Annotated in this window: 58 protein-coding genes, 1 tRNA gene and 2 pseudogenes (1 of these 61 running past the window's edge); 38 read left to right on the forward strand and 23 right to left on the reverse strand. The window is 67.1% G+C overall.

Annotation, left to right across the window (positions count from 1 at the left end; translation table 11 throughout):
• Positions 1-89: 89 nt before the first annotated feature.
• Positions 90-704, reverse strand: coding sequence for a riboflavin synthase (locus C461_RS13900; RefSeq protein ID WP_008002305.1), 615 nt, complete (start codon positions 702-704; stop codon positions 90-92).
• Between the two features lie 142 nt (positions 705-846).
• On the opposite strand from C461_RS13900, the gene C461_RS13905 reads away from it, so the two are divergent.
• A complete protein-coding gene (locus C461_RS13905; RefSeq protein ID WP_008002307.1) occupies positions 847-1,146 on the forward strand; it encodes a DUF7533 family protein in 300 nt (99 codons plus the stop codon).
• A gap of 75 nt (positions 1,147-1,221) precedes the next feature.
• Here the strand turns inward: C461_RS13905 and C461_RS13910 are convergent, their stop codons facing one another.
• From C461_RS13910 to C461_RS13920, 5 genes are all read right to left on the reverse strand, one after another.
• Complete coding sequence (locus tag C461_RS13910; RefSeq protein ID WP_049906723.1) at positions 1,222-2,583, reverse strand: M24 family metallopeptidase; 1,362 nt, start codon at positions 2,581-2,583, stop codon at positions 1,222-1,224.
• A gap of 68 nt (positions 2,584-2,651) precedes the next feature.
• Positions 2,652-4,496 carry a UvrD-helicase domain-containing protein gene (locus tag C461_RS13915; protein ID WP_008002311.1) on the reverse strand — a complete coding sequence of 615 codons (1,845 nt, stop codon included), beginning with the start codon at positions 4,494-4,496 and terminating at the stop codon, positions 2,652-2,654.
• Positions 4,497-4,593: 97 nt separating this feature from the next.
• Positions 4,594-4,752: a DUF7563 family protein gene (locus C461_RS15910; RefSeq protein WP_008002314.1), complete on the reverse strand. Its 159-nt coding sequence runs from the start codon at positions 4,750-4,752 to the stop codon at positions 4,594-4,596.
• A gap of 108 nt (positions 4,753-4,860) precedes the next feature.
• Positions 4,861-5,043 carry an HVO_0416 family zinc finger protein gene (locus C461_RS16125; RefSeq protein ID WP_008002316.1) on the reverse strand — a complete coding sequence of 61 codons (183 nt, stop codon included), beginning with the start codon at positions 5,041-5,043 and terminating at the stop codon, positions 4,861-4,863.
• 109 nt (positions 5,044-5,152) lie between these two features.
• Positions 5,153-5,842 (reverse strand): plastocyanin/azurin family copper-binding protein, encoded by a 690-nt coding sequence (locus tag C461_RS13920; RefSeq protein WP_049906700.1) that lies wholly within the window; start codon positions 5,840-5,842, stop codon positions 5,153-5,155.
• 128 nt (positions 5,843-5,970) lie between these two features.
• On the opposite strand from C461_RS13920, the gene C461_RS13925 reads away from it, so the two are divergent.
• The 3 genes from C461_RS13925 to C461_RS13935 are packed head-to-tail and all read left to right on the forward strand — an operon-like array spanning position 5,971 to position 6,895.
• Positions 5,971-6,321, forward strand: a complete 351-nt coding sequence (locus C461_RS13925; RefSeq protein ID WP_008002320.1) for a winged helix-turn-helix domain-containing protein — start codon at positions 5,971-5,973, stop codon at positions 6,319-6,321.
• A gap of 2 nt (positions 6,322-6,323) precedes the next feature.
• A complete protein-coding gene (locus C461_RS13930; RefSeq protein ID WP_007345830.1) occupies positions 6,324-6,623 on the forward strand; it encodes a DUF7521 family protein in 300 nt (99 codons plus the stop codon).
• Positions 6,620-6,895, forward strand: coding sequence for a DUF7521 family protein (locus C461_RS13935; protein WP_008002322.1), 276 nt, complete (start codon positions 6,620-6,622; stop codon positions 6,893-6,895). Before C461_RS13930 ends, C461_RS13935 begins: the two co-directional genes overlap by 4 nt.
• A gap of 20 nt (positions 6,896-6,915) precedes the next feature.
• Here C461_RS13935 and C461_RS13940 read toward each other — a convergent pair whose 3' ends face one another.
• The gene (locus tag C461_RS13940; RefSeq protein WP_008002324.1) at positions 6,916-7,458 is read right to left on the reverse strand and encodes a CDP-2,3-bis-(O-geranylgeranyl)-sn-glycerol synthase; all 543 of its coding nucleotides are present in this window, start codon (positions 7,456-7,458) and stop codon (positions 6,916-6,918) included.
• Positions 7,459-7,544: 86 nt separating this feature from the next.
• Here C461_RS13940 and C461_RS13945 point away from each other — a divergent pair, with 86 nt between their 5' ends.
• Positions 7,545-8,384 (forward strand): proline dehydrogenase family protein, encoded by an 840-nt coding sequence (locus tag C461_RS13945; protein ID WP_008002326.1) that lies wholly within the window; start codon positions 7,545-7,547, stop codon positions 8,382-8,384.
• A gap of 93 nt (positions 8,385-8,477) precedes the next feature.
• A complete protein-coding gene (locus tag C461_RS13950; protein WP_008002327.1) occupies positions 8,478-9,197 on the forward strand; it encodes a DUF502 domain-containing protein in 720 nt (239 codons plus the stop codon).
• A gap of 44 nt (positions 9,198-9,241) precedes the next feature.
• Here the strand turns inward: C461_RS13950 and C461_RS13955 are convergent, their stop codons facing one another.
• The 3 genes from C461_RS13955 to C461_RS13965 form a co-directional block, all read right to left on the reverse strand.
• Positions 9,242-10,171: a branched-chain amino acid transaminase gene (locus C461_RS13955; protein WP_008002329.1), complete on the reverse strand. Its 930-nt coding sequence runs from the start codon at positions 10,169-10,171 to the stop codon at positions 9,242-9,244.
• Positions 10,172-10,290: 119 nt separating this feature from the next.
• Positions 10,291-10,998, reverse strand: a complete 708-nt coding sequence (gene ribB / locus C461_RS13960) for a 3,4-dihydroxy-2-butanone-4-phosphate synthase (RefSeq protein WP_008002331.1) — start codon at positions 10,996-10,998, stop codon at positions 10,291-10,293.
• On the reverse strand, positions 10,998-11,759 hold the full coding sequence (locus tag C461_RS13965) for a DUF120 domain-containing protein (RefSeq protein ID WP_008002333.1): 762 nt from the start codon (positions 11,757-11,759) through the stop codon (positions 10,998-11,000). The genes ribB and C461_RS13965 overlap by 1 nt, the downstream gene beginning before the upstream one ends.
• A gap of 268 nt (positions 11,760-12,027) precedes the next feature.
• On the opposite strand from C461_RS13965, the gene C461_RS13970 reads away from it, so the two are divergent.
• Together C461_RS13970 and C461_RS15610 are read left to right on the forward strand one after the other, a co-directional pair.
• Positions 12,028-12,099, forward strand: a tRNA-Ala gene (locus C461_RS13970).
• A gap of 676 nt (positions 12,100-12,775) precedes the next feature.
• Positions 12,776-13,615, forward strand: coding sequence for a hypothetical protein (locus C461_RS15610; protein WP_152418407.1), 840 nt, complete (start codon positions 12,776-12,778; stop codon positions 13,613-13,615).
• A 262-nt stretch (positions 13,616-13,877) separates the two neighbouring features.
• On the opposite strand, the gene C461_RS16130 is transcribed toward C461_RS15610, so the two are convergent.
• Entirely contained in the window at positions 13,878-14,027 is a 150-nt protein-coding gene (locus tag C461_RS16130; RefSeq protein ID WP_239639125.1) for a hypothetical protein, read from the reverse strand.
• Between the two features lie 199 nt (positions 14,028-14,226).
• Here C461_RS16130 and C461_RS16340 point away from each other — a divergent pair, with 199 nt between their 5' ends.
• A complete protein-coding gene (locus C461_RS16340; protein WP_449271980.1) occupies positions 14,227-14,388 on the forward strand; it encodes a DUF7386 family protein in 162 nt (53 codons plus the stop codon).
• 21 nt (positions 14,389-14,409) lie between these two features.
• Here C461_RS16340 and C461_RS15220 read toward each other — a convergent pair whose 3' ends face one another.
• Positions 14,410-14,883 carry a type IV pilin gene (locus C461_RS15220; RefSeq protein ID WP_008002336.1) on the reverse strand — a complete coding sequence of 158 codons (474 nt, stop codon included), beginning with the start codon at positions 14,881-14,883 and terminating at the stop codon, positions 14,410-14,412.
• A 166-nt stretch (positions 14,884-15,049) separates the two neighbouring features.
• On the opposite strand from C461_RS15220, the gene C461_RS13980 reads away from it, so the two are divergent.
• The 6 genes from C461_RS13980 (at position 15,050) to C461_RS14000 (ending at position 21,921) form a co-directional block, all read left to right on the forward strand.
• Positions 15,050-15,826 (forward strand): hypothetical protein, encoded by a 777-nt coding sequence (locus tag C461_RS13980; RefSeq protein ID WP_008002338.1) that lies wholly within the window; start codon positions 15,050-15,052, stop codon positions 15,824-15,826.
• A 174-nt stretch (positions 15,827-16,000) separates the two neighbouring features.
• Entirely contained in the window at positions 16,001-16,129 is a 129-nt protein-coding gene (locus C461_RS16220; protein ID WP_008002341.1) for a hypothetical protein, read from the forward strand.
• 62 nt (positions 16,130-16,191) lie between these two features.
• The gene (locus C461_RS13985; protein WP_008002342.1) at positions 16,192-16,770 is read left to right on the forward strand and encodes a MaoC family dehydratase; all 579 of its coding nucleotides are present in this window, start codon (positions 16,192-16,194) and stop codon (positions 16,768-16,770) included.
• A complete protein-coding gene (locus C461_RS13990; protein WP_008002344.1) occupies positions 16,767-18,254 on the forward strand; it encodes an acetyl-CoA hydrolase/transferase C-terminal domain-containing protein in 1,488 nt (495 codons plus the stop codon). Before C461_RS13985 ends, C461_RS13990 begins: the two co-directional genes overlap by 4 nt.
• 201 nt (positions 18,255-18,455) lie before the next feature.
• The gene (locus C461_RS13995) at positions 18,456-19,550 is read left to right on the forward strand and encodes a TAXI family TRAP transporter solute-binding subunit (protein WP_008002346.1); all 1,095 of its coding nucleotides are present in this window, start codon (positions 18,456-18,458) and stop codon (positions 19,548-19,550) included.
• 43 nt (positions 19,551-19,593) lie between these two features.
• Positions 19,594-21,921: a TRAP transporter permease gene (locus C461_RS14000; RefSeq protein WP_008002348.1), complete on the forward strand. Its 2,328-nt coding sequence runs from the start codon at positions 19,594-19,596 to the stop codon at positions 21,919-21,921.
• Positions 21,922-22,036: 115 nt separating this feature from the next.
• On the opposite strand, the gene C461_RS14005 is transcribed toward C461_RS14000, so the two are convergent.
• The gene (locus C461_RS14005) at positions 22,037-23,239 is read right to left on the reverse strand and encodes an acyl-CoA dehydrogenase family protein (protein WP_008002350.1); all 1,203 of its coding nucleotides are present in this window, start codon (positions 23,237-23,239) and stop codon (positions 22,037-22,039) included.
• Positions 23,240-23,383: 144 nt separating this feature from the next.
• Between C461_RS14005 and C461_RS14010 the strand changes: the two genes are divergently transcribed.
• From C461_RS14010 to C461_RS14020, 3 genes are all read left to right on the forward strand, one after another.
• Positions 23,384-24,580 carry an MFS transporter gene (locus tag C461_RS14010; protein ID WP_008002352.1) on the forward strand — a complete coding sequence of 399 codons (1,197 nt, stop codon included), beginning with the start codon at positions 23,384-23,386 and terminating at the stop codon, positions 24,578-24,580.
• 126 nt (positions 24,581-24,706) lie between these two features.
• Positions 24,707-25,975 (forward strand): MFS transporter, encoded by a 1,269-nt coding sequence (locus tag C461_RS14015; RefSeq protein ID WP_008002354.1) that lies wholly within the window; start codon positions 24,707-24,709, stop codon positions 25,973-25,975.
• A 48-nt stretch (positions 25,976-26,023) separates the two neighbouring features.
• Complete coding sequence (locus C461_RS14020; RefSeq protein ID WP_008002356.1) at positions 26,024-26,482, forward strand: universal stress protein; 459 nt, start codon at positions 26,024-26,026, stop codon at positions 26,480-26,482.
• A gap of 25 nt (positions 26,483-26,507) precedes the next feature.
• Here the strand turns inward: C461_RS14020 and C461_RS14025 are convergent, their stop codons facing one another.
• The 3 genes from C461_RS14025 to C461_RS14035 all read right to left on the reverse strand — a co-directional run bounded on the left by C461_RS14025 (position 26,508) and on the right by C461_RS14035 (position 29,780).
• Positions 26,508-27,947, reverse strand: coding sequence for an MmgE/PrpD family protein (locus tag C461_RS14025; RefSeq protein ID WP_008002357.1), 1,440 nt, complete (start codon positions 27,945-27,947; stop codon positions 26,508-26,510).
• A 122-nt stretch (positions 27,948-28,069) separates the two neighbouring features.
• Positions 28,070-29,371, reverse strand: a complete 1,302-nt coding sequence (locus C461_RS14030) for a ribonuclease catalytic domain-containing protein (RefSeq protein WP_008002358.1) — start codon at positions 29,369-29,371, stop codon at positions 28,070-28,072.
• A 103-nt stretch (positions 29,372-29,474) separates the two neighbouring features.
• Positions 29,475-29,780 carry a DUF7562 family protein gene (locus C461_RS14035; protein WP_049906703.1) on the reverse strand — a complete coding sequence of 102 codons (306 nt, stop codon included), beginning with the start codon at positions 29,778-29,780 and terminating at the stop codon, positions 29,475-29,477.
• Positions 29,781-29,951: 171 nt separating this feature from the next.
• Here C461_RS14035 and C461_RS14040 point away from each other — a divergent pair, with 171 nt between their 5' ends.
• Positions 29,952-30,431, forward strand: a complete 480-nt coding sequence (locus tag C461_RS14040; protein WP_008002360.1) for a cation:proton antiporter regulatory subunit — start codon at positions 29,952-29,954, stop codon at positions 30,429-30,431.
• A 61-nt stretch (positions 30,432-30,492) separates the two neighbouring features.
• Entirely contained in the window at positions 30,493-31,728 is a 1,236-nt protein-coding gene (locus C461_RS14045) for a cation:proton antiporter (protein ID WP_008002361.1), read from the forward strand.
• A 271-nt stretch (positions 31,729-31,999) separates the two neighbouring features.
• On the opposite strand, the gene C461_RS14050 is transcribed toward C461_RS14045, so the two are convergent.
• The 3 genes from C461_RS14050 to C461_RS14060 all read right to left on the reverse strand — a co-directional run bounded on the left by C461_RS14050 (position 32,000) and on the right by C461_RS14060 (position 34,186).
• Positions 32,000-32,446 (reverse strand): DUF302 domain-containing protein, encoded by a 447-nt coding sequence (locus C461_RS14050; RefSeq protein ID WP_008002362.1) that lies wholly within the window; start codon positions 32,444-32,446, stop codon positions 32,000-32,002.
• A gap of 52 nt (positions 32,447-32,498) precedes the next feature.
• Positions 32,499-32,789: a DUF5789 family protein gene (locus C461_RS14055; RefSeq protein WP_008002363.1), complete on the reverse strand. Its 291-nt coding sequence runs from the start codon at positions 32,787-32,789 to the stop codon at positions 32,499-32,501.
• A 245-nt stretch (positions 32,790-33,034) separates the two neighbouring features.
• On the reverse strand, positions 33,035-34,186 hold the full coding sequence (locus C461_RS14060) for an aminopeptidase P family protein (RefSeq protein WP_008002364.1): 1,152 nt from the start codon (positions 34,184-34,186) through the stop codon (positions 33,035-33,037).
• Between the two features lie 96 nt (positions 34,187-34,282).
• Here C461_RS14060 and C461_RS15915 point away from each other — a divergent pair, with 96 nt between their 5' ends.
• Together C461_RS15915 and C461_RS14065 are read left to right on the forward strand one after the other, a co-directional pair.
• On the forward strand, positions 34,283-34,423 hold the full coding sequence (locus tag C461_RS15915) for a hypothetical protein (protein ID WP_008002365.1): 141 nt from the start codon (positions 34,283-34,285) through the stop codon (positions 34,421-34,423).
• Positions 34,424-34,507: 84 nt separating this feature from the next.
• Positions 34,508-34,738: a DUF7543 family protein gene (locus tag C461_RS14065; protein WP_008002366.1), complete on the forward strand. Its 231-nt coding sequence runs from the start codon at positions 34,508-34,510 to the stop codon at positions 34,736-34,738.
• Between the two features lie 4 nt (positions 34,739-34,742).
• Here C461_RS14065 and C461_RS14070 read toward each other — a convergent pair whose 3' ends face one another.
• Complete coding sequence (locus C461_RS14070) at positions 34,743-36,185, reverse strand: tRNA(Ile)(2)-agmatinylcytidine synthase (RefSeq protein ID WP_008002367.1); 1,443 nt, start codon at positions 36,183-36,185, stop codon at positions 34,743-34,745.
• Between the two features lie 228 nt (positions 36,186-36,413).
• Here C461_RS14070 and C461_RS14075 point away from each other — a divergent pair, with 228 nt between their 5' ends.
• Positions 36,414-37,385, forward strand: a complete 972-nt coding sequence (locus C461_RS14075; RefSeq protein WP_008002369.1) for a transcriptional regulator — start codon at positions 36,414-36,416, stop codon at positions 37,383-37,385.
• Between the two features lie 71 nt (positions 37,386-37,456).
• Here the strand turns inward: C461_RS14075 and C461_RS14080 are convergent, their stop codons facing one another.
• A complete protein-coding gene (locus C461_RS14080) occupies positions 37,457-38,998 on the reverse strand; it encodes a nucleotide-binding protein (protein WP_008002371.1) in 1,542 nt (513 codons plus the stop codon).
• 156 nt (positions 38,999-39,154) lie between these two features.
• Here C461_RS14080 and ahaH point away from each other — a divergent pair, with 156 nt between their 5' ends.
• From ahaH to C461_RS14120, 9 genes and pseudogenes are all read left to right on the forward strand, one after another.
• Positions 39,155-39,511: an ATP synthase archaeal subunit H gene (gene ahaH / locus C461_RS14085; protein ID WP_049906706.1), complete on the forward strand. Its 357-nt coding sequence runs from the start codon at positions 39,155-39,157 to the stop codon at positions 39,509-39,511.
• Between the two features lie 4 nt (positions 39,512-39,515).
• Positions 39,516-41,711, forward strand: coding sequence for a V-type ATP synthase subunit I (locus C461_RS14090; protein WP_008002373.1), 2,196 nt, complete (start codon positions 39,516-39,518; stop codon positions 41,709-41,711).
• A 218-nt stretch (positions 41,712-41,929) separates the two neighbouring features.
• The gene (locus tag C461_RS14095; protein WP_008002374.1) at positions 41,930-42,181 is read left to right on the forward strand and encodes a hypothetical protein; all 252 of its coding nucleotides are present in this window, start codon (positions 41,930-41,932) and stop codon (positions 42,179-42,181) included.
• Positions 42,182-42,202: 21 nt separating this feature from the next.
• Positions 42,203-42,781, forward strand: a complete 579-nt coding sequence (locus C461_RS14100) for a V-type ATP synthase subunit E (RefSeq protein WP_008002375.1) — start codon at positions 42,203-42,205, stop codon at positions 42,779-42,781.
• Entirely contained in the window at positions 42,778-43,824 is a 1,047-nt protein-coding gene (locus tag C461_RS14105; protein WP_008002376.1) for a V-type ATP synthase subunit C, read from the forward strand. Before C461_RS14100 ends, C461_RS14105 begins: the two co-directional genes overlap by 4 nt.
• Positions 43,821-44,150 (forward strand): V-type ATP synthase subunit F, encoded by a 330-nt coding sequence (locus tag C461_RS14110; RefSeq protein WP_008002377.1) that lies wholly within the window; start codon positions 43,821-43,823, stop codon positions 44,148-44,150. Before C461_RS14105 ends, C461_RS14110 begins: the two co-directional genes overlap by 4 nt.
• A gap of 1 nt (position 44,151) precedes the next feature.
• Positions 44,152-45,426, forward strand: a pseudogene (locus tag C461_RS14115) (V-type ATP synthase subunit A); the annotation flags it as partial.
• 15 nt (positions 45,427-45,441) lie between these two features.
• Positions 45,442-46,125 (forward strand): annotated as a pseudogene (locus C461_RS16240) (ATP synthase beta subunit C-terminal domain-containing protein); the annotation flags it as partial.
• Position 46,126: 1 nt separating this feature from the next.
• Positions 46,127-47,551, forward strand: coding sequence for a V-type ATP synthase subunit B (locus tag C461_RS14120; protein WP_008002381.1), 1,425 nt, complete (start codon positions 46,127-46,129; stop codon positions 47,549-47,551).
• Positions 47,552-47,635: 84 nt separating this feature from the next.
• Here C461_RS14120 and C461_RS14125 read toward each other — a convergent pair whose 3' ends face one another.
• Positions 47,636-48,820, reverse strand: coding sequence for a helix-turn-helix transcriptional regulator (locus C461_RS14125; protein ID WP_008002383.1), 1,185 nt, complete (start codon positions 48,818-48,820; stop codon positions 47,636-47,638).
• Between the two features lie 180 nt (positions 48,821-49,000).
• On the opposite strand from C461_RS14125, the gene C461_RS14130 reads away from it, so the two are divergent.
• The 4 genes from C461_RS14130 to C461_RS14145 all read left to right on the forward strand — a co-directional run bounded on the left by C461_RS14130 (position 49,001) and on the right by C461_RS14145 (position 53,281).
• Positions 49,001-51,076, forward strand: a complete 2,076-nt coding sequence (locus tag C461_RS14130; protein WP_008002384.1) for a DUF7096 domain-containing protein — start codon at positions 49,001-49,003, stop codon at positions 51,074-51,076.
• A complete protein-coding gene (locus C461_RS14135) occupies positions 51,073-51,795 on the forward strand; it encodes a DUF7345 domain-containing protein (RefSeq protein WP_008002385.1) in 723 nt (240 codons plus the stop codon). Before C461_RS14130 ends, C461_RS14135 begins: the two co-directional genes overlap by 4 nt.
• 377 nt (positions 51,796-52,172) lie before the next feature.
• Positions 52,173-52,871, forward strand: coding sequence for a V-type ATP synthase subunit D (locus C461_RS14140; RefSeq protein WP_008002386.1), 699 nt, complete (start codon positions 52,173-52,175; stop codon positions 52,869-52,871).
• 20 nt (positions 52,872-52,891) lie between these two features.
• Positions 52,892-53,281: a DUF6276 family protein gene (locus C461_RS14145; RefSeq protein WP_008002387.1), complete on the forward strand. Its 390-nt coding sequence runs from the start codon at positions 52,892-52,894 to the stop codon at positions 53,279-53,281.
• A 37-nt stretch (positions 53,282-53,318) separates the two neighbouring features.
• On the opposite strand, the gene C461_RS14150 is transcribed toward C461_RS14145, so the two are convergent.
• Complete coding sequence (locus tag C461_RS14150; RefSeq protein WP_008002388.1) at positions 53,319-53,681, reverse strand: PLD nuclease N-terminal domain-containing protein; 363 nt, start codon at positions 53,679-53,681, stop codon at positions 53,319-53,321.
• Positions 53,682-53,772: 91 nt separating this feature from the next.
• Here C461_RS14150 and C461_RS14155 point away from each other — a divergent pair, with 91 nt between their 5' ends.
• Both C461_RS14155 and ilvA read left to right on the forward strand, forming a co-directional pair.
• Positions 53,773-55,158, forward strand: a complete 1,386-nt coding sequence (locus C461_RS14155) for a cryptochrome/photolyase family protein (protein ID WP_008002389.1) — start codon at positions 53,773-53,775, stop codon at positions 55,156-55,158.
• Between the two features lie 86 nt (positions 55,159-55,244).
• On the forward strand, positions 55,245-55,277 hold the 5' portion of the coding sequence (gene ilvA / locus C461_RS14160) for a threonine ammonia-lyase (protein WP_049906711.1). It continues 1,248 nt past the right edge of the window; only the first 33 of its 1,281 coding nucleotides appear in the window; the start codon lies at positions 55,245-55,247; its stop codon lies off the right edge, out of view.

Raw genomic sequence — 55,277 nt, forward strand, 5'->3', positions numbered from 1 at the left:
GATGTGTATAAGAGACAGGTTCGCGAGACGGTGAAGGGCGCGAAAGACGCCTGAAACGCCCGCTGTCGACCCGAAACACGATCGGTCCTTCAGTATCCCTCGGCCATGTTCTCGACGTACTTCGCGATCACGTCGACCTCTAGGTGAACCGGGTCGCCGACCGACTTCTCCGAGAGCGTCGTCAGCTCGTAGGTCGTCGGGATGATCGCCACGTCGAACTCCTCGCCCCGCTTCTCGGCGACGGTCAGCGAGATGCCGTCGAGCGTCACCGACCCCTTATCGACGAGGTAGCGTCCGTGCCCTTCCGGGATCGCGAAGGTGAACCGCCAGTCCTCGCCGACCTGCTCGATCGCGGTCACCTCGGCGACGGTGTCGACGTGCCCCTGCACGACGTGGCCGTCGAACCGGCCGTCGGCGGGCATCGCGCGCTCGACGTTGACGACGTCGCCCTCCCGGACCTCGCCGAGGTACGTCTTCGCCACGGTCTCGCTCGCGAGGAACACCTCGAACCAGTCTGAGTCCCCCGCCGTCGACCCCTCGCTTCGTCCGTGCTTCTCGACGGTCAGACAGACGCCGCTGACGCTTATCGACTGGCCGTGATGGAGGTCGTCGAAGCCGTCGACGCCGATCCGCAGCCGGAGCCCGTCCTCGGTCTCGGTCCGCGAGCGGACCGTCCCCGTGTCCTCGACGATGCCGGTGAACATACTCGAACTGGGCGTGCGCGACACATATCGGTTCGGTGTTCGCTCGCCCACCGCCTCGGCGAGACGCTCGTTAGCCGCCGCGTTCTCGACGACCGCGCGCCCGTCGCGCCCCTTTTTACCCTCGGGGGCCAATCTGGCGCCAATGAGACTCGGGCTGTTGGACATGATCGGGCTGGCAGCGTCGCTCGTCTTCGCCCTGCCGCTCGCGAACTACGCCGTCATCCGACTGGCCGCCGGCGAACTCGCGCTCGGCGTCGGCCTGCTCGTCGTCGCGGTCGCGATGGTCGTGCTTCCGCAGTACTTCCTCGACCCCGGTCGGATCCTCCGCGGACTCCTCTCGGGACTGCTCCCGCGACAGCTCCGCGGCGGCGGCTCGACTGCGGACTCTCCTCCGGAGACGACGCAAGACGAAGCGGCTGCCGCCGACGCCTCCGAAAAGTGAGGACGGATCGCGGCTCGCTTCGTCTGCGCGTTCGTTCCGCCCACGCGCTCGCGGCTCGCATGCCCCCGTGGGCGGTCACCGCGCTCGCGGCACGATCCCGAACGGGTGCTCCGCGAGTATCTCGTAGCCGTCCTCGGTGACGAGCACGAGGTCTTCGAGCCGGACGCCGCCGACCGCGGGATCGTACACGCCGGGCTCGACCGTCACGACGTGACCCGGTCGCAGCTCCGTTCCGCCCGACAGCGACGGCGACTCGTGGAGGCTCACGCCCACGCCGTGCCCGGTGCCGTGGGTGAACCCCGCCTCCCCCTCCTCGGCGTTCGGATCGAACCCGTACGCGGCCAGTTCGGCGGCCGCCTCGCCGTGGACGGTCGCCGCCGGGACGCCCGGTTCGATCTCCGCGAGCGCGGCCTCGTGGGCGGCCTCGACGGCGACGTACGCCCGGCGCTCCCAGCCGCCCTCGCCGTCGACGACGAACGTCCGGGTCACGTCGCCGTGGTAGCCGTCCGGCCCGCGCGGCGAGACGTCGATGAGGACCGTCTCTCCCGGGCGAATCTCGGCGTCGCCGACGAAGTGCAGATCGGCGGCCGAGGCCCCCGCTCCGATCACCGTGTTGCCCGCGTCGCGAACGCCCCGCTCGGCGAGAGCCGCGTTCACCTCGCGGCGGAGTCGCTCGGTCGTCAACGGGGCGTCGTTCCAGCGCAGCGGCGGGCGATCCGTCGCGCCGTCCCGACCGGTGCCGGCCGGCACTTCGCTTTCGGCGAGTACGGTCTCCGCGCGACGCATCCCCGCGACACTCGCCCGCTGGACGCGCCGGAGGCGGTCTATCTCGGCGTCGGTCTTCCGCGCACGGGCGGCCGACACCGCGTCCGTCGACGCGAGCGCGTTGCCGGCGCGTTCGAGGTAGACGGCGGCGTCGTGCGGGATCGACGCCGGGACGAGGAGCGTGCGATCACCGTCTCGCTCGTCGTCCCGCTCGCCGTCTCGCTCGTCGTCGAGCAGTTCCGCGACGGCTGCGGCCGCGCGCTCGCCCGCGTGCGCACCCCCGGCTGCCGTTCGAACCTCGCGAGTGACCCCGTCGTGGAAGTCATCCGGTCCGGCCGTCTCGGCGGTCGCTTCATCGGTTCGAGCACGGTCGACGAACTCCCGTTCGGCCTGCTCGGCGAACAGCGCGGGCGCACAGAGAACGGCCCGCCCGGTGCCGGCGCGCTCGGCGTCGCGGTCGATCCGTGGGTCGACCCGTGGAACCACTACGAGCGCGTACGCGCGATCGGGTCCGGAAAATCGGGTGAGGTAGCGGAGGTCGTCGTCGAACCGATCGCCGACGGCCACGAAGGCGTCCGCGTCGGCGTCCGCCACTGCCTCGGCGATCGGGGAGAGATCGGTGCGGAGGGGTCGGCTTGGACGGCGCGCGCCGTCGCCGTCCGTCCCCGCGATGTCGTCGTCGTCGGTGTCGCCGTCAGTTCGGTCTCCGGTCCCGTCACCTCCGTCTCCGGTCCCGTCGCTCACGGCTCCGGTTCGGGGACCGCCAGTTCGGCTTGCACCTCCTCGACGAGCTCTTGTGGCGGCTCGTCTCGCAGCTCGTCAAACAGGAGGACGCTGATCGGAAGCGTCGGGGCGCCGCCGATCAGGCTCTCCATGATCACCAGTCGCTCGCGGGCGCGAGACATTCCGACGTAGAACACGCGCCGCTCGTTGTCGGTGAGGATCGGCACCGGGCTCGTCGTCTTGGTGAACTCCTCGACGCCCTCAACGTCGGTGGGGTCGTCGATGGAGGCCGCCATCTGCTCGACGACCTTCTCCGTGAGGTCCGTCGCGACGAACACGTGGTCGGCCTCGCGACCCTTCGCGGAGTGAATGGTGCCGACGCGGACGCGGGTCGGGTCCATCCCCTCGTAGTCGCCGCCGAAGTACGCGCCCATCGACTTCCGCTGGAAGCTCGTCACCTTCCGGACCATGTCGTCGGCGCTGTTCGCGTCGGGCATGAACGGAATGTGAGCGTCGAGTTCGTCGGTCGTCACCTCGATGAGCGAGATGTCGTCGGCGTCGGCCGCCTCCTCGCGGTCGTCGAGGAAGTCGTAGAACTCGTCGCGGTCGTGGGTGCCGAACGCGGAATCCTGCAGCATGTCGGCGAGCCGCCGGGCTTCGAGGCCGGTGACGGGCTCGCCCTCGTCGACCTTCTCGATTGCGCTGACGTAGTCTCGCACGCGGTCGGTCCACATCCGGCCGTCGGTCAGCATCGTGAACGGGATCCCGTGGTCGATGAACTCGTCGATGAAATCGAACATCTGGTAGCGCGCGCGGAACAGACACATCACGCTCCCCTCGTCGTCGTCCACCGTGTACCGGACGTTCCGGACGAGTTCGAGCATCGACGGCGATTGGATCGCCTCGACGGTGCCGCCCTCCTTGCGCGGGTGGAGGTCCTTCTCCTGACGCTTGTCGATGTGACGGATCTCCGCGTTGACGACGTTGAGGATCTCCGAGGGGAGTCGGTAGGAGTTCGGAAGCACGACGTCCTCGTCGACGTCGGTGTCCAAGAGGAGGTCCGGGTCGGCGCCCTGCCACGCGTAGACGACCTGGTCGTCGTCGCCGGCGATGAGCACCTTCCGCATGTGCGGGCGCCACTCCTCGAAGACGTTGTACTGCAGCGTCGTGATGTCCTGAAACTCGTCGATGATCAGGTACTCGACGTTCGGGACGAGCGAGCGCTGCGCGACGCGTTCGAGCATGTCGGCGAAGCCGACGAGGTCGTTGTCGCCCTTGTAGCTCCGCCACGCGCGGATCGTTTCCGGGACGTCGATCCGGTCGTCGTCGGAGGGCCACGTCGGCGTGTACTTGTTCCCCTGCTGGGCGTTGGGGTCTTCTTCCGGCGGGAGTCGGACCTCCTCGACGTTCCACTGGAACGGAACGTCGTACCAGTCGGCGACGTCGCGCTCGGTCCGCTGGAGCCACTGCGAGGTGGCGATGATCTTGTTTCCGATCGTCGTCGACCGGGCGGTGCGGCGGCCGGCGCCCCCGTGTTGGTCCTCGAATTCGATGCCGTACTCCTCGCAGAACGCCTCCTTGTCGTTTTCGCCGACGACGTCGCCCCGCGAGAGATCGAGTAGCTCGTACGCCTTCGCGTGCATCGTGCTCACGTTCCCCTGGAGGCTCCGGGGAGAGATGTCGAGTCGCTCGGCGAGCCGCTCGCGGATCTCGGCGGCGGCCGCTCGCGTGTACGAGACGACGAGCACGTCCCGGACGTCGGCGTCCTCGTCGTCGAGGATCCCCTCGACGCGGTCCAGAAGCGCCGTGGTCTTCCCGCTGCCCGGACCGCCGAACAGTCGCGTCACCGTGGGATCGGTCATTGTCTACCCCTGGCCGCCGTTCTTCTTAAACGCCGTGGCTCGCTTCCCGGTTCAATCGTCGCGCCGACCTCGGAGGGCGAGCGCGGCCCAGCGGCTGTCAGTTGCTCCGCGTCGCGCGCGCCTCGCGGACGTCGGCGCCGTCGCGAACGAGGTCCTCGCAGGCGGGACAGACGCGGGGTCGATCGACTTCGTTCGGTGTGAACACCCGAACGTAGTCGGTCGTGACGAACGAACCGCAGTTCTGGCAGGTCGGCATATTCGTCACTATCGATTGACGTTATATAATACTGCCGGCGAGTGCCGGCGAAAGAAAACCGCTACTCGGTCGTGCGGCGCCGTCGGTGGCTGGTCGCCCGTCGACGGATCAGGTCGGGCGCCAGTCGCAGACTCCGCACTTCGCGGTTCCTTCCGAATGGAGTGCACCACACTCCGGACACTGGAGCTTATTATAGGATCGGTCCCAGCGTACGATCTCTGTCTCGTGGCCGCGATCGGACAGGAACTCGTCGAACACGTCGTCGTCCGAGCTGGGTGCACTACTAGACATGCATGAGAGACAATGTCACGCGGGTATATATATCTTCTCACGACTCCTATCTCGTTGCCGAGATACGGACGAACGATCGATATTCCCGCCGAAAGATGGACGAATCCGATCAGTCGTGCCCGTGTCCGAGGGCCTCGTTACACATGTCGTTGAGTTCCGTAATCTTCTCGCGGACGGCGTCCGGCTTGTCCGCCGGCGGGTCGTCGAGCGCGGGCTGCTCGTGTGCGTCCGGCTCGCCGACGATCACGCTGCCGATCATCCCGCCGGCCTCGTGGGGAGCGCAGTAGTAGTGGTAGACGCCTTCGGTCTCGAACGTGTGCTCGAACGTCGCTCCGTCCTCGGAGAGCATTTCGCTGTCCCAGGCCTCGGTCCCCTCCGGGACGAGCCGCGGCTGGTCGTTGCCCGGGTGGTACGCCGCCGCGTTGTGACTCCCGCTCTCGAGGGTCCACGTGACGGTCCCACCGGTCTCGACCCTGGCGACGTGCGGTTCGAAGTGAGTTCCGCCGTCGTCGGTCGTCACCATCTCGACCCCGGCGGTCGGCGTCATGTCACCGACGCCCCCGTGCCCGTCGTCACCGTGTCCGCCCTCGTCGTGGCCGTCGTCGCTCTGTTCGTCCCCGCCCTCGTCGTGACCGTCGTCCTCGTCGCTGTGATCCGCTTCCTCGGACGTCTCGGTCGACCCCGACCCCGAGTCACTGCTGCTCGTCAGCGTGCCCGAACAGCCCGCGAGACCGACGGCCGCAGCAGCACTTGAAAGCTGTACCATCCGTCGACGCGTGTAGTGTCCTCGGTCTGTCATTGTCGGATCTCTCTCCACTTGAGCGTACGGGGGGTACTAATATAGACTGGGACCCTGTTTTGCGCACGACGCAAAACGGCTCTTATATTACCACTCGACGGGGAGTATCGGTATCAGAGGGAATCTCTGTGTCAACAGACGATAGCAACGACGAGCTCCTCGAACTCCTCGGCCAAGAGCGCGTCCGACAGGTCCTGGCCGCGACGAGCCGCGGGCCGCTGTCCGCCAAGGAGCTCAGCGACGAGTGCGACGTGGCGCTCTCTACCATCTATCGGCGCGTGGAAGAGATGATCGACCACGACCTCCTTGTCGAACGGACACAGATCGAGTCGGACGGAAGCCACCACAGCGTCTTCGCGGCGAATATCGATCACCTCGACGTCGATATCGACGACGGTAAGATCGACGTCAGCGTCCACGTCCGCGAGGACGCTGCACAGCGTTTTTCGCGTATCTGGAGCGACATCAGGGAGCTATAACAATGCACATCGAACTCGTCATCGCGAAGCTCATTACGGTCGGATTAGGGCTGTTAATAACGAAACAGGCGTACAAAGGCTACAGGTCCTACCGGAGCGAACCGATGCTGTACGTGGCCATCGGATTCCTCTTCATTACCGTCGGCTCGGTGCTCGAAGGGATCCTCTTCGACGTGGTCGGGCTGTCGATCTTCGTCGCGGGGACGATCCAGACCGGTCTCGTCGCCGTGGGGATGCTCGTGATCCTGTACTCGTTACACGGCCAGTTCTCCGAACCGTCGAGCGGGGGTGATACACCGTGACCGGCGACTGGGCGGTCGTCTTGACGCTCATCCGTGCCGCCCTCCTCCTGTTGGGACTTGCCACTACCGCTGTCAGTTTCCGCGCCTATCTCCGCGAGGGGACACGCTATCTCCGCGACGCGACGATCGGGTTCGCGTTCATCACCTTCGGGGTTCTCATTGAGGGGTTCCTCTACCAGCTCACCGCCCTGACGCTCACCCACGTCCACGTCGCGGAGTCCGTCGCGATAGCCTGCGGGTTCCTCGTCTTACTCCGGTCGTTCCTCCGCTGATCCCGCCTCCCGAGTCGCGCCTACCACGGCTCGTTTTTCAAGCCGAGCGCGTACGCGCCGACGTTCGTGACGACGTGGAGGACGGGCGTCATCACGAGGACGGCCGCGAGGACGGGCAGCGTGAACGTGTCGAGCGTCCAGCCGGTGTCGACGACGAGGGCGAACAGCAACGCGCCGGCGACGAAATCGAGCTGGTCGATGCCGGGGAACGCCGCGCCGCGTTCGCGGCCCGACCGGCGCTTGAGGAACGAGGCGCCGATGTCGCCGCACATCGCGCCGAACGCGAGCGCGAACGCGGCGGGCAGCGAGAACGTCGGGAGGTCGACGCCGAGCGCGGCGCTCGCCGGGTCGTTGACGGCGTTGAGCGCGAGCGCCAGCACGACGCCGACCAAGGTGCCCACCGCGGTCCCCCGCCACGTCTTTCCGTCGCCGAGCACGCGGGCGCCCCGCCACTCGCGGCCGCCGTCGATGGGGCGGCCGCCGCCGGCGAGCACCGCGGCGTTGTTCGGCACGTACGCGGGCACCATCGCCCAAAAGGCCGTCGCGACCAGCGAACCGATCATAATCCGGTCCACGCTCGTTCACGTTTTATAAACCACGGATCCGCCCGTCGCCAACAGTGAAGTCGATCCCGAACGGAGATCCGGGTATGATTCCCCCGATCGCCCGGCGCTTCGTCGCCGGTGAGAGCGTTCCGGAGGCCCTCGATCACGTGCGCGCCTGCAACGAGGACGGCGTCGCCGTCATTCTCAACCTCCTCGGCGAGCACTACGACGACCCCGCCGACGCCCGCGCGGACGTCGACGCGTACCTCGCGCTGCTCGACGACGTGGCCGGGAGTGGTCTCGACGCCTGCATCTCGGTGAAACCGTCGCAGATCGGGCTCGACGTGTCGCCGGAACTGTTCGAGTCGCACTACCGCGAGATCGTCGCCCGCGCTCACGAACTGGACGCGTTCGTCTGGTGTGACATGGAGAACGCCGACACCACCGACGCGACGCTCGACGCCTTCGAATCGATCGCGGTCGAGTACCCGTGGAGCGTCGGCCAGTGTCTCCAATCGAACCTCAAGCGCACCCGCGACGACCTCGCGCGGCTCGTGGACGTGCCCGGGAAGCTCCGGCTCGTCAAAGGGGCGTACGACGAGCCCGAGTCCGTCGCTTACACCGACAAGGCCCGCGTGAACGAGGCGTTCCGCGAGGACCTCACGTACCTGTTCGAGCAGCGGTCCCGCGGCGTCGCCGTCGGCAGCCACGACCCCGCGATGATCTCGCTCGCCGGTCGGCTCGCCCGGGAGCACGGGACCGACTACGAGGTCCAGATGCTGATGGGCGTCCGCGACGACGCTCAACGCGACCTCGCCGCGATCGGCGTCGACGTCGCGCAGTACGCGCCGTACGGCGACAAGTGGCTGTCGTACTTCTCCCGCCGCGTCCGCGAGCGCAGAGAGAACCTGACCTTCGCGCTGCGAGCGATCGCCGGGCGGTAACCGCGGCTGTCTCTTATACACATCTCTGATGGCGCGAGNAGATGTGTATAAGAGACAGCTCTTAAGGGTCGCCGTCACATGTTCAGTCGATAGATGTCCACGTGGAAACGCGACTTCGCTAGCGGCCTCATCGTGTTGGCCCCCCTGTTGGTCCTCCTCCTTGTCATCCAGTGGATATATCGTTATATCGCGTCGATCCCGCTCATCGACGGGCTCCAACCGGCGATCATCCCCGGCCCGCTTGAGCCGGTCTCCCGCGTTATCATCGCGCTCGCCGTGTTCGCCACGGTCGTGCTCGCGGTCGGTTACTTCATGCGGACGACGCTCGGCCGGGTCGCCGAGTCGGCCGTCGACGGTGCCATCAACCGAATCCCCGCGTTGCGCGTGGTGTACAACGCCTCCAAGCTCGCGATCGAGACGGCCATCTCCGGTACGGACGAGCTTCAGAGCCCCGTCTACATCGAGACGTGGCCCGGGATCCGGATGACTGCGTTCCGGACCGGCAAGAAGACCCGCGACGGGAAGATCGTCCTGTTCATGCCGACGGCGCCGAACATCACCACCGGGTTCGTGATCGAAGTCGAGCCGGAGCGCATCGAAGAGACCGGCGAGACCGTCGAGGAGGGCATGACGCGCGTCCTCTCTGCCGGATTCGCCGAGTCCGCCCATCAGGTCCCGGTCGAAGAGGAGCGGCCGTCCGAAGAGACGTCGGGAGGGCCGGGTGTCGGCGGCGTCCGCACCGACGGAACACCGGGCGAATCGGAGCGGGCGACGAGCGGCTCGGCGGGGACCCGCACGGGCGATCCGCAGTGACGTGACCGTTCGCGCGGTTTACTACCGATGACCGTTCGCGCAGCTTACAGGTAGGTGAACCACTCGTCGTGGTCGTCGGTCCGGCGCTCGACGAGGTCGAAGAACGCGGACTGAAGCTCCTCGGTGACCGGCCCGCGGGTGCCCGCGCCGATCTCCGTGTCGTCGACGGAGCGGATCGGGGTCACCTCGGCGGCGGAGCCGGTGAAGAACAGCTCGTCGGCGGTGTACAGCTGGCCGCGGGAGATGACGGCCTCGTCGTGGACCTCGTAGCCGCGCTCCTCGGCGAGGCTGATGACGGTGTCGCGGGTGATCCCTTCGAGGATCGACTGGGCCAGCCCGGTCGTGTAGATCTCGCCGTCGTTCACCATGAAGATGTTCTCGCCCGGCCCTTCGGCGACGTTGCCCTCCTTGTTCAGGACGATGGCCTCGACGTAGCCGTTCCGACGGGCCTCCTCGCCCGCGAGCATGGAGTTGACGTACAGTCCGGTGGTCTTCACGTTCGTCGGGACCTGCGAGGAGGCGTGTTTCCGCCACGAGGACACCATCACGTCGACGCCGTCGTTGAGCGCCTCCTCACCGAGGTACGCGCCCCACGGCCACGCCGCGATCACGAGGTCAGTCGGGCAGTCCTTCGGCGAGACGCCCAGCGAGTCGTATCCGTAGTAGGCGATCGGCCGGATATATCCCGAAGAGAGGTCTTGGCGGTCGAGCAGTTCGAGGACGGCCTCGGTGATCTCCTCGCGGGAGTGCTCGATCTCCATGTCGTACATCTTCGCGGAGTCGAACAGCCGGTCCAGGTGCTCTTCCCAGCGGAAGATCGCCGGTCCCTGTTCGGTCTCGTAACAGCGGACGCCTTCGAACACGCCGCTCCCGTAGTGGAGCGCGTGGGTCAGAACGTGGGTCGTCGCGTCCTCCCAGTCGAGGAACTCCCCGTTCTTCCAGATCGTGTCGACGTCCATCTCATCGAATCCCATACCCGGAGGTTGCGGTCGGCGGGCTTAAAACTGTGACAACCGGTCGGGGGCTGCCGCGACGGCCGGTGTTCGGCCCCCGATCCCGAACGTCGGGCCGACGCCGGCGCGGGCGCGGGCGGTTACTCGAGCGCGTCGACGAGGTCGGCACCCTCGACGTAGGGGATGTCGCGCCGGCGGGCGTAGGCCGCGGCGTCCTCGGGGGTCAACGCGGCGCCCGTCTCGTCGTCGAGCATCTCGCAGACCACGGCGGCGGGGGCGGCGCCGACCGCCTCGGCCATCGCGAGTCCGAGTTCGGTGTGGCCGGTCCGACCGCCGAGCCCGTCGCGGTCGCCCCGGAGCACGTGGACGTGGCCGGGCGCGCGGAACGCCGCGGCGAAGTCTTCCGGGGCGTACCCGGTCGGGTCCGCGTCGACGTCGGCGGCCGCGTTCGCGAGTTCGACGATCGTTCGCGCGCGGTCCTCGTCGGTGATCCCGGTGAACGTCTCGCGGTGGTTCACGGGCAGCGAGAACGAGGAGCGGTCGTCGTAGTCCGGGTCGTCGTCGACCGCCGGGTGATCGATCGCGTCCGCGAGGAACGGGAGTCCGAACGCGTCCGCGACGGGGTCTCCCACCGCGACGCAGATCAGGCCGCCCGCGTCGTTACGCATGTGGGCGACGGCCGCCTCGTCGACGGCGCCCGCGGGGTAGACGATGTCCGTCTCGCCCTCGCGATCGGCGAAGTCGTGGACGCAGACCGGGTCACCGGCGCGGAACGCGTCGAGGGCGCGTTCGACGGCATCGGCAGAACCCCGCTCCGCGTCGCCGTCGACCTCGGCGTCGGCCCGCATTAGGCCACCTCCGTCTCCGCCTCTGTCTCTGATGCCTCTTCGCCCGCGGCGTCCGCTCGCGTCGTGGCCGCCACGCGGATCTCGACCGCGTCGCCGTCGTCGAGGTCGAGGGCGTCGCGGAGGCGCTCCGGAGCGATCAGTTCGAGCTGGTCGTCGTCGTGGTGAGTGCGGTCGGGGACGATCGCGTGGACCTCCTCGTAGCGGTCGTCGCCCGCGACGAGGGTGACCCCGTAGCAGGACGCCGCGCCGTAGGTGCGGTCGTCGTCCTCCCAGGCGTCGATCGGAACCGCGTCGATGCCGGCCATCTCGCCGCGGCGGCGGACGCTCTCCTCGCTCAGATCGACGTTGAGCGTGCCGGGGAACGGCTCGTAGCCGAGCCGCTCGCGGAACTGGTCGGCGTAGCCGGGGAGGGTGATGTAGTGGCGCCCCTCGCCCATCCCGCCGGTGACGGCGCCGCGCAGCGAGAGGTCGACGTCCGACTCGAACAGACGTCGGTAGTCGGCGTACTCGGCGCGGAGGGCCGCCTCGCCCGCGTCGGTGACCCGGACCCACTGGCCGTCGCCGACCACGTCGCGCTCGATGTAGCCCGCGGCTTCGAGGGTCTGGAGCCGTCGGGAGGCGGTCTGTGTCGAGGCGTCGAGCCGGTCGCCGAGGGCCGCACACGACACCTTCGTCTCGGTCAGGCCGCCGACGAGCCCGACGTGTTTGAGGGCCGCGATCGCGGCCGGATCGGGGGTCGTCGCCGCCGTCGCTTCTGCCATACCCCAACCTGGGGAGTCTGCACGCAAAAGGGTAACGAATATGGAATGCGTCTCAGAACTGTTACGGGTGTGGCGATCGTCGTCGCGACGTCGACGCGGCGCCGACGGCCGCCGGTTCACGTCGATATCGCGTCGGCGCCTACCTAATCCCGTCGGTATCGGCGGTCGCTGTCGCGAGCTCCGACGGACTGCCGTCGGGTGCCAACGACCCTCGTGCGGCCCGTCGAAAGGTAAGGTACAAATACGAACGGCGATTGGTTTCGGGTGCGGGCTCGTAGATCAGCGGCAGATCGCTTCCTTCGCAAGGAAGAGGCCCGGGGTTCAAATCCCCGCGAGTCCACTCACTTCGTTCGTTCCCTCGCGTGGTCCCGTTCGCTCCGCTCACGGGACCCCCGCGAGTCCATGTTTCTGCGCCGCGAGCAACATCGCGAGCGGTGCTGCTGAGCGAGTCTGTCGAGAGTTCTGTTGCAGCCCGGCCTCGGTCCGCGACTGTCTCAGTTGTGGCGCCCGCGTTCTGACGAGCCAACGGTGACGCCGCCGATCGCGTCCACCGTAACACTCTCTAGAACCTTCTTTTGCGACCGTTTTCGCCGCGATCGACCCTCTCGACCGGCGGGTGCGCGACGATCTCGGCCGCAACACAAGCCGCGATCGCTGCTCGACGAGCTCGGCGTCGCCGTCGAACCGACACCGGGGGGTCGGTTGACGGTTAGGGGTGTGGCTAAGGCCACAGATTCTAAGGTACCCACCAATCCGCTACCGCAGACCCTACGCAAAAACTCATCAAAATAATCAAATACGTGGTATACCGATACTGCTGTATAACTCAATGACAGATCCCGATGAGCTAATTACGGGGCTGTTCACGCTGGCGGTATCCATACTCATACTGGTTGTATTCTACCAGGTATATACCGGAGGTAGCGTCGCGCGGGTTTCAGAAATCGCAAGCGCCTTAGCAGTCCCGTTCATTTTCTTTCTTCTTTTGACATATGTATTAGTCACAGTACTACAAAATGCCTAGCAAGGACCCGATCCCTCTTGATGAGGGGAGGTTGGAATATCTGCTTGAACTCCAACACCAGAGATACTACCATCTTCAAACGTTGGCAAGAGGTATTCTAGGGAGCGTCATTTCAATAGGTGCTGTTCTTGCTACGCTGGTAGCGGCGTTTTATGACTTATTCCCGGGAATAAGCGTCTCATTAGAGGAGTATGGAGAAGTAGCATCTTCTGTGGGAGTTCCTTCGGTAAGAGTACAAGCAATATTCCTGCTTAATTCCATAATTGTCTACATATTTTTGTGGTTGATTGTAATCAGTTTCAAAGAAATTGTTATCAAACTTTCAGAGGTGGTCTTAGGCCGTTCCCTATTGCCACAGAGTTCGAGACAATCCGACTATGTCACCGAATCAAATTGGGGAGTCATGAATAACACATATACTATATTCCTATATTCGTCATTCCAAGCTAATCGTGAGATAATTGATGAGGCCTATGACCGGCTTATCGCCGGTGGTCTGCGAATTGGCGTATTTGTGATACTTCTCACAACTGCTTCTTTCCTTTATATTAATATCTCTGAGAAAAATCTGATCCAGGTTCTAACGTACAATAGTATAATCATAGTTCTCACTGTGTTTCCTGCGTTCGGTCGTGTAGTATTTGGTATCGACTCGCTGGGCGGGAGAGAAAGGTCGTCAACCCTGACTCAAGAGCTGTTTGAGGAGAATAACCCAGACAGTCGATGGAGTAAAGTTACGACTGGAAAGTGGGAAAGCAGACTTATAATAATCATAGTTGGACTCACTCTCATTTCGTTCTTGATCTATCTTCTCACTCTGGCAGGTGTATAGAATCGTTAAAATTCACGGTCGGAGTCTGGAGGCGGGGATTTGAGATTCTGAGCTGTGACTCCGATAGTGCGTCTCACCTGGATTTGTCCAGTTCGTGATCTCTAATTCACGAGCGCGAACACTCCTCGACGACACGACCGTTATCTTCCGTCCTTCTGCTCGGTACCAGACAAGAACGTAGCCACCGCCTTCACACCCAAGCGTCCGGTGCTGATCCTCCAGAACTTGAACGTCGGCCGGACGCCGTTCATCATCGAGCGCTTCACGCCCCACGACCGTCCCCCTCCTCGTCGGTCACGTCGAACTTGAGCCCGTCAACCTCGGGATTGTCGAGATCGATCGGATAGCGGTCGGCCGCCCACGTCTCGATGAACTTCCCGTAGTAGCAACGATCGCGGGGATCGTAGCTCATTGGTCGATCCGTTTGGGTTGCGGTTGAAGATTGATATATCCTCGCGGGTCGAGTATCGATCGCCTGAATCCGGTCGCGATCCCATGCATACGGGGTATCTGAATGAGCTGTCGGACCAGATTCAAACTTACCACGACCGCGACCGCCAGATCGAAAGGGGATCGATCTCGTGGCGAATGGCTCTGACAAGGACTCGCCGATGAGCGTCGTGATCGATGCCGTGTTCACGCACCTGGTGGAAAGTGAAGTGAACATTCGGGACGCCTGCGGTGAGTACGAATCCGTGACTATTCAGAAATTCTGTAACACGTCAGTCATCGGGTTGCAGTACCGGACGCGAATAAAAAGCCGGTGGCGATAGGATAGGCCACCGATACGAATTTTAGCTAGTCGACCAGGTTAGACTGTCGAATTCAGAACCAGCTCCGACGTTATCCACAGTAAGCGTCCGGTCAAGAATAATCGAATCACTCGGCGTGTGGATTACCCGGACACGGACATCGTCGGTCGTACCACCACCTTCGCTGTACGATGCGGTTGCGCTGTCACCAACAGTGAATGCACTGCCAAATTCGGAAGTGTTAGTGCTGTTTCCGCTTGCATCCGAGCTGACTCGCACAGTCAGATCATTTGCGTCTAAGCGGTCGCCGCCAGCATGCTCAATAGTAAGAGTACCACCACTTGCCTCAACATTTAGCTGCGCCGTCGGCTGGCTGTCGCCGAGCGAGTCGCCGAGGCCGAGCACGAACGTTCCGATCACGGCCGCGAGGATCACTGTGATTGCGACCATGAGGATGACCCCGATAACGGGGCTGACTGCACGGTCGTCCGAGTTGAACAGGTTGCTTGGTTTCATGGGTTTGAATCCAGCGGTCCGCCGGCGCGCGTCGACTCGCGTCGATCCCGCCCGGTTGCTGGTTACGTAATGCGTAGTAGGCCTCCCTTAATTACTTACCGACCCGTGTATCATCCTTGAAAATTAGTTGGTTACGTTCAAACACTCACGTAACTGAGGAGTTCACATGCGACCCACGGCCCGGGCCCTCGCCCGAACGTACAGCGATCGGGTGTATCCGGACCCGTGGGAGAAGGTCCTCGACTACCGCCGCGTCCTCGACTACGCGGCCGAACGCCCGAACGCCGGGCGCGTTCGCGTCGGCAACGCGCTCGACCTCCCGCAGAACCGCGTTCGCGGGTGGCTGCACGACGCGATCCCCGACCCCGTCCGCGGGATCAACGCCGCGTCCGAACACGGGTGGCTCGACCCCGAACCCGCCGGCGACGCCGCCGCCGCGCTCGTCGACCTGCTCGCGCACGTCCTCGCCGGCGGGACGATCCCCGAACGGCGCTTCGAGGTCGCCGTGACCGAGGGCCGCCGCGTCGGCGTCGACGAGATCCGCGCCGCGTTCGATCGGGTCGGCGTCGACACGGCGACGCGCCACGACGAGACGACCGGCCGCGCGACCGAGGTCGTCCCCGCCACCGACGCGTCCGTCCTCGGACGGTGTCTCGTGACCATGGGCGCGCCGCTCGGGTCGAAGACGGACCTCGATCGGCTCCCGCCGGTCGTCTGGGAGGTGCCGGGGGTCGTCCGCGAGTCGTTCGTCCGGACGTACGTCCGGCACCGCGCGGCGGCACAGCGGTCGAAGGCGACGCTCACGATCAAAGAGGAGCGCCCGGCGACGTACCTCAGCGACCTTCGGCGGGTGATCACGGAGTCGACCGGAGAGCCGGTGACCGCGAGCGGCGTGACCGTGACGATCTCCGCGGCCGCCGCGCGTGAGCTCGGACTCCCGTAGCCCGGGGGTCTGGGAACTCCTCGGGAATCGACGCGAGTGCACTTCAGCTCCGGCGGACGCGTCATATCGTCCCCCGCCGTCCGATGCCGGAAAGGTGTGAGGCGGGTGAACGGTAACGCGGGCGCCGTCTCCCGACCCAGACCGCTTATATACTCCGAGTTAGTTGGGCGTCGTATGGGTATTTCCGAGTTCCTTGAGGGCCAGAACCTCACGCACCGCCAGATGGGGGCCATCATGATCGGGTGGATCCTGCTCGTCACGATCGTCTCCGTCGGGCTGTTGCTGTACACGGCCTCGACGTAGCCGATCCGGCGGGCGGGGCCGCGAACACAATCCTCTTTTAGCCGTTCGTTGTCTGGGGGCGTATGGCACGCGACACCGACACACACGACGACGAGCCGGTCGACCGCCGACTCGTCGGCGGGTGGGAAGGGCGCTACTACGAGGACTTCGCGGTCGGCGACGTGTACAAACACCCGTACGGGCGCACCGTGACGGAGACGGACAACGTCTGGTTCACGAACCTCTCGATGAACCTCAACCCGATGCACTTCAACGAGGCGTACGCCGCCGAGACGGAGTTCGGCGAGCGCCTCGTCGACGGCACCTTCGTCATCGCCTTGGCGGTCGGGATGAGCGTCATCGACGTAAGTGCGAACGCCACCGCGAACCTCGGCTACGACAGGATCCGGCACCACGCGCCCGTCTTCCACGGCGACACGCTCTTCGCGGAGTCCGAGGTGCTGGAGAAGCGCGAGTCCTCCTCGCGGGACCACGTCGGGATCGTCACGACGGAACTGCGCGCGTACAACCAGGACGACGAGCTCGTGCTCTCGTTAGAACGCACCCCGATGGTGTTGAAACGGTCCTACGCCGATCCGAGCCCCGCACAGCCGACGGGCTGGCCCGAGGGGATCGGCACGCAACCGGAGGACGTGGAGTGACCGACCCCGACGCGCCGACCGCGAACGACCCCGTCCCGGACGCTCGACTCGGCGGCGACCTCCCGATCGCGACTCCCGAGGCGGCCGCCGCGATCGTTCCGGAGACCGCGACGCTGCTCGTCTCCGGATTCGGCGGCGTCGGCTATCCGAAGCTCGTCCCCGAGGCGCTCGCGGCCGGCGACGCCCGCGAACTCACGGTCGTCTCCGGCGGCGGCGTCGGCGACGAGATCGACCGCGATCTCGTCGAGTCCGGCGACATGGCCCGCCGGTACCCGTTCGTCCCCAACGAGACCTCGCGGGCGGCCGCCAACGACGGGCGGATCCAGTTCCACGACCGCCACATCTCGCGGCTCGCCGACGAGGTGCGCTTCGGCGGCATCCGCGCCGGCATGCGCGGAGAGACGATTGCGGTCGTCGAGGCGGTCGCGGTCGGCCCCGACTGGCTCGTCCCGTCGACGTCGATCGGCCACACGCCGGCGTACGTGGGCGCTGCCGACCGCGTCGTCGTCGAGGTGAACCGCGCTCAGCCGGTCGAACTCGCTCGCGTCCACGACGTGCACGTCCGCGACGATCCGCCGAATCGAGACCCGATCCCGCTCGATGACCCGCTCGGTGAGACCGACGGGCCGGCGGTTCGGTTCGACCCCGCTAAGCTCGCGGCGGTCGTCGAGACCGACCGCCCGGACGACCCGTACGAGTTCCGTTCGGCCTCCGCGACCGACGAGGCGATCGCCGGCAATCTCGGTGACTTCCTGGAGGCCGAGATCGACCGCAACCCGCTGTTCGCGGAGGCGGCGAATCTCCAATTCGGCGTCGGGAGCCTCGGGAACGCGTTGATGGGCGCGCTCGCCGACGTCGACTTCGGCGACCGCCCGGTGTCGTACGTCGGCGAAGTCGTCCAAGACGGTCTCCTCGACATGCTCGACGCCGGCGATCTCGAGGGCGCGAGCGCCACGTCGCTGGCGCTGTCGACCGCTGGCCAAGAGCGGCTTTTCGACGATATCGAACGCTACGCCGAGGACGTGGTGTTGCGACCGGCGGACGTCTCGAACGCGCCCGAGCTCATCGACCGATTCGGCGTCGTCGGCGTCAACAGCGCCGTCGAGGTCGACCTGTACGGAAACGTGAACGCGACACACATCGGTGGCACTCGCGTCGTCAACGGTATCGGCGGCGGCGGCGACTTCGCGCGCAACTGCCGGCTCGGCGTCATCGCGCTCCCGTCCACGGCGGTCGACGGCTCGGTCTCGCGGATCGTCCCGCTCACTCCCCACACCGACCACACCGAACACGACGCGAGCGTGATCGTCACCGAACACGGCGTCGCGGACCTCCGCGGGCTCTCGCCGCGTGAGCGGGCCGCCGCCCTCATCGAGGTGGCCGATCCCTCGTTCCGCACGGACCTCGACGCGTACCGCCAACGGGCCGCGGACGAGGGCGGCAACACGCCGCACGATCTCGACACCGCGTTCTCGTGGCGATAGACTGACACGACCTCCCCCACTGAGATATTTTTCGCGGCCTATCTTCCGGAATAACGGGATAACTAACTCACGGGATAGTTCCTATTCCCGGATCTGCCACCGTTGCCGGTGAAATCTGTCTACCGACGATACGCTTTTATTAATCGACGTAATGGCTTGACCCGCATGATTGATGATGATAAGACAACGCGGCGCGACGTAGTGAAGGGCGCGACGACGCTCGGTGTCGTCGGCCTCGCCGGCTGTTCCGACGACGGCGGGAGCGGTGGCGACGGTGGGAACGGTGACGACGGCGGGAGCGGTGACGACGGCGGGAGCGGTGACGACGGCGGGAGCGGTGGCGACGGTGGCGGCGACGTAACGATCACCATCGGCGGGACCTCGACCGGGAGTTCGACGCAGGCCGCCGGACAGGCACTCGCTCGCGCGGCACAACAGCACAGCGACTTCCTCAACATTTCCGTTCAGGAGACACAGGGGTGGACGGCGAACCTCTACGAGTACGACTCCGGCCAAATTCCGGCGATGGGCGTCGACAACAACTCGCTCGCGAAGGCGCTCAACGAGGAGGGGCCGTTCGCCGACGACCCCGTCGAAAGCCTTCCGAACCAGGGGTTCATGTTCACGTCGCTGCAGATCCACTGGGTCGGGCTCGACGGGAGCGGCCTCGAGTCGGTCGCCGACCTCCGCGAGGGCGGCCACACCATCTACCCGATCCAGCCCGGATTCGGGACGCGCCTGCTCACCGAGGAGATCCTCAAGGAGGCCGGGATGTGGGAGCCGAACGACATCCTCAACGTCGACACGGGTGACATCCCGGGCGCCGTCGAGGAGGACCGCGTCGACGCGCTCTGTCTGTACGGTGCGAACGGCGTCAACCTCTCCGGTTGGTGCCAGGAAGTCGACGTCCGGAGTGGCGGCCGACTGAATCTTCTGGAGGTCGACGACGAGTTCCGACAGGTCATCGAGGACCATCCCGGAGCGATCTTAGAGGAAGTGGAGCCGTACGGGTACGAACAGGAGGTCACCGCGTACACCGACACGATGGTCACGTGGTCGCTCGCCGGCCAGTGGGCGTTCAGCCCGGACATCCCGGCCCGCGCGACGGAAGAGGTCTGTCGGCTCGCGATCGAACACGAGGACACGCTCCGTGAATCCGACCCGACCACCCTGGAGTACTCGCCCGATGCGATGACACAGACGGTCATCCCCGAGATCGACATCCACGCCGGCGTGGCGAACTTCTTCGAGGAGAACGATGTCTGGGAGGACTCCTGGAGCCGCGGCGACGAGTAGCACCGACGCCTGACCGCCCGACTACACAAATCTTTCACGACGGATGGCCAACCACTCCGATACAGCAACCGATCCTACCGATCCGCCCGACTCGCCAGATCTCTCGAACGAGAGCCTGCTCGACGACGAGGAGTCGCTCGAACTCGCTCCCGGTGACCGCGGACGCAAACAGCTCTGGCTGTACCTCCTCTCGTTACCGTTCTGGTTCCTCGTTATTTTCATCCCGACGCTCATCGTTCCGAACTTCCTCGCGGGGGCGTACGGACAGGCGCTTCCGGGGATGCTCTTCGACGACCCGGCCTCGCTCGCGACGACGATCGAGGACGTGTCGACCACGATTCTCGGCGTCGCGGCCGTCGTCGGTATCGCCGGCGTCTCGGCGCTGATACTCCGGCTCGGGTCCGGAATCGAGGAGCGGCTCCGGATGGCGCTCGTCTCCTTTTCGATCCCGTTCTGGATGATCGTGATGTGGTACTCGTACACCCAGCTGATGCCCCGCGGTCAGTACGCGGTCGCGTTCCTCGGTGGCATCCTCGGACTGTACGTGATCTCGGAACTCGACGAGCCGCTCATCCAGCGCGACTGGCTCGAAGTCGGGCTCCTCGTCGGCTCCGGACTGATCTCGGTGGCGACGAGCGGCTACCTCTTCGTGAACTACCAGTCGGTCGCGATCGATACGGTCGGGCGCGCGACCGAACCGCAGCTCGCGATGGCGTTCGCGTTCACGCTGGCGATGATCTACCTGACGTGGCGGTCGTTCGGGATCACGTTCCTCGCGGTCGTCCTCATCGGGATCGGCTACGGGTTTGCCGGACCGTTCATGCCCGGCGCCCTGAGCCACGGCGGGCTCTCCGGCACGCGCATGCTCCGGATCCTCGTGGTGAGCGTCGACGGGTTCTACGGGTTCCTCACCCGACTCGTGGCGGCGTGGATCGCCTTGTTCCTGCTGTACGCCGGGCTGTTGAAGGCGTACGGCGCGTTCGACCTCATCCTCCGGATCGCGGTGCGCTCGGCGAAGTACGTCGACTCCGGCATCGCGCAGACCGCGGTCGTCGCCAGCGCGGTCATCGGCTCGGTCAACGGGAGTCAGACCGCGAACGCGGGTATGACCGGTTCGTTCACCATCCCGCTGATGAAAGAGAACGGGATCAAACCCGAGACGGCGGGCGGCATCGAGGCGGTCGCCTCCACCTCCGGACAGGTGCTCCCGCCCGTGATGGGCGCGGGGGCGTTCATCATGGCGAACCTCATCACCGGGATCACCTACGTCGACGTCATCGTGTCCGGCCTGATCCCGGCGGCCATCCTCGTCGTCTCGATCACGATCGCGGTCCACTACGTGGCCGCGCCTCAGATCGAGAACCCGGAGATGGACGGGCTCATCGGCGAGACGATGGAGCGGCGCGCGGTTGCGCTGGAGTCGGTGAAGTACGGGATCCCGCTTCTCATCCTGATCTACGTCCTCGGCATCCTGCAGTACACGGTGATGACCGCCGCGCTGTACACGGCGGTGTCGATGATCGCCTTCGGGATCGGAATCCCCCTGCTGCAGGCCGCGCTCGACGGCGAGAGCAAGAAAGCGGCGCTGTTCGAGACGCTGAAACAGACGGTCGACGGCTTCCGCGAGGGGCTCATCGTCGTCGCGCCGGTGACGATCATCCTGGCGTCGATCAACGGCGTCGTCGACATTCTGATGGCGACCGGCGTGCCGACGGCGATCTCACTGACGCTGCTCGACCTGTCGGGTGGGGTCCCGATCGTCGCGTTCGTGCTGGCGATGATCATCTGTATCATCCTCGGACTCGGAATGCCGACGACGGCGGCGTACACCGTCGTCGCGCTGCTCGTCGCGCCGACGCTGATCAGCCAGTTCCTCGTGCCCGACATCGCGGCGCACTTCTTCGTGTTCTACGCCGCGATCCTCGCGGGGCTCACGCCGCCGATCGCGACGTGTGTCGCCGTCACCTGCGGTATCTCCGGCGGGGGCTTCTGGGGGAGCTGTAAGGAGGCGCTGCGCATCTCGGCACCGCTGTTCGTCCTCCCGTTCGCGTTCGTCTACCACCCGGAACTCGTCTCCGGGACGTTCGACTACGCGTCGCTGTCGGCCGGCCTCCTCGCGATGGTCGGATCGCTGGCGATCATTCACGGGATCAACTACCGCTTCGTCTTCGGCCGCGGGCAGACGTACGGGCTCCGCGTCGCCTTCTTCGTCGCCGGCGTGGTGGGGATGGTCCACCCGACGCAGTTGGTCCAGATCGGCGCGATCGCCGCGGTCGGCGCGCTGTACTTCCTGCAGATTATCGTCGGGCGGCCGAATCCGCTCGGCACGCTGCGCGGTGCGGCGGGCGTGATCTCCGGGCGTAACCGGTAGGCTCGCCGGTCGCGAGCGATACCGGACGGCCGACCGACCGCAGATCGACCGCGGATCGACCGCGGACCGATCGGGACCGCGTCGCTGTCTTTCTTAAAATCCCTAGAGGGTCGTCTCAGTACGACCGCGGTAGTCCGAGCACGCGCTCGCCGAGGTAGTTAAGCGCGAGCTGCTGGGTCACCGGAACGAGCCGCGTCAGCCGCGCCTCGCGGAAGTAGCGCTCCACGTCGTACTCGCGGGCGACGCCGAAGCCGCCGTGGGTCTGGACCGCGGCGTCCGCCGCCTCGAAGGCCGCCTCGGCCGCGAGGTACTTCGCGACGTTCGCCTCGGCGCCCGCCGCCGTTCGATCGAGGTCGTCGAGGCGATCGGCGGCGTCGTAGATCACCTTCTTCGCGGCCAGCAGGTCGGCGTACGCCTCCGCGAGCGGGTGTTGGACGGCCTGGTTCGCCCCGATCGGGCCGCCGAACACCTCGCGCTCGTTCGCGTAGGCGATCCCGCTTTCGAGCGCCGTCTCACCGAGCCCCAGACACTCGGCCGCGATCACCAGCCGTTCCTCGTTGAGTCCGTCGAGCACCTGGTAGAACCCCTTCCCCTCCTCGCCGATGAGATTCTTCGCGGGCACGCGCACGTCGTCGAAAAAGAGCTGGTAGGAGTGGACCGCCCGGCTCGCGGTCTTGGGGATCCGTTCGATCTCCAGCCCGTCGGCGTACGCGTCTTCCAGGTCGACGAGGATCATCGAGATGCCGCGGGTGCGCTTGTCGACCTGGTCTCTGGGGGTCGTTCGCGCCATCAACACGAGGTAGTCGCTGTCCTCGACGCGCGAGATCCACACCTTCTCGCCGTTGATGACGTACTCGTCGCCGTCTCGCTCGGCGCTTGTCGTCATCGCCGTCGAGTCGGAGCCGGCGTTCGGCTCCGTCAGCCCGAACGCCTGGATCGTCTCCTCGCCCGCGGCGACCTTCGGGAGGAGCGTTTCTTTGATCTCCTCGCTCGCGTACTTCACGATCGGCACGGAGTTGTAGATCCCGCCGTGGATCGACTGCGGCGCGGCGAACCCGCCGCCGCTCGCCGCGATCTCCTCCATCATCACGACCGCCTCGCTCGTCGACATCTCGACTCCGCCGTACTCCTCGGGGATCAGCATGCCGAGCCAGCCGTCGGCGGCGAGCCGATCGACGAACTCCTGTGGGTACGTCGCCGTGCGGTCGCGCTCGCGCCAGTACTCGTCGTCGAACTCCGCACAGAGGTCGCGAACGCTCCGCCGAACCAGCGACTGCTGTTCGGTGAGTTCGACCGAATCCCGCCAGTCTTGTGGCATGTGGTGACTTGCACCACCTCGGCGGAAAAGGATTCGCGTCGTGGCGATCCGTGCCCCGTATCGACCGTCTGCGGGGTCGCTGAGTGTCGTCCGAGTTGCCGAGAGCGGACCGCTTATGAATCGGGCTGCGGTGGCTGACGGTGGATGGACCGCACCTACTGGCGGACGGTGTCGCTCGTCACGCTGTGGCAGGTCTCTGCGAGCATCTGTTATTACACCGTGTTCGCGGCGACGCCCTTCTTCCGAGACGAATTCGGGCTCTCGCGCTTCGAGGTCGGGATCGTCGTGACGACGCTCACCCTCGGCTACGCGGTCTTCCTGCTCCCCGTCGGTGCGCTCACGGACCGGTTCGGGGAGCGACGGACGCTCTCGCTCGGGCTCGTCGGTCTCTCCGCCGGGATGCTCCTCGTCGCGGGCGCGCCCACCTACGCGCTGCTTTTGGCCGCCGTCTTCTTGCTCGGCTCGGTGTACAGCACCGCGATGCCCGGCACGAACAAGGCGGTGTACGACAGCATCGCCCCCGGGCGGCAGAACATGGCGATGGGTATCAAACAGGTCGGCGTCACCGGTGGGAGCGGAATTAGTGCGCTGCTCGTCACCGGACTGGCTGGATACTTTTTCTGGGAGGTCGGCTTCCTCATTGCCGCCGTTTTCGGCGTCGTCGTGGCGGGGGGCTTTTCGATCTTGTACCGCGGTGCGGGCGGCAGCGGTACGACCGACTCCCCGGAACTCCGCGGATTGGCGAACAACCGCCCGTACCTGCTGCTCGCGGTCTCCGGGCTGTTCCTCGGTGCGGCGCTGTTCACGACGACGGGATACACCGTCTTGTACGTCGAGGAGTCCATCGGCGCGTCCGTCGCGTTCAGCGGCGTCGTGCTCGCGATCGTGCAACTGTTCGGCAGCGGCGGTCGACTCCTCGGAGGGTGGCTCTCAGATCACCTCCCGGGAGACCCGCAGACCCGAATCGGCGGGATCCTGCTCGTCCAGACCGTCGCGAGCGCGGTCCTGTTCCTCGTCGTCGCTCGGACGACGACGCCGACGAACGCCGGCGTCGCCTTCGCCGCCCTCGGCTTCTTCGTGCTCGGGTTCACCGGCGTCTACTACTCCTGTATGGCGACGCTCGTCCCCGCCGAGCAGATGGGGAGTGCCACGGCCGGCTGTCAGCTCGCGCTGACCTCGGGGGCACTGTTCGCGCCGCCCGCGTTCGGCTACCTCGCCGACACGCTCGATTACCGGGCGAGTTGGACGCTCCTCGCCGGCATCTGTCTCGTCGCCGCCGTGCTCGTCGTCGCCGTCATCCGCTCGGAGCCGCCGGTCGGCGAGACCGCGATGGCGGAGTGAACCGTCGCTCGCTGACGAGCGTCCCCGTCCGTCGACGACCCGTACCGCTTCCTGACCGGGCGGTGCTCGCGGCAACCCCGGCGGCTACCCCCGGACCTATCACGCCCCACGGAGAACGCGCTTCCAATGGATTCCGCCGAGCGACGGATCGTGGCGTTCACCGCCGGGTCACACGGGCTCGTTCACACCTACGAGCTCTCGATCCCGATCCTGTTGACGGTGTGGGTCGCGGAGTTCTCGACGACGGCGGCGGTCCTCGGACTGGTGGTCACCCTCGGCTACGGGCTGTTCGGCGTCGGCGCGCTCCCGGGGGGCATCCTCGTCGACCGGTTCGGGTCCAAGCCGCTCATCCTCGCCTGTCTCGGCGGGATGGCGGGGTCGTTTCTCCTCGTGAGCGTCGCGCCCAACCTCCTGACGCTCGCGGTCGCGATCGCCGTCTGGGGGGTCACCGCAAGCGTCTACCACCCGGCGGGGCTGTCGCTGCTTTCGAAGTCGGTCGCTCAGCGTGGCACCGCGCTCGGGTACCACGGGATCGGCGGCAATCTCGGGATCGCGCTCGGTCCGCTGGCGACCGCGCTCCTGTTGTTGGCGTTCGACTGGCGGATCGTCGCGGCCGCACTCACGGTTCCCGCGGTCGTCGTCGCGGCCTACGGGCTCACCGTCGACGTCGGTGTGACGGCGCCGGACACCGAGGAAGACGCTGACGCCGCCACCGACGCTGACGCCACCGGCGGTACCAAAGGCGAGATCTCGCTGTCGAACATCGCCGACGACACGCGAGTCCTGATCGCCGGCGGGTTCCTGATCGTCTTCGCGTTCGTCACGTTCAGCGGGCTCTACTACCGCACGTTCCTCACGTTCCTCCCGGACCTGCTCGGCGACGCGATCGGCGGTCTGATCGACGTCCAGCTCATCGATCCCGACAGCCCGTACGCCGAGGAGTTCGACGTGGGTCGGTACCTGTACGTCGCCGTGCTCATGGTCGGCGTGCCCGGGCAGTATCTCGGCGGCCGGATCGCCGACCGAATGCGGCCGGAACGCGGGCTGTTGGTCGTCATGTCGGTGCTGGCGGTGCTCGCGCTGCTGTTCGTCCCCGCCGGCGAGTCCACCGCGACGTTCCTCGCGGTCTCGCTGCTGCTCGGCGTCGCGCTGTTCACGGTCCAGCCGCTGTCGCAGGCGACGGTCGCCGCCTACTCTCCGAGCGAGGCTCGCGGCATCTCGTTCGGCTACACCTATCTCGGTATCTTCGGCGTCGGCTCGCTCGGCGCCGCCCTCGCGGGGGCGGTCCTCACCCGAGCGGGACCGCGAGAGCTGTTCTTCGTGCTCGCAGGCATCGCGGCCCTCGGCGCCCTCTCCGCGGCCGCCGTCGCCCGGTTCGCGATCCGACAGGACTGACGGCCGAGATGCCGGTATTTATAAATGCGGTGTGAGGAATCGTGTTATATGTACCACGTCCTGTTGCCGATCGACATCGAGGCCGATCGCGCTCGCTCGCAGGTGACGCTGTTGGAATCACTCCCGATCGACCCTGACGAGGTCACCGCCACCGTGTTACACGTGTACGAGTCGGTCGACGCGCCGGCCGACGAGGCGGGATCGGCCGTCATCGACGAGATCAACGAGTCGATCGAGGAGCTCAGGGGCGTCCCGGACTCGGTGGAACTCGTCGAGGCGCGTCTCGACGAACTGGGGATCTCACACGACCGGGAGCTGCACGTCGGCGACGCCGCCGAGGCGATCGACTCGGTCGCCCGCGCCCGCGACGTCGACGCCATCGTGCTCGGGATGCGCAAGCGCTCGCCGGTCGGTAAGGCGCTGTTCGGGAGCGTCAGCCAGACGGTTCTGCTCAACGCCGACCGCCCGGTGATCGTCGGAAAGCCGTCCGACGGCGACGACGCCTAGCGCCTCGCTCCGGGCCCACTCGTTCTCACGCCGTCGCTGCGTCGATCAGCGCGGCGAGTGAGCCCGTCCCCCTCTCCGTCTCCTTCCCCGTCTCCGACTCCTTCTCACCCGCGCCCGTGACGGTCCCCGCAACCGAGTCGACGGCAGCCGTCAGCCGCTCGGGATCGATGCCCGTCCCGGCGAGCAACCCCTCGGTCTTCGCTCGAGTTTCGGCGGCGGACATCGGCGTCTCAGGCTCTCCGAGTGGAGTACTCACCGAGCGCTCGTGCGTCTCACCGCCGGCCGTCACGGCGACGTCGGCGCCCCACTCCTCGGGGAACCGCCGCTCGACCGCGTCGTCCGTCGAGACGTTCGTCGCGTCCATCAGGCGCCGTAGCTCGGGATCGTCCCACTGGGGGGGATCCTCGAACCGCCCGACCGCCCGGAGGAAGGGCTCGGCGCCGGCCGACCCGGCCGTCAGCGTCAGCGCGGCGGCGAACGGCGCCGAGAACTGGCAGTCGACGAAACTCGTCGGGCGGCGCTTCGCCTCGATGGGGTCTCCGGTCAGTCGGATGCCTGGGCTCGGGATCGCGACGTCGATCGCCTCGACGGCGTCGGCGTCGACCTCGGGAGCGATCGCCCGCAGGGCGTCGATCGCGGCGTGCAGGTACCGACAGCACGGGTACGGCTTCCGCCCCGTCTCAGCCAGCGCGTCGCGAGATTCCAGCCGATCGAACGCCGCGAGGTTCGGATCGTCGGTGTAGCCCGTCAAGAACCCGTACTCGCCGTCTATCGGGTCGGCGGCGCCGACGACCCCGGCGGCCGCGAGCGTCGTCGCTTCAACCCCACGGCGGGCGGCGAGTCCCGGATGGAGTCGCTTGTTCCACGCCCCGTTCGCGAGGAACTGCAGGGAGCCGGCCGCCTGACTCCCGGCGATCCCGAGTGCGTTCCGGAGTTCCGGGGCGTCGAGCCCGCGGGCGACACCGGCGGCGGCGACGGCCCCGAAGGTGCCGCAGGTGGCCGTGACGTGGAAGCCACGGTCGTAGTGCGAGTCCGGACCGACCGCCTCTCCGACGGTGCAAGCGACATCGTACCCGGCGGCGACGCCCGCGAGGAATCGGTCCGCGCTCGCGTCGGCACCCTCCGCGGCCGCGAGCGCGGCGGCGATCACCGGGGCGCCGGGATGTAACGAGGACGGGAGATGGGTGTCGTCGAAATCGAGGCTGTGCGCGAGCGCGCCGTTCGCGAACGCGGCGTCGGCGGGGGTCATCCGCTCGCCGCTCGGCAAGACGGTCGCCGTCGCGTCCGTCTCGGGATCGGGCGTCGGCCCCGAAAGGTCCCGTATCCCGTCGAGTATCGCGGGCGAGGAGTCCGCGTGCGCCGCCCCGCCTATCGTCACGGCGAACCAGTCGAGGAGGTGCGCCGGGAGGTCCGGCCTGTCGGCGTCGACGCGCTCGCAGTGGTCGACGATCCGGTCTGTGACCATACGGGCGCGTGAACAGCGGGCGGTATCAAGATTCGCGTGTCGGCAGGTGCAAGGGCGACGTGTCGGCAGGAGAGGTCGGAACCGACGACGGACCGGGGGCACGCCCGACGCCGGAGTCCCGCTCAGACCGTGTGTTTCGCTTCCTCGGGATCGTCGACCACGTCGAGTCCGCGGTTGTTGACCGCGTACGGGTCGAGCCCCTGCTCTTGGAGGAACTGCTTATAAAGGCGCTCCGCGGTCTCACCGTCTTTCTGCTTGTCGCTGGCGTGGTCGCACAGCTCGATCAGGTTCTCGGGGACGTCGTTCTCGTGGACGATCCAGTGGTTGATCGTGTCCGAGAGCCGCCGGATCGGCGAGGTGAAGTGGCCATAGATGTCGAAGTTGAGCGCGTGGTGGCCGCCGAACGGGTCGTTCATGTACTTCGCTCGGGGCATCACCTTCAACACGGCGCGTTGGATCTTGTTGAGCTGGCGGTCCGGAGCCGTCTCTAAGGCGGCGTTGACGGCCTTACGCGGGTCGTCGCCCCACGCGTCGCCGGGGATCGAGACGCCGTCGAGCTCCTGTATCTCTTGGAGCGCCTTGCTCCACTGATCGGGCGTCGGCTGCGGGTGGACGCGGTACATCGCCTCGACGCCGCGGTCCCACATCAGGGTGTGCGTCACCGCCTTGTTCGCTTTGAGCATCGACTCCTCGATGATGGTGTGCGCGCGGTCGCGGCTCGGGTTCAACACGAGCGAACCGTCCTCCTTGCGCTGCTCGTGCATCCGGTCGGCCAGCTCGTAGGCGAGCGCGTTCTCCTCGCCGAGGGGTAATGAGGGGTCTTCCAACCGCTCCTCGCACTCCTTGTAGGTGAGCCGCTCGTCGGAGTTGATGACGGATTTGTAGATATCGATGTCTTCGAACGAGAGCGTCTCGTCGTCGATTTCCATCTCGACGGTGTGTGCGAGCCGATCCTCCTCGGGGACGAGCGAGCAGACCGTCTCGGCGAGCACGGGCGGGAGCATGTGGATCGTGTACGCGGGGAGGTAGACGGTGTTGGCCCGCTGGACGGCCTCCTCCCACATCGCGGTGTCGGGGGTGACGTAGTGGGTCACGTCGGCGATGTGGACCCACAGCCGGTAGGCGCCCTCCTCGCGCTTAATGGAGATGGCGTCGTCGAAGTCCTGCGCGTCGACGGGGTCGGTCGTCCACGTGGTGAGGTCTCGGAGGTCCTGCCGCTCGTCGATCTCCGACTCGATCTCGTCGTACACGCCCTCGGTCCGGGCCTCGGCCTCTCGGAGGACGTCGCTCGGGAACTCGTCGCGGATCTCGAACTCCTCGAACAGCTCCGTCCGTTTCTCTGCGAGGCGGTCGGCCAGTGCCTCCGTGATCGTCACGGGGCCTTGGTCCTCGGCGGAGCCCGGTTTCGGCTCGTCGTCTGACATACGGTGACCAACGCGGGTCCGTTAGAAAGGCCTGTCGGGGACGCGGGCGGTCCCGTGTCAGCGTCGTCGCCGCGGGCGTCTCGTCACCCGGTACCCACCGGGGCTACCGGTCGCGCTCGGACCGCCTCGTCGACTCGCCGGCGGCGACGGCGTCGGCGTACCGGCCGAGAAACTCCTCCCGCGTGAGGCCGTCGGACTCGATCGAGAGGATCAGCGATTCGAGCCCGTCGCGGGGCTGGTGGCAGATCTCGTCGTCGCAGTCGGTACAGAGGTACTCGAACTCCTTGTCGCGCCGGTTCCAGCGGTCGCCCTCCTTGTCGTACTCGCGCGCGTCCTCGCGTAGCACCGAGTCCCCACACGCGATACAGACCACCGTCCGCCGGTCCCGGCTCCTCCGGGCTCGCCACATACCTCTCTCCTCGGTCCCACGGCACTTAGCGTTTGGTACGCGGCTGACGCCCGTCGGACGAGGCGGTCGCGGCTGTGCGCTCATCGTCTCGATCTCTCGATCCGGCCGAGCCACAGCTCCGACCGATCCGCACAACTACACAACTATTACGATGGCCTCGTTTCTCTCGGTATGACGATAACGGAATCCGACCTCCCGGGCGTCGGGAAGAAGTTCGAGATCGAACTGCGCGACGGCGCCATGATCGTCGTCATCCACAACACGGGGAAACGCGAGCTGTTCCACCGGCCGGACCCGAACGCGGACTCCGAGAAGGCGTTCGAGTTCGACGACGACCTCGCCCGGAAGATCGGCTCGATCATCGAGGGGGCGTACTTCCAGCCGGTCGAGCCGGAGACGCAGGAGACGACGCTGCCCGGCGGGATACTCCTGGAGTGGTACGAACTCCAGCCGGGATCGCCGCTCATCGGGGAGACGCTGGAGAGCGCGGACGTCGGCAACCGAACCGGCCTCGCGATCGTCGCGATCCAGCGCGACGACGAGGTCATCGACAGTCCGACCGCCGACACCACGCTCCGCGAGGGCGACACCGTCATCGGGGTCGGTACCCGCGAGAACTGCGCGGCGTTCGAGGAGATCCTCACCGGATGAACGGCGCGCGCGCCGCGAGCGACTCGACCGCTCGGCCCGCCCCCCGGGGAGGTGGTCGGTAGTGGCGCTCCTCGAACTGGGGATCATGTTCGCGGCGATCGCCGGCGTCGGCGGCGTCGCGAACCGGCTCGGACAGTCGGTGATCCCCTTTTATATCGTCGCCGGGATGCTGCTCAGCGAGTTCGTGCTCGGTCGGGTCGCGCTGCCGATGCTCGGAACCGCGTACATCCCCGAGTCGGAGTTCATCGCGACCGGCGCCGAGCTGGGGATCGTCTTCCTGCTGTTTTTCCTCGGGCTGGAGTTCAACCTCGATCGCCTGCTCGACCGGCGGGGACAGATCGGCACCGCGGGGACGATCGACCTCGCCAACTTCGGCGTCGGGCTCGTCCTCGGGTGGTTCGTCTTCGGGGCGTTCCTGCCGGCGTTCCTGCTCGCGGGGATCGTGTACATCTCCTCGTCGGCGGTGATCACGAAGTCGCTCATCGACCTCGGCTGGATCGCCAACGACGAGGCCGAGCCGCTGCTCGGGACGCTCGTGTACGAGGACCTCTTCATCGCCGTCTACCTCGCGGTCGCCTCGGCGCTCGTGCTCGGCGGCGGGAGCGTCGCCGCGGCGGCGTTCGACATCGCGATCGCGGTCGGGTTCATCCTCGCGCTGCTCGCGGTGGTCGCGTTCGGCGAGCCCGTGTTCTCTCGGCTCGTCCGGACCGACAACCGCGAGTTCGTCGCGCTCCGGTCGATCGCCGCCGTGGTGTTGATCGCGGGCGCCGCGCTCGCGCTCGGCGTCAGCGAGGCGGTTGCCGCCTTCTTCGTCGGGATGGCGTTCTCGGCGACCGAGTACGTCCACGAGATCGAAGCGCTGCTCGAACCCGTCCGCGACACGTTCGCGGCGGTGTTCTTCTTCTGGATCGGACTCGTCACCGACCCGCTGCTGTTCGGCGACGTGATCTGGCTGATCGCGCTCGCCGTGCTCGTGACCACGCCGACGAAGTTCGTGACGGGCTTTTTCGGCGGTCGCGCGTTCGACCTCAACACCCGCCGGTCCACCCGAGTCGCGCTCGGGATGACGACCCGCGGGGAGTTCTCGCTGATCATCGCGACGATCGCGGTGAGCGGGGCGGAGGCGGGCGTCTTCGACGCGGCGCTCGCCGCGACGCTCAACGCCTTCGCGGTCGGCTACGTGCTCGTGATGGCGATCCTCGGCACGACGCTGATGCAGTACTCGGAGCCGTTCGAGGCGGCCGCGATGTCGTGGTTGGGCGGGTCGACGGGCGAGACTGAGACTGGGCGTTTATAAGGGACGGTGCGGTCGTCGTCGGTCGTTTATAACCTGTTGCTGGCCCGATGCGCGCTCTCGTCGCCCCTGATCTGCACCGCACACGACCTCATACCTCCCCAGCCTCGCCGCTCGCTCGAGGCTCCCTGCGGTCGCCCACGTCGCTCGCGGCGTCCCTCGCGCGCGTCGTTCGCGGCCTGGCGGCCGCTCACGAGCGCGCGCCACCGCATGTCCTTTATAACTCACGTCGCCGCTGTCGATTCTACTTATAAGGGTCGCCGACGACGATTGCTCACTCCGCGAGTTCGTCGAACACGGCGTCGACCATCTCGCCGGTGTCGGCGATGATCGCGTCCATCTCCTCGTCGTCGACCGGGAGACCGAGCAGCCGCGCGGTCTTCATGATCGAGATGTGGTAGACGACCTGCTCGCCGGGGGCCTCCTCCCAGATGACCATGTTACAGGGGAACAGTCCGCCGATCCGGCCGTCCGTCGCGTCGAGCGCCCGGTCCGCCACCGCCGGGTTGCAGGCGCCGAGCACGTAGTAGGGGTCGCGGTCGGCGTCGACCTTCTCGTTGAGCAGCTCGGAGGGCGAGAACTCGACGGGGATGCCGAAGCCGGCGTCGAGACACACTTCGCGAACCTGCTCGATAGCCGACTCGTGATCGGTCGACAGCGTCGTCTGCGTCTCTCCGTACTCCTCGGGGTCGAGTTCGTGCGGATCGAACGGGATCACCATACGTCAGTTCGGCGCCGACGGCACAAAAAGCCCGTGGGGGGTGACGACCGAACTACTCGGTCGCGACCGGACCGCGGCCGACCAGGTCTTCGACCTCGGCGACGAACTCGCTCCGGCTCTCGAACAGCGGCACCTCGGAGTCCGCCAGCACGTCGTCGAGGGTCTGCGGTCCGTCGGGCGTCCGGATGACCGCGTCCCCCTCCTGTGCGCGCAGGTCGCTGCGTTTCGCGGGCCACGTGAGCCGGGACGCGACGCGGGCGATCGGCTCGCCCGCCACGTCCGGCCCCTCGCCGAGCTCGACGGCCGGTTCGGCCTCCTCGGCCTCCTCCTCGTTGTCGCTCATACCCCGCGGTTCCGCTCCGGCGACACTAATGGTTTCGATGCGAACCGAGCGCGCGGCGCGACGCGCCGACGCCAGGGGCCCTGACCGCCCGCGACCACCCCGAAATAATTCGGTATCATGATTATGCAATTCAGCGGCAAGTTTCGTTCGGGGGTAGGCACACGACTCCCGTATCTGCGCGTCTGCGGCCTCCGATCGTCTGTCGGGGGCGACTGACGCGCCGGTTTTCCCGCTTCGCTTCGCGCTCAGCGCCAGCCTCGGTCCGTCCGATTCAGGCGTTCGCACCCGTCTTCGGTGACGACGACGAGGTCCTCGATCCGACAGCCGAAGCGCCCGTCGAGGTAGACTCCCGGCTCCACGGAGAACACCATCCCCGGTTCGAGTTCGCGGTCGTTGCCCGCGACGATGTACGGCTCCTCGTGGACGTCGAGCCCGACGCCGTGGCCCGTTCGGTGAATGAACGCGTCGCCGTACCCCGCCGCCTCGATCCGCTCCCGCGCGGCGCGGTCGATCGCCTCTGCGGTCGCGCCCGGCTCCACGGCGTCGATCGCGGCCGCCTGCGCCTCGCGTACGGCCTCGTGAACGCGCTCGTACTCGGTCGGCGGGTCGCCGTCGAAGACGAGCGTCCGCGTCTGGTCGGACGGGTAGCCGTCGACGCGCGCCCCGAAGTCCAGGACGACGGGCTCGCCGCTTCGGATCTCGCGGTCGCCGTGGCCGTGGTGCGGTTTCGCCCCGTTCGGCCCCGACCCCACGATCGTCCCGAACGAGACGCCGTCGCCGCCGTGCGCCGCGAGCCGCTCACCGATCCGGTCCGCGAGTTCGCGCTCCGTCATCCCGACGGCGTCGGCGCCGAGGTCGCGGAGATCGCTCACGACCGCGTCCGCCGCCGCGCCCGCCGCGCGCATCGCCGCGAGCTCGCTGCTGTCCTTCCGGACTCGGAGGTCGGCGAGGACCTCGCTCGCGAGCCCCCACGTCGCGTCCGGGGCCGCCGATCGCAGGTCCTGCGTGAACGTCGCCCACATCGTGTCGTCGACGAGGAGCCGCCCCTCGCGCAGCCCGAGCTCGTCGAGGAGGTCGCGGACGGCCGCGATCGGGTCGTCGCCGTCGGCCCACGTTCGCACGTCGGCGACGCTCGTCTCCTCGCGAACCTGCGTCTCGTACAGCGCGGGCACGAGCAGGGTCGGGTCGGTGCGCCCTCGGTCCGCCGCCGGCACGGCGAGCAGGAAGTGTCGCTCTCCCGGCTCCTCGTCGAACCCGGTCAGGTACTGGAGGTTCCGGCTCGGAAAACAGATCAGCCCCGCGGCGTCCGCCTCGTCGAGCCGCGCCGCCGCGCGGTCGCGGCGCTCGGCGTGAACGTCCCGCGAGTCCCGCCCGTCGCCGTCGGTGGTCTCGGCCATGCGTGCGTTCGGCGCGGCGTTCGCTTATAAGCAAGGGCTCGTTGCAGGGGCGGTATGCGACTCATAACCATATGGGTCGTACCGGTATCGGGAACCATGAGCATCGAGAACGCGTCGACGTTCGACTGTCCGGAGTGTGACGTGATCGCCCCCTCGGCGTCCGTGCCGTACGACGCCCTCGGCTACGCCGTCTGTCCCTCTTGCGCCTACTCCGCGACGCCGACCGACGACCGCTAGACCGCGGCTCGACCCCCTCGTCGACCGCGGAGCCGATCACCCGCGAACCGCGTCGCTTTAGCCCCGCCGCGGACCTCATCGGGTATGAGCTGGTCACTCGGACGCGAGGACGACGTTATCACCGAATGGAACCGATCGGACGGCTACGCGACGGTTCGAGTCCGCGAGCGGAGCGACGGCGGGTTCGTCGTCCGCCTCGACGTGATGGAACAGGCCGAAGACGAGTCGACCTACGAGCGCGAGCGGTTCGACGACCGCGAGGCGGCGCTCGACCGCGCCGCGGCGTGGCGAGACGAGCGCGACCTCGACGACTGACCCGCTATCGCTCCGGGTGGATCGGCGCGTCGAACCCACCTCGAATCAGTGGCTTCGCGACGTGGCGCCGAGCGCTCGGCGGCACCTCGTACCAGCCGACCTCCAGATCGCGGTCGATTTTGCGGTCGACCTTCCCCGGCGCGGCCGTGCCGCAGTCCCGACAGCGGTAGCCCTGCCCCTTCCCCGCCGAGGACATCGATCGGTCGCAATCGGGACACCGCGGCACCGCCGGCTCCGTTCGCACGAGGTCGTTCACGGCGAACTTCTCCAGTTTGAGCGTCGACCGAGGGCCGTCTCCGACCTCGCGCACCTCGTGTTCCCCACACAGCGTCACCCGATCGCCGGGTCGGAGCGCCCGGACGCGGTCGCGAAACCGGCCCGTCGGCTTAAAGGCGAGACAGCGGAGTCGAGCGCCGACTCCGTCGGTCTCGGAGCCCGTCGGTTCGCCGCCGCCGGAGCCCGACTCCGCGACGTCGACGTGGACGTGACCCCCCCGTTTCGTCTCGGGCGCGCTCGCGACGACGCCGTCGACGCGGTACCCCGCCCCGTCCCGGAGGTCGCCGATCGCCCCCGGTGCGAGGTGGGCGTCTGTGCCCTGGTTCGTCAGGAACGTCGCGGCGCGCTCAACGGGTTCGCTCGCGATCGCTTCGGCGACCGCCCGGCACGCGCTCGCGTCGTCGCCGCGGATCCCGTGGAGGATCGGTCCGGGCGCGTTGGGGACGCAGACGGGCGCGCCGGTCCCGCGATCCACCGTGTCCCAGACGACCGGGTACCCCTCGTCGGCGGCGGCGAAGAGGCTCTCGACGTCGACGTCTCGCGGGGTCCCACAGCGGTCCAGATCGCGGTAAGAGATGCGCTCGACCGTCCAGTCGCCGAACGCCGCCGGGGCGCCGATCGCCGCGAGCGCGCCGATCCGGCCGCGCCCTTCGACGGCGTCGGCGGCGGTGTCTCCGCCCGTTCCGAAGGCGGCGTGCCGAAACCCGTGTGCCTCGGCGAGCGCGAGCGCCTCGTCGAGCGAGAGCCGGTGGCGGAGTGCGCGTCGGGCGAAGTCGCCCACGTCGTCGGGGATCGACGGACATCCGCGGCCCGCGTCGCCCGCCGGACCGAACGAGTCGCCGACGCCAGCTCTCGCGACGTCAGCCTCACCGACGCCGCCCTCGGCGACGACGACGCCGGGGGAGGTCCGCGGGTCGTCGGTCGCGGCGAACTCTTCGACGGTCTCGGCCGCGAGGTCGAACGCCGTTGCGGCGTCGACGCCGTCGACGTGTAACGCGACGGCGGCGTTGCCCCGGGTCTTGTGTTTCACCGCCGGGTTGAGGCGGACGAGGAGCCGCCGACGGACCCGACCGCCGGCGGCGTCGAGTCGCTCCGCGAGGCGCGCGCCGACGTACGTCGTGCACATCCCCCGATCGCGGGAATCGGTGTCGTCGACGGCGATGATGACCATACGAGAGGGTTTCGCCCTCCCGGACAAACCGGTTTCGACGCGGCCGTATCGCCGCCTCGTCTGGCCGTATCGCCACCTCGTCTCCCGCATCGTCACTCCGTCTGGTCGAATCGGCGCCCCCCGTCTGGCTGCATCGCCGTTCGAGTCGACGAAACCGCAAGCGGGCGGCGTCGTTACTCGCGTACAGCCGACACAACGCATATATACGGCGAACCGCTTCTTTCGGGTATGTCTCGGACTGCGCTGATCGAAAACGTCACCGCGATGCTGGAAGACGCGGGATTCCTCGTCAGCGAGCGGTGTGCGGTCCGGCCCAAGAGCTTCGACGTGGCGGCCCGACGCGGTGAGGACCTCGTCCTCCTGAAGATTCTCGGCAACGTCGACGCGCTCGACTCCGAGACCGGCGCGGAGATGCGCCGGCTCGGGGAGTACTTGCAGGCGACGCCGATGGTGATCGGGATCCGAACCCGGGACGAGGAGCTGAAACCCGGCGTCGTCTACTTCAGACACGGCGTCCCGGTGATCAACCCCGACACGGGATACGACCTGTTCGTCGAGGAGATGCCGCCGCTCATCTACGCGGCCCCCGGCGGACTCTACGTCAGCCTCGACGGCGACCTCCTCGCCGACGAGCGCGAGGAGCGCGGCTGGTCGCTCGGTCGGCTCGCGACCGAACTCGGCGTCTCCCGGCGCACCGTCTCGAAGTACGAGGACGGGATGAACGCCTCCATCGAGGTCGCGATCCAACTGGAAGAGCTGTTCAACGAGCCGTTCTCTAGTCCCGTCAACGTGCTCAACGGTGCCGACGGCGTCCGCGACGCGGACCCGACGCCCTCCGCGCCCGCGACCGACCCCGACGACGAGCACGTCGTTCACGTGCTCACGAACGCGGGCTTTACCGTCCACCCGACCGCCCGCGCCCCCTTCAAAGCCGTCTCCGAGGACGAGGGGAGCGCCGTGACGCGAGTGCTCACCGGTCACTCCGCGTTCACGCCCGCCGCGGAGAAGCGCGCGCGGATCATGTCCTCGATCGGCGAAGTGGCACGCACCCGATCCGTCTACTTCACCGAGGAGGACGAGGGCCGCGACTCGGTCGACGGGACCGCCTTGGTCTCCTGTGCGGAACTCGCCGACATCTCCGATCCAGAGGAGATCCGCGACCTGATCCGCGACCGCGCGGAAGCGCCCTCGGAGGCCTGAAGCGCGCTCTGCCAGCTAAAACGTTCTCGGCCAGCTGAAACGCTCTCGACAGTCTGAGCCGCCCTAGGGGTCTACCGACCGAGCAGCCGACTGAAGAACCCGCCTTTGTTTTCGTCGTCGGTCGCTTCGTCCGCGCTCTGGCCGTCGCTTTCGTCGTCGCTTTCGGAGCGGGCGGTGTTCATGATCCCGGTGTCGTCGTCGCGGAACGGCACGCTCCCGGCCAGTTCGTCGTCGATATCGTCACCGTCGCTCTCCTTGGTCTCGCTGTCGTCGCCGCCGCTGTCCTCGGTCTCGCCGTGCTCGCTCTCGTCGACTGCGTCGCCCACCTCGGCGTCGCGTCGCGCCGCGACCTCGTCTGCGTCCGCGATCGGGTCGTCTTCGCCGCCGTCGTCGAAGTCGTCGTCCACGTCTTCCTCGATCATCGCCTCGAGGTCGTCGCCGCTGACGTGCCCTTCGCCGACCACCTCAGCCTCGTCGTCGATCGCCTCGGTCTCGTCGCCGTCCGAACTTCCGGGGTCGTCCGGTTCATCCGACCTGTCCGATCCGTCCGGCTCGTCCGGTTCATCTGACTCGTCCGGTCCGTCCGAATCGGCTGATTCCACGGTCTCATCCGCCTCTTCGCCCGCCGGTACGGCGGCCTCGTCGGCGACGATGATGTCCTCTTCGCCGCCCGGCTCGCCCAGTCCGGCCTGCTCGGAGTCCGCGACGATGATGTCCTCGTCGGGTTCGTTGGATCCGTTGGACTCGTTGGACTCGTCGGTCTCGTCGCCCTCGTCGCTCTCGCGGTCTCCACTTTCGGTTTCGTTGTCGTCTCCGCACTCGGACTCTCGATCCTCGTTCTCGCTTTCGTCTGCACTGTCGCCCTCGCCCGTGTCGACGACGTCGCGCTCGCCCAGTCCGTCGCCGGCGACGTCGGCTCCCGTCAGCGCTCGCGTCAGGTCTCGGTAGGCCCTCGTCGCGGGCGAATCGGGCGCGAACAGCGGGAGCGGCTCGGTCGCGTCCGACGCGCTCACGACCGATTCGTCCTCCGGGATCCGTCCGAGGACGGTCGCGTCGAGCAGTTCGGACGCGAGGTCGTCGTCGCCCTCGCCGTCGCCGCTCACTCGGGTGATCGCCGCTCCCGCGACGGTTCCGCCGAGCCGCTCGGTCAGCTGTCGGGTCTTCTCGGTGTCGCCGAGGGAGCTTCGCTCGGCCGTCGAGACGAGCAGCGTCTCGTCCGCGATCCCGAGGGGGAGCGTGGAGTCGTGTGACAGTCCCGCGCCGGCGTCGATGAACACGTAGTCTGCGTCTGAGACGGCCGCAACGACGTCTTTGAGTCCGGAGGGATCGGCGGCCGCGTACGCGTCCAAATCCGCCGCGCCCGGGACGACGCGGAGCCCGACAGGGCCCCCGTGGACCGCGTCGAGCGGGTCGGCCGTCCCGGCGAGGACGTCGTGGATCGTGGTCTCGCCGGGCGTCACGCCGACGGCGCCCGCGAGGTTCGCCATGCCGATGTCGGCGTCGATCGCGACGACGTCGGCGCCCGACTCGGCCAGAATCGTCGCGATCGCCGCGGTCGTGGTGGTCTTCCCGACGCCACCCTTCGCCGACGCGACCGCATACACCGTTGCCATACGGTGAGGGTCCGTCGACTGGTACTTAAATGTAGGCGGCAGCGCGCTGTTCCGCCGGGACTGTCGGGTCCGATCCCGGCCGCGATCGGCTGTGAACCCCGCGCATTTTCGCAAACACCTTATACGTCGCTTGTGGAGTTTCAGGCGATTAGTAGTATGGCGAGACCAGAGGTGCTCGACCGGATCAAGCAGGCTGAAACGGAGGCGGACGAGATCATCGCGGAGGCGGAATCGGACGCCGACGAGCGCCTCGCCGAGGCTCGAACCCGCGCGGAGGAGATCCGCGCGGAGGCCGAGGAAGAGGCGGACTCCGAGGCCGACGAGCGGCTGGAGGCGGCCCGCGAGGATATCGAGGAACGCCGTGCGGAGATCCTCGAATCGGGTCGTGCCGACCGCGACGAGCTCGAACGCGAGGCCCGTGAGCGCGTGGAATCGGCCGTCGACTACGCAGTCGAACGGTTCGAGGAAGCGGTGAACCAACAAGCCGAGGAGGCGGTGGATGCTCAGGCCTGAGCGGATGAGCAAGGTGTCGGTGACGGGCTCGAAGCGCGTCATCGACGACGTCATCGAGGCCGCGTACGAACACCACTCCCTGCACGTCACCGACTACGACGAGCGCTACGAGGGCTTCTCTCCCGGCGCGTCGCTCGACGGCGCGGAAGTGGTCAACGAACGACTCGTCACCGTCCGCTCGCTGGAGAGTATTCTCGACGTAGAGGGCGACGAGACCGAGGCCGCCGGCGCGCTCGACGACGACGCGCTCGAAGCCGAGCTCGCGGACGTGCGCGAGCGCGTCAACGAACTCAACGACGAGCGCGACGACCTTCAGTCGACGATCCGCGACCGGCAAGAGGAGATCGACCGCATGGAGCCGTTCGCCGACCTCGGCATCGAGCTCGATCTGCTGCGCGGCTACGACTCGCTCGAAGTCGTCGTCGGCGAGGCGAAACCGGACGCCGTCGAGGCGGCGCTCGCCGCCGCCGACGGGATCGACTCCTTCGAGGTGTTCGCCGGCGGGAACGTCGTGGCGATCTTCGCCGCACCAGCCGACGGCGCCGACGAGGGTGTTCTCCAGGACTCGCTCGTCGGCGTTGACATCGCGCTCTTGGAGGTTCCGAACGCTGACGCGAGCCCGTCCGAGTACGTCGCGACGCTCGAACGCGAGCGCGAAGACCTGCGCAGCGACCTCGAAGCGGTCGAAGCCGAGCTATCGGCGGTCAAAGAGGAGGCGGCGAGCTTCCTGCTGCGCGCCGAAGAGCAGCTCACCATCGAGGCCCAAAAGAAGGAGGCACCGCTCTCCTTTGCGACCACCGAGAACGCCTTCATCGCCGAGGGATGGGTCCCGACCGAGACGTTCCCGGACTTCGAGGCGGCCATCGAGGACGCCGTCGACGACCACGCCGAGGTCGAGGAGCTCGAACGCGCGTCCTTCACGCCCGACGGCGATCACCACACCGAGGCGGTCGCTGACGGCGGCTCTGCGGGCGGCACCGCCGCGACCGCCGACGACCGCGAGGCGGCCACGGACGGCGGCCACGCGACGCACGGAAGCGATGACCCGCCGGTCGTTCAGGACAACGGGGGCGCCGCTGGGCCCTTCGAACTGCTCGTCCAGGGCTTCGGCCGACCGAAGTACTCCGAGTTCGACCCGACGCTTCTGGTCTTCCTCACGTTCCCGCTCATGTTCGGGTTCATGATCGGGGACATCGGCTACGGCGTGCTGTACGCCGCGATCGGCGTGTTCCTGTACTCGAACTACGAAGGCACGTTCCGCGAGCTGGGCGCCGTCTCCATCTGGGCGGGCCTGTTCACGATCCTGTTCGGGATCTACTACGGGGTCGACATCTTCGGTTACCACGCGTACCCGCTGCTCGGGATCGCGTCGTGGCCGGTCGGGAAGGGCCTCTCGCCCGCCGACATCGATTGGGCGCTCTCGTGGCTCGTCGTGAGCGTCGTGTTCGGGATGGTCCACCTGAACGTGGGGTACCTGCTCTCGTTCGTGAGTAACTACCAACAGCACGACCTGAAACACGCCGTCTACGAGAGCGCGTCGTGGCTGCTGCTCCTCAACGGCGCGTGGATCTGGATCTTCAGCCAGCACGTGCCCGGCCCGAAGCCCGACTTCCTGTTCGAGTCGGTCTCGGTAGTCACGCTCGGTGCGGTCACGTTCAACGGGTTCCCGGCCATCGTCGGGATCGCCGGTCTCGTGGCCGCCGGTCTCGGAGCCGTCCTGCTCGGTATCGGCGAGCCGGCGGAACTCGCGGAAGTGCTCTCGCCCATCGTCAACGTCATCTCGTACGCCCGGATCATGGCGGTGCTGCTCGCGAAAGGGGGGATGGCGCTCGCCGTCAACCTGCTCGCGTTCGGGGCGTACATCGACGAGGGGGGCGACGGGAGCTTCCACTTCATCTTCTCGGCCGACTACCTCGAGTACGTCCAGGGCCACCCCGAGGACTACGAACTCGTCTTCGCGGGGATAACGACCGCCTTCGACCCCGCTTCGATCGGTGCGCTCGGCGTCGTCGCGCTCGTCGGCGGTATTCTCGTGGCGATCATCGGCCACATCGTGGTGCTCCTGCTCGGCGTCTCGTCGGCCGGCATCCAGGCCATCCGTCTCGAGTACGTCGAGTTCTTCGGGAAGTTCTACGAGGGCGGCGGCGACACGTACCTGCCGTTCGGCTACGATCGAGAGTACACGGCAGAGGACAACTGACTGCCCCTCGTTAGGGCACGTCCGATTCGCGCGGTAGACGCGCTGTAATCCCGCTATTTCGTTTCACCCCGGCCCGCCATTTCGGCGGGACGGGACCTCCGCCAGTCTGTGCTTTCTCCTCCGTTTTCCCCGCGCTATTCGGTCGTTTTGGGAAGCTTTATGACCACTGTGGCGGCAAATAGCAACTGTTCGGAGACGAGCAACCGCAACTACTACCAATGCTTGAAGCTACCAACGAACTCGGGAATGCCGTACTGTCCACCGGTGGAACGCTGACTGACCCCAACGCCGCAGCAGCTCTCGCTGTCGGTCTCGCGGCGCTCGGTGCGGGGTACGCAGAGCGTGGGATCGGGTCGGCCGCCGTCGGAGCGATGGCGGAGGACGAGGACCTGTTCGTCAACGGGCTCATCCTGACGGTTCTTCCCGAGACGATCGTTATCCTCGCACTCGTCGTCGTCTTCATCGTCTAAGCGGCACTCCCTTTCACACCAATGAGTTTGGACACTGTCGTTGAGGACGTTCGAGACGAAGCCCGCGCGCGTGCAGAGGAGATCCGCGAGGCGGCCGAGGCGGAGGCCGACGAGATCGTCGCCGAGGCTGAGGCCGATGCCGAGCGGATCCGCGAAGAGCGGCTCGCCGAGGTCGATCGACAGATCGACCAAGAGCGCGAGCAGACGCTCTCCTCGGCCAAACTCGAGGCCAAACAGGAACGGCTCGGAGCCCGGCGGGACGTCCTCCAGGACGTCTACGACGACGTCGAAGCGACGATCGAGTCGCTCGACGGCGATCGCCGCCGCGAGCTGACCGAGTCGCTGCTCGACGCGACCCTCGCGGAGTTCGACGACGACGCCGATATCGCCGTCTACACCCGCGCCAAGGACGTCGAGCTGGTCGAGGACCTCGTCGCCGACCGCAACGCGCAGGTCGACGGCGAGATCGACTGTCTCGGCGGCGTCGTCGCGGAGAGCGATACCTCTCGCGTTCGCGTGAATAACACGTTCGACTCGATCCTGGAGTCCGTCTGGGACGACGAGTTGAAGAACATCTCGGAGCGACTGTTCGACCAATGAGCGCTGTCGGCAGCTCGAACCCAGAGTACGTCGTCGCGCGGGTTCGTGCCCGCCGCGGCAGCCTCTACGGGGACGAGGAGTACCGCAAGCTCACTCGAATGAGCCCGGCGGAGATCGCCCGGTTCATGGAGGAGTCGAGCTACGGCACGGAGATCAACGCCCTGGGGAGTCGCCACGGCGGTGTCGACCTGATCGAATACGCGTTGAACCGGAACCTCGCGAAGCAGTTCGAGGGGATCTTAGACTGGAGCGAGGGGACGCTGTACGATCTCATCGCCCGCTACCTCCGCAAGTTCGACGCGTGGAACGTGAAGACGATCATCCGCGGCGTCTACACCGACACGGATCAGTCCGCCGTCGAGGTCGACCTGATCCGAGCCGGCGAGTTCGACGACCGTCGGATCCGTCGGCTACTCGAGGCCGACTCGATCGACGCGGTCATCGAAGTGCTCGAAGACACGATCTACGGCGACCCGCTCCGCGAGGCGTACGCCGAATACGAGGAGACGAGCGTGCTCGTGCCCCTCGAAAACGCGGTCGACCGCGCCTTCTACGAACGGCTCCTTTCGGGACTCGGACGCGACGAGCCGACCCGGCAGTACGAGGCGTTCCTCAAAGCGGAGGTCGACTTCCGGAACGCGATCAACGCCCTCCGGCTCGCCCGATCGGGCGCGGACATCGACCCGGCGGCGTACTTCATCGAGGGCGGTGACCTGTTCACGCGGGGGTCGCTCGCGCGGCTCGCGCGGAACATGGACGAACTCGTCGAGTACATCGCGGATAGTCAGTACGCCGACGAGCTCGGCCCGGCGCTGCGCGAACTCGAGGAGGCGGACAGCCTCATCGCGTTCGAACACGCGACGGACGCCGCGCTGTTGGCGTACGGCGACCGGCTCGGAACGATCCACCCGGTGTCGGTGACGCCGGTGATCTCGTACATCCTCGCGAAGGAGCGCGAGGTCGAGAACATCCGCGCGATCGCCCGCGGGAAGGAGGCCGGGCTTCCGGTCGACCAGATCGAATCGGAGCTGGTGATCACATGAGCCAGGAGATAGCCGTCGTCGGCAGTCCGGAGTTCACGACTGGGTTCCGGCTCGCCGGCGTTCGGAAGTTCGAGAACGTACCGGACGACGAGAAGGACGAGCGGCTCGACGACGCCGTCGAACGGACCCTCAACGACGAGGGTACCGGTATCATCGTGATGCACACCGACGACCTCGATCACCTCTCGCGGGGGACCCGCGACGCGGTCGAGGGGAGCATCGAGCCCGTGCTCGTGACGCTCGGCGGCTCCGGCGCCGGCAGCGGCGGGCTGCGCGACCAGATCAAACGAGCCATCGGGATCGACCTGATGGAGGAGGACGACTAATATGAGTAAAGCAGAATCCACGGAGAGCACCGCTGAAAACGGTGTCATCCAAAGCGTGAGCGGTCCGGTCGTGAGCGCCCGCGATCTCGACGCCCGCATGAACGACGTCGTCTACGTCGGCGACGAAGGCCTCATGGGGGAAGTGATCGAGATCGAAGGCGATATCACGACGGTTCAGGTGTACGAGGAGACCTCCGGGGTCGCCCCCGGCGAGCCCGTCGAGAACACGGGCGAGCCGCTGTCGGTCGACCTTGGTCCGGGAATGTTGGACGCCATCTACGACGGCGTCCAGCGTCCCCTGGACGTGCTGGAGGGCAAGATGGGCAGTCCGTACCTCGATCGCGGGGTCGACGCGCCCGGTATCGACCTCGAAAAGAAGTGGGAGTTCGAACCCACCGTCGAGGTCGGCGACGAAGTCGGCCGCGGCGACGTGGTCGGGATCGTCGAGGAGACGGTCACCATCGACCACAAGGTCATGGTGCCGCCGGACGCGCTCGAGGAGGGCGAGACCACCGAGGTCACCGCCATCGAGCCGGGCTCGTTCGACGTCACCGAGACGGTGGCCGAACTCGCCAACGGCACGAACGTGTCGATGCACCAGGAGTGGCCCGTCCGCGAGGCGCGCCCCTCCGAGAACAAGAAGACGCCCCGGACGCCGCTCGTGTCCGGCCAGCGCATCCTCGACGGGCTGTTCCCCATCGCGAAGGGCGGGACGGCCGCGATTCCCGGACCGTTCGGCTCCGGGAAGACGGTCACTCAGCACCAGCTCGCGAAGTACGCCGACGCGGACATCATCGTCTACGTCGGCTGCGGCGAGCGCGGCAACGAGATGACCGAGGTCATCGAGGACTTCCCCGAACTGGAGGACCCGGCCAACGGCAACCCGCTGATGGCCCGCACCTCGCTCATCGCGAACACCTCGAACATGCCCGTCGCGGCGCGTGAGTCCTGTATCTATACGGGAATCACCATCGCCGAGTACTACCGCGACATGGGCTACGACGTCGCGCTGATGGCCGACTCCACCTCGCGGTGGGCGGAGGCGATGCGCGAAATCTCCTCCCGGCTGGAGGAGATGCCCGGCGAGGAGGGGTACCCGGCGTACCTCGCCGCCCGCCTGGCGCAGTTCTACGAGCGCGCCGGCGCGTTCGAGAACATCAACGGGACGGAGGGCTCCGTCTCGGCGATCGGTGCGGTGTCGCTGCCCGGCGGCGACTTCTCCGAGCCGGTCACTCAGAACACGCTCCGTATCGTGAAGACGTTCTGGGCGCTCGACGCGGACCTGGCGNGGTACCCGGCGTACCTCGCCGCCCGCCTGGCGCAGTTCTACGAGCGCGCCGGCGCGTTCGAGAACATCAACGGGACGGAGGGCTCCGTCTCGGCGATCGGTGCGGTGTCGCCGCCCGGCGGCGACTTCTCCGAGCCGGTCACTCAGAACACGCTCCGTATCGTGAAGACGTTCTGGGCGCTCGACGCGGACCTGGCGGAACGGCGCCACTTCCCGTCGATCAACTGGAACGAGTCGTACTCACTGTACAAAGATCAGCTCGACCCGTGGTTCGAGAACGAGGTCGCCGACGACTGGGCGGAGAAGCGCCAGTGGGCGGTCGACGTGCTCGACGAGGAGACCGAGCTACAGGAGATCGTTCAGCTCGTCGGGAAGGACGCGCTGCCCGACGACCAGCAGCTCACCCTCGAGGTCGCCCGGTACCTCCGTGAGGCGTACCTCCAGCAGAACGCGTTCCACCCGGTCGACACCTTCTGTCCGCCGGAGAAGACGTACCTCATGCTGACGACGATCGAGACGTTCCACGACGAGGCGTTCGACGCGCTCGAGGCGGGCGTCCCGGTCGAGGACCTCGTCGACACCGAGGCCGCTCCGCAGATCAATCGTATCGGCGTCCAAGAGGACTACGAGGAGTACGTCGAGGATCTCAAATCGGAGATCACCGAGGAGCTCCGGAGCCTCTACTAACATGAAAGAGTATCAAACCATCACCGAAATCAGCGGCCCGCTGGTGTACGCCGAGGTCGACGAGGCGATCGGCTACGACGAGATCGTCGAGATCGAGACGGCACAGGGGGAGACGCTGCGCGGACAGGTGCTCGAATCCTCGGAGGGCGTCGTCGCCATCCAGGTGTTCGAGGGCACCTCCGGTATCGACCAGAACGCGTCCGTCCGCTTCCTGGGCGAGACGATGAAGATGCCCGTCACCGAGGACCTGCTCGGACGGGTCCTCGACGGCTCCGGGCGCCCGATCGACGACGGCCCGGAGATCGTTCCCGAGGAGCGCCAGGACATCGTCGGCGCCGCGATCAACCCGTACTCCCGGGAGTACCCCGAGGAGTTCATCGAGACGGGCGTCTCCGCCATCGACGGGATGAACACGCTCGTCCGCGGACAGAAGCTTCCGATCTTCTCCAGCTCCGGCCAGCCGCACAGCGAGCTGGCGATGCAGATCGCTCGGCAGGCCAGCGTGCCCGAAGAAGAAGAAGAAAGCGACGACGAGGAGGGCTCGGAGTTCGCTGTCATCTTCGGCGCGATGGGTATCACAGCCGAGGAGGCGAACGAGTTCATGGCGGACTTCGAGCGCACCGGTGCGCTGGAACGCTCCGTCGTCTTCATGAACCTCGCGGACGACCCCGCCGTCGAGCGGACGGTCACCCCGCGGATGGTACTCACCACGGCCGAGTACCTCGCCTTCGAGAAGGACTACCACGTCCTCGTCATCCTGACGGACATGACCAACTACTGCGAGGCGCTCCGTGAGATCGGCGCGGCTCGCGAGGAGGTCCCGGGCCGGCGTGGCTACCCCGGATACATGTACACCGACCTGGCGCAGCTGTACGAGCGCGCCGGTCGGATCCAGGGCCGTGACGGATCGGTAACGCAGATCCCGATCCTCACGATGCCGGGCGACGACGACACCCACCCGATCCCGGACCTGACCGGGTACATCACGGAGGGACAGATCTACGTCGACCCCGACCTGAACAGCCAGGGCCTTCAGCCACCGATCAACGTGCTCCCCAGCCTGTCGCGGCTGATGGACGACGGTATCGGCGAGGGACTCACCCGCGCCGATCACGCCGACGTGAAAGACCAGATGTTCGCGGCGTACGCGGAGGGCGAGGACCTCCGCGACCTCGTGAACATCGTCGGTCGCGAGGCGCTCTCGGAGCTCGACAACAAGTACCTGGACTTCGCGGACGCCTTCGAGTCCGAGTTCGTCGACCAGGGATTCGACCAGAACCGAGACATCGAGGAGACGCTGGAACTCGGGTGGGACCTCCTCTCGATGCTTCCGAAGGACGCCCTCAACCGGATCGACGAGGACTTCATCGAGGAGCACTACCGCGAGGACGACTCCGAGCGCGAAGTCGTCGAAGCGGCCGACTAACGTCTCGAATCATTTTTCCGCTCGATCGCGGCTCTCCTGTGAGCTTGCTTTCGAGCTTGAAACCTCCGACCGTCGGCTTCGTCTTCAATCGTCGGTGTCGCCTGTCAAATCGATCACGTTCTCCCGACCGATCCGAAGCTTCTCGATCTCGCCATCGTCGGCCATCCCCGAAAGGACCCGCGACGTCTTTGACTTCGACCAGCCGAGAGCCTCGACGACGTTCGACTGCTTCATCCGACCACCCGCTTCTTCGAGGGCGTGCCGGACTCGGTCCTCGTCGGTGAGGAGTTCCGGATCGACTCCGCCCACGGATCCGTCCCCCGACTCGTCGAGCCCGACGGAGTCGGTGTGATTCTGGAGATCGTCCATCGACTCCGAGGTCGTTGGGGCCTCCGTTTCGGGGTCGTTCGCCGGCACCGTGACTCCGTTCGGCGCCGTGCCGTCGTTTTCGCTTCCGAGCTGCAGCCGCCCGCTCCGAACCACGTACAAGACGAAGGCGATCACGCCTACGAGCAGCAGGGCCACCACCGCGCCGATCCCGAGGCGGTCGCCGACGCCACCGGCCGAATCTCCGTCGGTGTCGTCTCCGGCGCTCTCATCGCCGTCGACCGCCGCTGTCGGCTCGGCCCGGACGCTCGGGCGGCGGTCGGCGAAGTCCTCGCGCCCTCGCCACTCGACGGTACCGCCGTCGATATCGTCTGGAGACGGTTCGACGGCGGAAAGCGCGTAGCCGTCCGGGGCGACGATCGCTAGCACGTCGCCGTCGCCGATGAAGAACCCGCCGTCGAACACGTCTCCGACGACGACCGCGTCACCGTCGACGGCCGCGAACCCGGTCCACGTGAACCGGAAGCTGACGACACCCCACCGCCGGGGAACCTCTTGGATCGACGTGTCGGCATCGAACTCACTCGCTCGCATCGATCGCTCCGACGATTCGTTCGCGGCTGCGACGACGCCGGTCATCCGGTCGGCGAACGGGTCGAGATAGCGACTCGTGTTCGACCGAAACCGGCCTTGAAACCGCTCGTACTCGTCGACGTCGGTCTCGTTTTCGAGACGGGTCCTGAGCGTGATCTCCCACGTCGCCGTGCCGTCGTCTGCGAGGGTGATCCGCGTAATCGTGTTGTCCGGCTCCGGCTGGTCGGCGGTCTGGAGGAACGTGCCCGCCTGCGCGCCCGCAGGCGCGGCGAACGCGACGGCGGCGACACAGCAGACGGCGACGAGGAGGGCGGCGATCGATCCGACCGTCCGATCCCGTCGTCTCATTGGTGACCCGTATTCCGCCTCGCGAATTAAACCCACAGATCGTCGCGTGGGGCACCCCTCGAAATCCGGCGAAACTCGGCGAAACAGTCGGCGGCTGTGGCGCAATCGGGCGGGACAGCGCGCAACAGACCGCCACGGTCGCCCCGATATATGTGATGGGCCGCCGTCCGTTCGTTCGTCATGCAAGGCACACGACTGTTGACCGTTCTCGTTGCGTTGGGGCTCGTCGTGGGCTCCGTTCCGGGCGGCGCGCTCGCGAGCGCGGTCGGCAACGGGGATGCGACGAACATCGACTCGCCCGACGCGGCGATCGAAGGTATCGACACGACAACCGCTGCGGCACAGACGGAAGACGGGAACACGACTGACGGTGACGCGACCAACGCCACCGGCGGCGACGCAAACGCCTCGGAGACCGACGCGAACACGTCACGGGCGACGGTCGGCCAACAGCTCGCGACGGTTATCGCCGTCACTGACGACGAGGTGTCGAGTGACGTCGAGTCCTCGTCGCTCGACGCTGCGTTAGAGAACGCGACCGAGTCCGAGCGCGCGTCGATCCTTACCGAACGGTCCTCGACGCTCCGTGAGCGCGCCGACGATATCGTCACCGAGCAGCGCGCGGCGCGCGTCGCCTACGAAGACGGCAATATCACCCGCGGGGAGTTCGCACAGCGGCTCGCGGTGCTCGCCGGAGAGGCCCGCACGGTCGACCGCGGCTTCGAGCGTGTCGATGCGCACGCCGCTGACGTCTCCGAGCTCGAACTCCGAGCGGCGGAGTATGACCGGAGCGCTAACGAGGCAGCACGACAGCGGCTCAACCGCGTGACGGGCACCGGCGCGAGCGCGCTGCTCGCCCAGTACACCGGCGAGCGCGCCGGCGAGTTCTCCCTCGAAGTCGACGGCGGCGTCTCCATCGAGGTCGAAAACGACGACGGCGAGCGCTCGCGCGAGTTCGAACGCGATCAGCCCGGAAACGGGAGCTTCGACGTGACGCAGAGCGAGGCGCTCGCGACTGCCGTCACGCAGCTGTCGACGGACGCCGACGGCGAGTGGTCGCTCCGTTCCGTCGATCGCGATGGGGACGACGGCTACTACGAGTTCGAGTTCACCTTCTTCGGTCCGGAGACGACCGGCGAGGCCGAGGTGAGCGTCGACGGCCAGACCGGCGAGGTGTTCGAGTTCGAAGAGGAGATCGAACCGCGCGAGCGCGACGACGAGGACGGCGACGATGACGACGAGACGCCGCTGTCGATCTCGATCGTCGACGGTACGACCGAACCCGGCGAGACGGTGACGCTTCGCGTGACCGCCGCCGGCGAGCCCGTTGAGGGTGCCGCCGTCGAACTCGACGATCAGGACGTCGGGACGACTGACGCCGACGGGCGGATCACGGTGACGCTGCCCGACGCCGACGAGGTCGACATCGAGGCCGAGGACGGCGAGCGCGAGGGCGAACTCGAAATATCGCTCGGCACGGACGACGGCGATGACGGCGACGACGAGGCGGACGCGGAGCTCCGCGAGCGGCTCTCGGTGGACGGCACCGCCGAGAACGGAACGGTCACCGTCTCCGTGGCCTACGACGGCGCGGGCGTCGACGGCGTCTCCGTCTTCGTCGACGGCGACCGAGTCGGAACGACCGGCGCGGATGGGAGCCTCTCGTTCGACGCGCCCGACGTCGACGACGAGCTGGAAGTGACGCTCGTGAAGGGCGCGTTCGAGGCCGAACTCGAGTTCGAGGTCGGCGCGGACGGGACGCTCGTGCTCGACGATATCGACGTCGATGAGCGTGACGCGGACGACGACCGCGACGACGACCGCGACGACGATGACGGCAGTGAGGACGATGACCGCGATGATGCCGATCGCGACAGCGACGAACTCTCCGTCGCCATCGTCTCCGGTGATCCCGCCCCGGGTGCGACGGTGACGGTAGAAGTGACGAACGCCGACGGCGAGCCCGTCGAGGGCGCGAGCGTCGAGATCGAAGGCGAGTCCGTCGGGACGACCGACGCCGACGGGCAGATCGAGGTGTCGCTGCCCGACGACGACGAAGCCGAGATCGAAGTCGAGGACGGCGACCGCGAGGGCGAGCTCGAATTGGAGTTCGAGACGGATAGCGACGAAGACGGTGACGATGCGGACGACGACGGCGACGATGCGGACGACGACGGCGACGATGCGGACGACGACGGCGACGATGACGACGAGGATGACGACGATGATGACGATGACGCGGAGGACGACGAGTGATTCGCTCCCGCAGTCGCATCGTGGTCGCCGTCGCAGTGGTTTCGCTGATCGGGACGCTCCTCGCGCCGGGCGTCGTTGCGCTCGACGGTCCGGGGGCTGAACCCGCGATCGAGGAGGGCTCAGCGTTCGTCGTCGCCCTCGAATCCGACGGCGACGCCACGGTCACGCTCGTGTTGACCTACGACCTCGACGACGCCAGTGACGAGGCGGCGTTCGAGAAGCTACGCGAGAGCCCGGAGAACACGACGGCTCGGTTCGGCGACCGCATGTCTCGGATCGCCGAGCGGACGGCGACGCAGACCGATCGCGAAATGACCGTCTCCGACGTCCGCGCCGAGGTCGAATCCGCGGACGAGACCGGTGTCGTCAGACTCTCGGCCACGTGGACGAACCTCGCCGCAGTCGACGGCGACCGACTCGTCGTGAGCGAGCCGTTCGCCAGCGAGTTCCGTCCGGACCGACCGTTCGTCCTCATCGCACCGGACGGGTACGCGCTCGCGGACGCGGCGGTCGACGCCGACGCGACGACCGCGCCCGACGGAGACGACGCCGCGACTGCGGAGTGGGCCGCTGGAACGGACCTGTCGGGCTTCTCGGCCGCGTTCGCTCCGAGCGACGCCGCCGGCGTCACCGACGGGTCGCTCCCGACCCCGCTGGCGCCGACGCTGGCCCTCCTCGCGACTGCACTGCTCGCGTACGCCGGCTGGCGACGAGCGTAGCCGGGTCTTCCGTTTCGACCTCACACGCTCGTCGCGACCGACACGGGTCCCGCCGGGTACCGCGACCCCCGCTGACCGCGACCCCCCACCGGACCCGAACGGGCGACCGCCATTCCGACGGCCGCCGTCGGAAGCGATCGCCTCCGCCGTCAGAGGCACACGAGCGGTCTCCGTCTCGCTCGCTCTCTCTTTTAGTTGGTCAGTTACTTCGCTTCCCCCAACGGCGTGGAACGCTCGTCCTGTGCGACCGGCTCGTCTGCTCGCTCGGCGTGCGTGCGCCGCCATATCCGGTACGGTATCCGGCCTGCGCGCTCGCGAGCGCGCACGTCACGACTGAAAAGAATTAACCGCCTCGGAGCGGAACGTGCCTCCAATAGATGGCCAAGGACGTCAAACCGACTCGGAAGAACCTGATGGCGATTGAGGACCGCATCGATCTCTCCGAGCGCGGACACGACACCCTCGAACAGAAGCGGGACGGCCTCATCATGGAGTTCATGGACATCCTCGACCAGGCCCAGGACGTCCGCTCCGAGGTGTCCGCGAACTACGAGACGGCACAGCGGACGATCGATATGGCCCGCGCGATGGAGGGCGACGTCGCCGTTCGCGGCGCGGCCGCGGCGCTCAAAGAGCACCCGGAGATCACGACCCAGTCGAAGAACATCATGGGCGTCGTGGTCCCCCAGATCGAGTCCTCGAAGGTCAAAAAGAGCCTCGACGAGCGCGGGTACGGGCTGCTCGGCTCGTCGGCGCGAATCGACGAGGCGGCCGACGCCTACGAGGAGCTGTTAGAGAAAGTCATTCTCGCCGCCGAGGTCGAGACGGCGATGAAAAAGATGCTCACGGAGATCGAGACGACGAAGCGCCGCGTGAACGCCTTGGAGTTCACGCTGCTCCCCCGTCTGTACGAAAACCAGGAGTACATCGAACAGAAGCTCGAAGAGCAGGAGCGCGAGGAGATCTTCCGCCTGAAGAAGATCAAAGCGAAAAAGGAGGACGAGGAGAAGGCCGAGGCCGAGGAGGCCGCGGCCGCCGCGGCTGCGACGACCGAGGAGCCAGAGCCTGCAGACTGATCCCGACTCGCACTCACCTGATGCCCTGTCCGCACTGCACCGCCGACACGGTCGCGTTCGCGGTCCCCCCGGCGCTCCGCGAACACGCGCCCGCACCGGAGACGGCGATCTGTACCCGGTGTCTGCGGACGTTCCCGGCGGCTGACGCCGCCGCAGCCCCCGACGATTCGACCGCTCCCGACTTCTCCGCCGTCGATCCAACGTTTCCGACCGGCGAGGCGGGGATCGCGCTGGCGCTCATCTGTGGCGACTTGGAGTCGTTCGCGCTGAATCGGGCGTCGATCGAGGCGCTCGTCGAGTATGCGGAGCGGACGGGCGTCGACGTGCTGGCCGCTCTCGACCGGCTCGACGCCGCGGACGCGGCCTTCGATCCGGACCGCCGCCGCTCGGCGCTGCTCGACATCCTGTAACGCCCCTCTTCTGTCACCGTCGCTCAGTCACCATCGTTTAGTCGTCGCGCTCGTCGTCGATGTCGACGCCCGGGGGATCGTTCCACTCGCCGCCGTCGTCTTCGGCCTCGCTCCCGGCGGGGCCGAGCGCTCGTTCACCTCGTCGGGACTCGTGGACCGCGAAGCCGGCTTCGCGGTCGCTCCCGCCGCCGGCGTAGGGATCGTCGGCGGGGTCGTAATCCAGTTCGTCGCGCTCGAAGAGGTACGCGAAGAAGCCGAACAGCGGGACGAAAAAGGCGATCGCCGCCCACTTCCGCCGGTTCATCCCCCGTTTCGGCGCGTCGACGTAGACGTAGACCGCGAAGGCGACGAGCCACGCGAGCGGGACGCCGACCAAGATGGCGACGACGAGCGGTTGCATACCGACGCTTCGGGCTCGGCAGCTTAAATTCACAGGTCGGTTTCGACTGCGCGGGCGAAGGGCACTATGCGACGGGAGCCGTGGGGATCGTATGCAGCTGTTCTGGCATCGACGCGACCCGCGGACTCGCGACAACGCGGGGCTCGCGGCGGCCGCGCGTTCGGGCGCGGTCGTCCCGGTGTTCGTGTACGACGCGGACCTGCTCGCGACGATCGGCGCCCGCCAGCGCGCGTTCTTTCTCCGGAGCGTGACGCGCCTGAAAGAGCGGTACCGCGAACTCGGCAGTGACCTGATCGTTCGCGCGGGCGATCCGGACGCGGTGCTCGTCGAACTCGCGGTCGAGCACGACGCGGAGACGGTGTTCTACAACGAGGGGTACCGACCGGCCTGCCGGAATCGCCAACGCGCGGTCGCGGCCGCCCTCTCGGACGCGGACGTCGCCACCGACCCCCGAACGGACCTCGTGTTGGTCGATCCGGGTCGGTTAGCAGCGCGCTACGAGAATCACGGGCGGTTTCACGACGACTGGGTGGCAGTCCCGAAACACGACCCGTACCCCGAACCCGGCGTCGACGCGCTCGCGACCGTGCGCGACCGGACGCCGGTCCCGCAGTCGGAGGCCGATATCGACCTCCCCGACGCGGGGTACGAGGCGGCCCGCGAGCGGTTCGACGCGTTCCTCGAACGCGGGATTGTCTCGTACGGCGACACCCGCGACAACCTGCGTCGGGCTGTCGAGGCGCCGACGCACGCGGTCTCCCGCATGTCGCCGTACCTCGCGACGGGCGCGATCGGGATCCGGGAGATGTGGGCGGACGCGACGGCCGCCTACGACGCCGCGACCGGCGACGAGCGCCGCAACGTCGAGAAGTATCGCGACGAGCTGTCGTGGCGCGAACAGATGTACCACCTGTTGTACTACGCCCCCGATCTCGCCGTCTCCAACTACAAGTCGTTCCCCAACGAGATCGCGTGGCGCGACGACGACGCGGCCTTCGAGGCGTGGACGCGGGGCGAGACGGGCTACCCGCTCGTCGACGCCGGGATGCGCCAGTTGAACGAAGAGGGGTACGTCCACAACCGACCGCGGCAGGTCGTCGCCAGCTTTCTGACGAAACACCTCCTGATCGACTGGCGGCGCGGGGCGCGCTACTTCACGGCACAGCTGATCGATCACGATTACGCCTCGAACCACGGCGCGTGGCAGTGGATCGCCTCCACGGGCACGGACTCCGTCGACGTTCGCATCTTCGACCCGGTGAGCCAAATGGCGAAGTACGACAAGGGCGCCCACTTCGTGAAAGCGTACGTCCCGGAGCTTCGCGACGTGCCCGCCGAAACGATCGTCGACTGGCCCACCCGTCCGCGGGCCGAGCGCACGGAGTTGGCGCCCGACTACGCGCACCCGATCGTCGACCGCGACGAGGGATACGAGCGGGCACGGCGCGTCTTCGAGGAAGCGCTCGGGAAGCGGTGACGCGGGTGAGTCGGCGCGGACGCGTCCAAAACTGACGCCGTTCCGTACCCGAGTCCTTTTTGAGCGACGCCGCGAACACCGGCGTCATGTCCTCCGTCACCATCGCCGACGTCGAGGCC

This window comes from Halorubrum aidingense JCM 13560 (genome assembly GCF_000336995.1).
Classification (GTDB): Archaea; Halobacteriota; Halobacteria; order Halobacteriales; family Haloferacaceae; genus Halorubrum; species Halorubrum aidingense.

Bases quoted from the DNA above. Each gene is read 5' to 3' on its own strand.
- C461_RS13900 (WP_008002305.1), bottom strand. From the start codon at position 704: ATGTTCACCGGCATCGTCGAGGACACGGGGACGGTCCGCTCGCGGACC.
- C461_RS13905 (WP_008002307.1), top strand. From the start codon at position 847: ATGAGACTCGGGCTGTTGGACATGATCGGGCTGGCAGCGTCGCTCGTC.
- C461_RS13915 (WP_008002311.1), bottom strand. From the start codon at position 4,496: ATGACCGATCCCACGGTGACGCGACTGTTCGGCGGTCCGGGCAGCGGG.
- C461_RS15910 (WP_008002314.1), bottom strand. From the start codon at position 4,752: ATGCCGACCTGCCAGAACTGCGGTTCGTTCGTCACGACCGACTACGTT.
- C461_RS16125 (WP_008002316.1), bottom strand. From the start codon at position 5,043: ATGTCTAGTAGTGCACCCAGCTCGGACGACGACGTGTTCGACGAGTTC.
- C461_RS13920 (WP_049906700.1), bottom strand. From the start codon at position 5,842: ATGACAGACCGAGGACACTACACGCGTCGACGGATGGTACAGCTTTCA.
- C461_RS13930 (WP_007345830.1), top strand. From the start codon at position 6,324: ATGCACATCGAACTCGTCATCGCGAAGCTCATTACGGTCGGATTAGGG.
- C461_RS13940 (WP_008002324.1), bottom strand. From the start codon at position 7,458: ATGATCGGTTCGCTGGTCGCGACGGCCTTTTGGGCGATGGTGCCCGCG.
- C461_RS13945 (WP_008002326.1), top strand. From the start codon at position 7,545: ATGATTCCCCCGATCGCCCGGCGCTTCGTCGCCGGTGAGAGCGTTCCG.
- C461_RS13950 (WP_008002327.1), top strand. From the start codon at position 8,478: ATGTCCACGTGGAAACGCGACTTCGCTAGCGGCCTCATCGTGTTGGCC.
- C461_RS13955 (WP_008002329.1), bottom strand. From the start codon at position 10,171: ATGGGATTCGATGAGATGGACGTCGACACGATCTGGAAGAACGGGGAG.
- ribB (WP_008002331.1), bottom strand. From the start codon at position 10,998: ATGCGGGCCGACGCCGAGGTCGACGGCGACGCGGAGCGGGGTTCTGCC.
- C461_RS13965 (WP_008002333.1), bottom strand. From the start codon at position 11,759: ATGGCAGAAGCGACGGCGGCGACGACCCCCGATCCGGCCGCGATCGCG.
- C461_RS15610 (WP_152418407.1), top strand. From the start codon at position 12,776: ATGCCTAGCAAGGACCCGATCCCTCTTGATGAGGGGAGGTTGGAATAT.
- C461_RS16130 (WP_239639125.1), bottom strand. From the start codon at position 14,027: ATGAGCTACGATCCCCGCGATCGTTGCTACTACGGGAAGTTCATCGAG.
- C461_RS16340 (WP_449271980.1), top strand. From the start codon at position 14,227: ATGAGCGTCGTGATCGATGCCGTGTTCACGCACCTGGTGGAAAGTGAA.
- C461_RS15220 (WP_008002336.1), bottom strand. From the start codon at position 14,883: ATGAAACCAAGCAACCTGTTCAACTCGGACGACCGTGCAGTCAGCCCC.
- C461_RS13980 (WP_008002338.1), top strand. From the start codon at position 15,050: ATGCGACCCACGGCCCGGGCCCTCGCCCGAACGTACAGCGATCGGGTG.
- C461_RS16220 (WP_008002341.1), top strand. From the start codon at position 16,001: ATGGGTATTTCCGAGTTCCTTGAGGGCCAGAACCTCACGCACCGCCAG.
- C461_RS13985 (WP_008002342.1), top strand. From the start codon at position 16,192: ATGGCACGCGACACCGACACACACGACGACGAGCCGGTCGACCGCCGA.
- C461_RS14000 (WP_008002348.1), top strand. From the start codon at position 19,594: ATGGCCAACCACTCCGATACAGCAACCGATCCTACCGATCCGCCCGAC.
- C461_RS14005 (WP_008002350.1), bottom strand. From the start codon at position 23,239: ATGCCACAAGACTGGCGGGATTCGGTCGAACTCACCGAACAGCAGTCG.
- C461_RS14010 (WP_008002352.1), top strand. From the start codon at position 23,384: ATGGACCGCACCTACTGGCGGACGGTGTCGCTCGTCACGCTGTGGCAG.
- C461_RS14015 (WP_008002354.1), top strand. From the start codon at position 24,707: ATGGATTCCGCCGAGCGACGGATCGTGGCGTTCACCGCCGGGTCACAC.
- C461_RS14020 (WP_008002356.1), top strand. From the start codon at position 26,024: ATGTACCACGTCCTGTTGCCGATCGACATCGAGGCCGATCGCGCTCGC.
- C461_RS14025 (WP_008002357.1), bottom strand. From the start codon at position 27,947: ATGGTCACAGACCGGATCGTCGACCACTGCGAGCGCGTCGACGCCGAC.
- C461_RS14030 (WP_008002358.1), bottom strand. From the start codon at position 29,371: ATGTCAGACGACGAGCCGAAACCGGGCTCCGCCGAGGACCAAGGCCCC.
- C461_RS14035 (WP_049906703.1), bottom strand. From the start codon at position 29,780: ATGTGGCGAGCCCGGAGGAGCCGGGACCGGCGGACGGTGGTCTGTATC.
- C461_RS14040 (WP_008002360.1), top strand. From the start codon at position 29,952: ATGACGATAACGGAATCCGACCTCCCGGGCGTCGGGAAGAAGTTCGAG.
- C461_RS14050 (WP_008002362.1), bottom strand. From the start codon at position 32,446: ATGGTGATCCCGTTCGATCCGCACGAACTCGACCCCGAGGAGTACGGA.
- C461_RS14055 (WP_008002363.1), bottom strand. From the start codon at position 32,789: ATGAGCGACAACGAGGAGGAGGCCGAGGAGGCCGAACCGGCCGTCGAG.
- C461_RS14060 (WP_008002364.1), bottom strand. From the start codon at position 34,186: ATGGCCGAGACCACCGACGGCGACGGGCGGGACTCGCGGGACGTTCAC.
- C461_RS15915 (WP_008002365.1), top strand. From the start codon at position 34,283: ATGAGCATCGAGAACGCGTCGACGTTCGACTGTCCGGAGTGTGACGTG.
- C461_RS14065 (WP_008002366.1), top strand. From the start codon at position 34,508: ATGAGCTGGTCACTCGGACGCGAGGACGACGTTATCACCGAATGGAAC.
- C461_RS14070 (WP_008002367.1), bottom strand. From the start codon at position 36,185: ATGGTCATCATCGCCGTCGACGACACCGATTCCCGCGATCGGGGGATG.
- C461_RS14075 (WP_008002369.1), top strand. From the start codon at position 36,414: ATGTCTCGGACTGCGCTGATCGAAAACGTCACCGCGATGCTGGAAGAC.
- C461_RS14080 (WP_008002371.1), bottom strand. From the start codon at position 38,998: ATGGCAACGGTGTATGCGGTCGCGTCGGCGAAGGGTGGCGTCGGGAAG.
- ahaH (WP_049906706.1), top strand. From the start codon at position 39,155: ATGGCGAGACCAGAGGTGCTCGACCGGATCAAGCAGGCTGAAACGGAG.
- C461_RS14090 (WP_008002373.1), top strand. From the start codon at position 39,516: ATGAGCAAGGTGTCGGTGACGGGCTCGAAGCGCGTCATCGACGACGTC.
- C461_RS14095 (WP_008002374.1), top strand. From the start codon at position 41,930: ATGCTTGAAGCTACCAACGAACTCGGGAATGCCGTACTGTCCACCGGT.
- C461_RS14100 (WP_008002375.1), top strand. From the start codon at position 42,203: ATGAGTTTGGACACTGTCGTTGAGGACGTTCGAGACGAAGCCCGCGCG.
- C461_RS14105 (WP_008002376.1), top strand. From the start codon at position 42,778: ATGAGCGCTGTCGGCAGCTCGAACCCAGAGTACGTCGTCGCGCGGGTT.
- C461_RS14110 (WP_008002377.1), top strand. From the start codon at position 43,821: ATGAGCCAGGAGATAGCCGTCGTCGGCAGTCCGGAGTTCACGACTGGG.
- C461_RS14120 (WP_008002381.1), top strand. From the start codon at position 46,127: ATGAAAGAGTATCAAACCATCACCGAAATCAGCGGCCCGCTGGTGTAC.
- C461_RS14125 (WP_008002383.1), bottom strand. From the start codon at position 48,820: ATGAGACGACGGGATCGGACGGTCGGATCGATCGCCGCCCTCCTCGTC.
- C461_RS14130 (WP_008002384.1), top strand. From the start codon at position 49,001: ATGCAAGGCACACGACTGTTGACCGTTCTCGTTGCGTTGGGGCTCGTC.
- C461_RS14140 (WP_008002386.1), top strand. From the start codon at position 52,173: ATGGCCAAGGACGTCAAACCGACTCGGAAGAACCTGATGGCGATTGAG.
- C461_RS14145 (WP_008002387.1), top strand. From the start codon at position 52,892: ATGCCCTGTCCGCACTGCACCGCCGACACGGTCGCGTTCGCGGTCCCC.
- C461_RS14150 (WP_008002388.1), bottom strand. From the start codon at position 53,681: ATGCAACCGCTCGTCGTCGCCATCTTGGTCGGCGTCCCGCTCGCGTGG.
- C461_RS14155 (WP_008002389.1), top strand. From the start codon at position 53,773: ATGCAGCTGTTCTGGCATCGACGCGACCCGCGGACTCGCGACAACGCG.